Genomic DNA, 50,687 nt, shown 5'->3' on the forward strand with positions numbered 1-50,687 from the left:
CGGCGAGCCGGATCACCTCGTCGATGTCGGAGGAGCCGAGCAGGACCGCGGTGCCGCGTTCGGCGAGGCCGTCGACGATGCGGTGGATGTCGGCCTTGGCGGCGACGTCGACGCCGTTGGTCGGCTCCTCAAGGAGGCAGGCGGCAGGGTCGCCGTCGAGCCACGCCGACAGCAGCACCTTCTGCTGGTTGCCTCCGGACAGCGCGGCCACCGGCGGGTCCTGCTGGATCGCGGTGACGCCGTAGCGGTCGCGGGACTCCCGTCCCCGGGAGTGCAGGTCGCGCCAGCGCACCAGCCAGGGCCGCAGCCTGCCGCGCCGCACGAGGTCGAGGTTCTCGTTGACGCCGAGCCCGGCGACGAGCCCGTAGGAGAGCCGGTCGCCGGTGACGCAGCGCAGCCCCGCGCGCAGGGCCGCGGCGGCGCTGCCGGACCGGACCGCCGCGCCGTGCACGGCGACCGTGCCGCTCTCGGCCCGGCGCAGCCCGCTGAGCAGCGCGAACAGCTCGGACTGGCCGTCGCCTGCCGGGCCGAGGACGGCGACGACCTCACCGGCCCGGACGTCGAGGTCGAACGGCGCGAGCCGTCCGCCGCTCAGTCCGGACAGCGTCAGCACCGAGGCGCCGGGCGTGCGCGCCTTGTCGGGTCTGCCCTGCATCGGCCGGTCGCCGACCATCGCCCGCACGAGGGCGGGCAGGTCGAGCGCGGTCCCGTCCTCGACGGCGGCGACGCGCCCGTCGCGCATGACCGTCACCCGGTCGGCGAGGGAGAGCACCTCGTCGAGGTGGTGCGAGATGTAGATGATGGCCGTGCCCCGGGCGCGCAGGGTCCGGACGAGGCCGTGGACCCGTTCGGCGTCCGCGCCGCCGAGCGAGGCCGTCGGCTCGTCGAGGACGAGGACCCGGCCGCCGTGGTGGACCTCGCGGGCGATCTCGACGAGCGTCTGCTCGCCGGGCCCGAGGTCGCCCGCGAGCGCGGTGGGCGCGACGTCGAGGCCGAGGTCCGCCAGGGCGGCGGACGCCTCCTCCCGGACCTTCCGCCACAGCACCCGTCCCGCGCGGGTGGGGAGCCTGCCGAGCAGCAGGTTCTCCGCCACGCTGAGCCCCCCGACGAGCGTGCGCCGCTGGTGGACGATGCTCACCCCTGCCGCGTGGGCGCGGCGCGGCGTGAGCGGCCCCTGGCGGCGGCCGTCGATGCGGATCTCGCCGTCGTCCTGCGGGAACGACCCGCAGATCAGCTCGACCAGCGTCGACTTGCCCGCGCCGTTCATGCCGACGACCGCGTGCACCTCGCCGGGCAGCAGCGTGAAGTCCACGCCCGCGAGCGCCTGCGCGCCGCCGAACGCCTTGCGGACGCCCCGCAGCTCCAGCACCGGTGTCCCGTTCGAGACCGCCATGTCAGCCCCCGTCCTTCGCGGCCGGGTACATGTCCTGGTGGGCGACCCCGAGCACGACCATCAGATTGCGCAGCGCGACCGGGTTCATCCCCGCGTCGAGCAGCCAGGCGGCGTCCTTGCCGGTGACGGCGCGGCGCTCGGGCCCCGTCAGCCGGTAGCCGTCGAGGACGGTGTCGGGGGACTCCAGGTAGCGGGTGAGCAGGCCGGGGGTGTGCTCCAGTTCCCGGGCGAGCCGGTTCAGGCCGACGACGCTCATGACGCCACCTCGAAGGAGGCGATGCCGATCCCGACGGTCCAGGCCGGCATCGGCCGGTAGGCGTGGATCCGCGCCGGGCCGCCGGCCGCGCCCGCGGCGACGAGCCACGTGCGGATCTCCAGCGCGCCGTTGCCCGCCTCGTCCAGGATCGAGGCGTCGTCCCAGGCGAGGACCTCCTCGGCGTCGCCCCGCTCCAGCAGGCCGAGGAGGCGGCCGTCGAACTCCGGGTTGATGTCGCCGAAGCGCGGCAGCCCGACCCAGTGCGACAGGCCGCCGGTGCCGAGCACGCCGACCCGGACGCCGTCGGGCAGCGCCCGCACCGTCTCGCGCAGCGCGATCCCGAGGTCGAGGCAGCGGCGCAGCGTCGGCAGCGGAGCCGTGTTGCAGTTGACGAACAGGGGCACCACCCCGGCGGCCGCGGCCGCCGGGAGCTTGGCGAGCGGGACCATGAAGCTGTGGTCCAGCGCCATCGTGTGCGAGCGGGCCAGGTCGAAGCCTCGGGAGGTGAGGCCCTCCAGCAGCGCCCCGGCGATCTCCGGCCGCCCGGCGACGGCGCCGCCCGGGTTGCCGAACTCCGCCCAGCCCTCGTGCTCGTCGGCGACGCCGAGGCAGAAGGCCGGGTAGTTCTCCAGCCCGAACGTCTCGTAGTGGTCGGTGGCCGCGACGACGACGGCGTCGAGGCGGGCTGCGGCGATCTCGGCGTCGAGCGCGCGCCAGGCGTCGTGCAGGACGCCGGAGACCTCGGGGTCGGCGCCGGCGTTCTTGACGATCGCGCCGACGTGCGAGGTCGCCGCGGCGAGCGCGAGGCGGCCCATCACTCCTCCTTTCCGGCGAGCAGGCGGATGTCGTCGGGGTGGGCCGCGCCGATCCGGACCACGTCGGTGGCCTGGAGGCGGCCGCACGACGGGCAGGAGTAGGCGCGCAGCTCCAGGCCCTCGTCCAGGCGGGTGGCGTGGCCGAACGCGTGGACGTCGCGGCTGGTCGCCAGCGCGGCGTGTGCGCGCCACGGCTCGTCCGCGCCGGACAGGACGCACCCGCAGGCGCAGGCGATCCAGCGGCCTCCGCCCGCTTCGACGACCTCAAGGCCGTCGCCCATCGGGTGGACCCGGGTGCGCGGGCCCTGCGGCTGCGCGGGAAGGGGGAGCTCGGCGGGAAGGGCGAGGCGCGCCGCGCGCAGGCTCGCGCGCCGGGCGGCGGTGGCGTCGCCGTCGACCCTGCCGTCCGCGCCGAGGACCGCGCCGTAGAGGCGGACCGCCGCGTCGGCGGTGACGGCCCCGAAGTCGAGGTCGGCCTGGACCGCCTCGGCGGGTCGGTCGAGCGGGTCGCCCCAGCCGCCTCCGGCCTGCGGCACGGTGGCCAGGACGTCGTCGTCGCCCAGGTGGTAGAGGCCCTGGCGGCCCCGCATGACCGGGCGCTCGCCGGACAGGTCGCCGACCGAGGGGATGGTCCCGGCCGCGAGGCGGGCCTTGACGTCGCTGCCGTGCACGACCGTCCGGGTGTTCTGCGCGCCCGGGTAGCCGCCGAAGATGCCGGTGGAGTTGGGCACCTCCCAGCCGTGCGCGGAGTTCAGCGCGGTGACGTCCCGGCCGCCGTGCACGGTGTAGACCGCGCCCATGCTCATCCCGCCGCGGTTGCGGCCGGCGCCGCCGGAGTCGGCGACCAGCCCGCGCCACAGGTACATCAGAGGCGAGTCCATCTCGACGGCCTCGACGTTGGAGATCCGCTGCCGCTCGATGTTGTGCTGGCCCTGCGTCCAGGCGCCGTCGCGGTGCGAGTACGCCGCGCCGCCCGTCGCGAGACAGTCCATGATCACGTAGGTCTGGCGCGCGCCGTTCTCGCCCGCGCCGGTGAGCACGAACTTGTCCGGGCCGCCCGCCGGGCCGGCCTGGGCCTCGCGCAGCAGCTCGTCGGAGCAGGCCGCGAGCTTCGACAGGCACTCCAGCGCCGTCATCTCGACGAGCCAGCCCGCCTCCAGCGCCCCGCCGCTCACCGCCGCCGGGCGGGCCGCGTTGCAGATCAGGCCCTCGGGGCACTCGACCTCGACCGGCTGGAACAGGCCCTCGTTCCAGGGCGCGTCGAAGGCCAGCGTCGGCAGCAGCGCCGCCGCGATCCCGGCCATCATCCCGGAGTAGGCGCAGTTGATGTAGCCCTTGGCCTGCGGGGAGGAGCCGGAGAAGTCGAAGTGCAGGGTGTCGCCGCGCTTGGTGAGGACCAGATCGACCTCGTACGTGGCGTTCTGCGCCGACTGGGCCAGGCCGCCGTCGTTGTCGAGGAACGCCCGCGAGTGCAGGCGCGCGTCGGGCAGCAGCGCGAGCCGGTTGCGCAGCCGCCGCTCCGACAGGCCGATGAGGTTGGCCATGACCGTCCGGACGGTCTCCGCGCCGTACTTCTCGGCCAGCGCCGTCATCGCCCGGATCGCGGTGTTGTTCGCGCCGATGAGCGCCCGCAGGTCGAGGTTGACGGTCGGGGCCATACGGGTGTGGCCGAGGATCAGGTTCCACACGTCGGTGCGGACCTCGCCGCCGTCGACGAGCTTCGTCGGCGGCATCTGCAGGCCCTCCTGGTAGGAGTCCGTCGCGTCGATGCAGAAGCTGCCCGGGGTCATGCCGCCGACGTCGACCATGTGGCACATCGCGCCGGTCCAGGCCAGCAGCTCGCCCTCGAAGAAGATCGGCGCGATCAGGCCGACGTCCTGGGCATGGACGGTGCCCTTCCAGGGGTCGTTCACGATGAACATGTCGCCCGGGTTGATGCCGGGGGAGTCGGTGCAGTCCTCGATGACCGAGCGGGTGATGGCGGCCATGGACGAGGCGTGCGACAGGATCGTGCGGCCCATCGCGGCGACCGAGCCGTCCGGCAGGTAGAGGCCGACGTTGTAGTCGCTGGCCTCGACCACGTGGGTGGAGCCGGAGATGGCCGCGAGGGTCGCGCCCTGCTCGTCGGTGATGGCCAGGAGCCGGTGCCTGATGACCTCGAAGGTGATCGGGTCGATGGCGGATTCGGCGGCCGTGCCGGTGTCGGTGGCCGTGCTGGTGGCGGGAATGGTCACGCCTCCCCCTTGCAGTCGATGACGAGGTTGCTGTGGTGGTCGACGGCGAGCGTCTGGTTCGGGCCGAGCACGACCGTGGTGCCGGCGAACTCCAAGATCGCGGGGCCGCGCAGCGACGCACCGCTGCCCAGGCCCTCACCGCGGTAGACGCGGGTGGCGATCCGGCCCGTCTCGGGGAAGTGCACGTCGCGCTCGCCGATGAGCGCGGCGTCCGGGTCGGCCGCGCCCGGGTACTGGCCCTCGCGCACATCGGTGATCTTCACGCGGCCCTCGACGCGCAGCGTGTGGATCTCCACGCCCGCGCCGAGCAGGGCGGTGCCCGCGCCGTAGATGCGCTCGTAGGCGGCGCGGAAGTCCTCGATCAGAGCGCGCAGCACGCCGGTGGTGACGGGGCCTTCGGGGACGGTGAGGGGCAGCTCGTGCGACTGGCGGCGGAACTTCAGGTACGCGACGCGCGAGAGGCGGACGCGCGGGTCGTCGTCCAGGTCGGCGCGGCACTGGGCCGCCAGGGCGTCGAACGTGGCGGAGATGCGCGCGGCGTCCAGGTGCGCGGCGGGGTCCTGCGCGCCCGGGGGAGTGCGGTGCACCTCCGTCGTCTGGACGGCCCGGTACCGGTCGGAGGTGACGGTGCCGTAGGCGGAGTGCACCGTCGACGTCGGCGGGACGATGAGCGTCGCGATCCCGGCGGCCTCGGTGTAGGCGTAGGCGTGGGTGGGGCCCGCCCCGCCGTAGGCGTAGACGACGAAGTCGCGCGGGTCGTGGCCCTGCTCGACCGTCACCTTGCGCAGGAGGTCGGCCATCTGGTTGTCGGCGACCTTGCGGATGCCCGCCGCGGCGTCCTCGACGCTCAGGCCGAGCGGGTCGGCGACGTGCACCCGGATCGCCTTCTCGGCGAGCGCGCGGTCCAGCGGCATCCGGCCGCCGAGGAAGCGGGCCGGGTCGATGATGCCGAGCACCACGTCGGCGTCGGTGACGGTCGGGCGGTCGCCGCCGCGGCCGTAGCAGGCGGGGCCGGGCACCGAGCCGGCGCTCTCCGGGCCGACGGTCAGCACGCCCGACTCGTCCACGCCCGCGAGGGAGCCGCCGCCCGCGCCGATCGCCGTCACCTTGATCCGCGGCAGCGCCAGGTGCAGGTCGCCTACCTCGCTGACCCGCTCGACCAGCGGCTCGCCGTCGATGATGAGGCCGACGTCGAAGCTGGTGCCGCCCATGTCGGAGGTGATGACGTTGCGGTGCCCGAGGCGCTCGGCCAGCGCCGTCGAGGCCAGCACGCCGCCCGCGGGGCCGGAGGTCAGCATCGACGCCGAACGCCGTGCCGCGTCCTCGGCGCGCATGACGCCGCCGCCCGAGTCCATGATCGAGAAGTCGCCGGTGAACCCGGTGGCGCGCAGGCGGCCCTCCAGGTTGGCGACGTAGTCGCGGATGACCGGGCCGAGGTAGCTGTTGACGACCGTCGTCGCCGACCGCTCGTACTCGCCGATGACCGGGGCGACCTCGTGCGACAGCGTCGTGTAGGCCTCGGGCCACTCCTCCTCGATGATCCGGGCGGCCCGGTCCTCGTGCGCGCCGTTCACGAACGACCACAGGAACGACACCGCGAGGGCCCGCACGCCCTCGTCGCGGAGCCGCCGGAGCGTGGCGCGCACCTCGGCCTCGTCCAGCGCGACGATCTCGGCCCCCGCCGCGTCGGTCCGCTCGGTGATCTCCACGATCCGCGAGCGCGGCACGATCGGGTCGGGGTTGCGGCGGCGGCTGTAGTGCCCGGTCGCCGCGCCCATCCCGACCCACGAGGTCATCGACCGCTGGATGAGCATGGTGTCGCTGAACCCGCGCGTCGTCAGCAGCGCGGTCGGCGCGCCCTTGCGCTCGATCAGCGCGTTCGTCGCCGCGGTGGTGCCGTGCGCGAAGTAGACGACGCCCGCGCAGAACTCCCCGAGTTCCATCCCGTAGGACTCCGCCGCCAGCCGCAGCGCGTTGACCACGCCCTCGGACCTGTCCTCGGGCGTCGTCGGCGACTTGAACAGCCGCGGCGGCCGCCCGTCCCGCAGCACCACGAGATCGGTGAACGTCCCGCCCACGTCCGTGCCCACGAAGAACCGCAGACCGGAATCCGATGAATTTTCCACGCTTTCCCCACCAGAGTCGACACAAGAACGTCCAACACAGGCGCGATATGTCGCCGATATGACGCCCGCACTGCGTTGTGGGTCACACTCTGCGCGGTGGCCCACCTCACAGACAACGCCCCAGTCCGCCCTGCGGACCGGAACCGCTTCCGGGCGGAGATCGGTGGCCGACGGCCCCGGGTTCGAGCCTGAACCAGAAGGCCTTCCAGCCCCCGGGCAGCAGTTCCCATCCGTGGTCGTGCGCCAGGACCTCGACGATCGCCAGCCCGCGCCCGTCCTCGGCGTCCTCCCCGGGCATGGCCGGCGTCCGGGGCACGTCACGGGCACGGTCCGCGCAGTCGAAGTACAAGCCGCCGCCGAGCGTGGGCCGCACGGTCGCACGAAGAAGCGTGCCCCGCGCACTCGCCCGCACCGCGTTCGTCACGACCTCCGAGATCGCCAACTCCGCCGCGTCGATCAGCTCCCCCGGCACACTCCACGCCCGGCACATCATCGAAACGGCCTTACGGACGACGCCCACACTGGCGTTCTCAGCGGGGAACTCCTGCCGGTACTCGATACGCCCGCACTCAGAAAGCGGGGCGTGAGGCGATTCCTCCATTGCGGTGGCCACTTCGTCTGCCACGTCTCACCTCCGAGGGATTTCGCAAATCGGACTTATTCCGCCAGGAGTTCGATATGCGGGCAATGTGGTTGCCTGAGTTGGTTCAGGAGAAATTCCAGGAACTGTCCTCAAGAGTGGTCGTGGCCAAGTAGCCTGTCCATTGGTTTCATGCTGGTAAATGCAACTTCGGCAACCCCCGCCAACTTTGCGAGGTCGAAGATGAGTGAGGTTCTTTATCCCGATCCCGCCGGGTCGCTCTGGTACACGCTCGCGCAGGAGCTGCGGGAATTCCGCGCGGTCCTCGGGCTCACCGGAGGTGAACTCGGCCAGATCCTGCGGGTCGACAAGTCCTCGGTTTCCAAGCTCGAACACGGAAAGCTGCGCCTCAAGCCCGACCAGGCCAGGCTTCTCGACGCCTGGCAGCGGTCCCTCCTGCTGTCGAAGCTGGCCGAGGAGGGCCGAACCCGGCTCGCCAGGGCGTCCCAGCCGCTGACGCCCGGCCGGTGGGAACTGCTCGTCCTGCACGCGAGCAGAGAGCACTCCGACGACTGGAAGAAAGCCCATCAGACGCACGAAGAACGGGCATCGAACCTGCGGGTCTGGGAGCCGGCGTGGGTGCCGGGCCTGATGCAGACGCCCGAATACGCGCGGGCGAACATCCAAGGCGGCTCCCCCGAGGAGGACGTCGAGCGGCTGATCGACGATCGCCTGGAACGCCAGGAGCGGTTCTTCACCGGCCGCCGCCAGTACCTGTGGGCGCTCATCGACGAGAGCGTCCTGGACAGGTTCACCGCGCACCGGGACATCATGCGCGCCCAGCTCAAGCGGCTTCTCGAACTGTCGGAACTGGACACCATCGGCCTACGGGTCCTCCCGCGCGGACGATTCCACGCGGGCCTGGACGGCTCCTTCGAACTGATGCAGTTCGGCGACGGCTCCCACCCGATGGCCTACACCGAGGCCGCGTTCGGCTGGCGACTGGTGTCGGACGTCGCGGAAGTAGAATCGTTCGCGCTCCGCTACGACCGGCTGGGGAATTTCGCCCTCCCGGAAGACCAGACGCGAGACCTGATCCACAAGCTCATGGAGACGATCTGATGTCAGCCCCCGTCTGGCGGAAGGCCAGCTACAGCAACTCACAAGGCCAGAGCTGCGTCGAGGTCGCCGACCTCGGTCCCATGGCCGTCGGGCTCCGCGACTCCAAGCACCCCGGCCACGGCCACCTGACCGTGCCCACCCCCCAGTTCCACACCTTCCTGAACTCCCTCAAGGCGAGCGACCACTAGAACGACCAAGACAAGGCCCCAACCTCCGGGGCCTTGTCTGACTCGCGCCCGAACACCGCTCCACCTCGCGACTTCCGCGCTCCGCTCGCGCATGCCCCGCCGAGGGCGATCTGTTGGACTCGGGCCGTCCGCGTCCGCGTCTCGCTCCGGACGGGCGGGTCTCTCTCCGTTCACGGAGAGTGATCATTAGGGTGGGGGGATGGGGTCCGAGCTGCGGGGGAGCACGGTCGGGATGGTGTTGCATCCGGTGCGGGCCGTGGACCGGTCGGTGGGGGAGATCGTCGGGTTCGCCCGGGAGCACGGGCTTCGGGTGGTGGTGCGAGAGGGGGATCGGGGGCGGGTTCCGGAGTCGGTGGAGGTGGTGCCGGAAGCGGTGTTCCCCGCGGAGGTGGGGGTGGTGGTGGCGCTCGGGGGTGACGGGACGATGCTCGGGGCGATGCGGGAGCTGGTGGGGAGGTCGGTTCCGGTGCTGGGCGTCAACCACGGGCATCTGGGGTTCCTCGTCGAGGTGGAGCCGGAGGAGTTGGGGGCGGCGCTGGTGCGGTTGCGGGCCGGTGACTTCACGATCGAGCGGCACGGCTGCTTGGAGGTGGACGCGGGAGAGGCCGCGTTGGCGACGCGGTTCGGGTTCAACGACGTGGTGCTGGCCAGGGCGGGGCGGACGGGGGTCGTCTCGGTCGATCTCGCGGTGAACGACGTGCGTTACGGCTACTACCGTTGCGACGCGCTGGTGCTGTCCACGCCGGTCGGGTCGACCGCCTACAACTACGCGGCGGGCGGCCCCGTCGTCTCCCCGTCCGCCGCGGTCGTGGTGGTGACGCCCGTCGCGCCGATGGCGGGCATCGGCCGGCCGGTCGTCCTGGCCGCGCAGGACCGCATCCGCCTCACGGTGGCGGCCGACAGCGCCCCGGTGCTGGTCGACGTGGACGGCACGGCCTCGGGCGAACTGGGACACGGCGCCCTGGTCACGGCGGCGACGCGGCTGGCCGCAGGCCAGGTCGTCCGGCTCTCGGCGGGCGAGCACGCGAGCCGCAGCAGGGTGAAACTCAGCCTCCTCGACCTGCCCCTCCGCCCCGACCAGCTCCTCGAGCTCGTCCCCCCGGAGCTCCGCCGCGCCCACGAAAGCCTCCGCGGCGAACCGGGCGGCCCGCCCGCCCGCGAAGCCGGTCTCTAGCCGAGCGCGCAGACCCTAGGTCGAGGGCCCTGGTGAGCCGTGCCCGCGAGCGCGGCGGGGGTTCAGGTGGCGCTGCGGCCGAGGGCGGTGCGGAAGGCGTGCTCGGTGGCGTCGATCTCGGCGATCTGCTTGACGATCTCACCGGGTGAGGATTCTCCGACGGCCTTCTGCAGGAGGGGGGTGTGGTCGAGGATCAGGTCGCGGACCAGCTGGAGCGGCCGTGGCGCGTGGTGGAAGACCTTGCCGAGGACGAAGGCCTGCTGGACCTGGCGGGCGGTGTGCGGTTTGCGGGGGTCCTCGTAGGCCTGGAGCGCGGCGCGGACGGCCCGGTGGTCGCGCAGGTCGACGCCGGCGAGGCGGCGGCCGATGAAGTAGCCGTCTTCGGTGGCCATGCCCGCGCCGTAGGCGGCATACGGGCTGGTCGGGTGGGCGGCGTCGCCGGCGAGGGTGGCGCGGCCTCGGGACCACTGCTTCAGCGGCTTGCGGTCGCGCAGCAGCCACCGCTGGACGACGGCGGGGTCGGTGGCGGCGACGAGTCGCGCGAGCGGTGCGGGGAAGTCGCGGGCGAGCGCTGTCGCGGCGGTGTGCAGGTCCGCGGTGAACTCCTCGGCGGCGTCGTGGGCGGTGAGGATCCACCACTGGTAGCCGTCGCGGCCCTGGTGGCGGATCGAGGTCCAGGCGCCCTGGACGGTGCGGGAATGGGTGAGGACGCACATGTTGCGGGGTGCGTCGATGCCGTCGGCGAGGGTGAATCCGCCGAAGATGTGCAGATTGTGCTCACGCTTGGGCGCCTCGCCCCACAGGGTGCGGCGCACCAGGGAGTCGATGCCGTCGGCGCCCACGACGACGTCGCACTCGTGGACCGTGCCGTCGGCCATGTGCAGCGCCGCCCCGCCCTCGTCCTGTTCCAGGCGCTCCACGGACCGGTCGACCTGGAGGACACCGGGCGGCAGGGCGTCCAGGAGTCGTGCGTACAGGGCGGGGCGGAGCAGGCCGATGAACCCGCCGCCGTAGTCGCGCACGACGTCGTCGGGCAGCTTGACCTCGACGCGGCGGTGCCCGGCGAGGTTGCGGAACTCGGTGCGGCAGGGGGAGCCGAGGTCGTCGGTGTCGACGCCCATGAGGCCGAGCGCCTTGATGGGCGGCGGCCACAGGTTGAGGATGTTGCCGGCCGCTCGGGCCTGCGGGTAGCGCTCCAGGAGCGCGACCTCGTGGCCGGCCTGGTGGACCGACAGCGCGGTGGCCATGCCTGCGGGGCCGGCGCCGATGACGGCGACGCGTCCGCGCGGGGTGGATGCCATGGGGATGTCCCTCCGGGGGTGGAGTTCAGGCCGCGGGGACGGCCTGGTAAAAACTTTAGTGCATGCTAATGTTTGAGGATGATGCGGCACGGCTCACACGCCTGTCAAGGGACGGACACCGCGGGAGGATCGGTGCGCGACAATGACGGTCATGAGCGACGACAGGGCCCCGGCCGACGCCGAGCTGCTGATCCGCCCGCCGCTGCAGGAACGCAGCCGCCGGGTGTGGTCGCGGATCCTGGACGCCGGAGTGGAGATCCTGGAGGAGGGCGGGTACGAGGCGTTCACGATCGCCGCGGTGTGCGAGCGCGCCAAGGTCGCGCCCCCGACCGTCTACGCCCGCGTCGACACCAAGGACGCCCTGTTCCTCGCCGTCTACGAGCACGGCATCGCCCGCGCCCGCGCCGATGAGGCGGTCTTCGCCGACCCCGCCCGATGGACCGGGCTCACCCCCCGCGAGTTGATCGCGGGAGCCGTCGCCGAACTCACCCGCATGTTCCAGCGCCACGCCCGCTTCCTGGGCGCCGTCGTGCTGATCTCCGGCGCGCACCCGGAGATCAAACGCCGCGGCTCCGACCACGCCCACCGCATCGGCGAGGCCTTCGCCGACGTCGTACAGCGCGCCGAAGACCACATCGCCCACCCCGACCCCCGCGCCGCCGCCCTGGCCTGCTACGACACCCTCTTCTCCGCCCTGGTCCTGCGCACCGCCTACGGCCCCGGCTTCGCCGTCCCCACCACCCCCGACGAGGCCTTCACCACCCACCTCACCCGCATCACCACCGCCTACCTGCTCACCCCCGCGTAGCCCCGGACCAGCATCCCGACCCCGCCGGGATGAGGTACCCGCCGGTGACCTGGGCTACGTCGGTCGTTCCCCTCGCGACATCGACGCGGTAGGCCCCGGGACTCCTCATCGCGGTCAGGCGGTGACGGATTACGATGCCGTCCATGGCCACCCCTGATGTGATCCGCATCGTCTCCCGCGCCAGCCCGATGGCGCTCGCCCAGGTCGAGCGCACCCGCCGCGAACTCGCCGCCCTGCACCCCGACATCCGGACCGAGGTCGTGCCCGTCACGACCTCCGGCGACCGCTGGCAAGGCCCGCTGTCCGAGCTCGGCCTCGGCGGGAAGGGCGCGTTCACCAAGGAGGTGGACGCCGCGCTCCTCGCCGGCGAAGCCGACCTCGCCGTCCACTGCCTCAAGGACGTCCCCGCCGACCGGCCGCTCCCCGCCGGGACCGTCTTCGCCGGGTACCTCCAGCGCGACGACATCCGAGATGCCCTCGTCCACCCGGGCGGCCTTACCCTCGACGAGCTGCCCGAGGGGAGCCGCGTCGGGACCTCTTCGGTCCGCCGCATCGCCCAACTCGCCGCCACCCACCCGCACCTGGAGTGCGTGCCGATCCGCGGGAACGCCAACAAGCGCCTGGCGAAGCTCGACGCCGGCGAAGTCGACGCGCTCCTCCTCGCCGTCTCCGGCCTGGAGCGCATCGGCCACGCCGAGCGCATCACCGAGATCCTCACGGTCGAGCGGCTGTGCCCACCGATCGGCGCCGGAGTCCTCGCGCTCCAGTGCCGCGAGGCCGACACCGACCTCATCGAGACGATCTCAGGTCTCAGTCACGCCGACACCTGGCGGGAGGTCACCGCGGAGCGGATGCTCCTGCACGTCCTGCAGGGCCACTGCAACAGCCCCATCGCCGGATACGCCCACGCCGAGCGCGACGGCCGCCTGTCCCTGCGGGCCCGCGTCTTCTCGCCGGACGGCAAGACCATCCTGGACGCGCACGAGTGGGCAGGCCCGCTCGACCCCGCCACGCTCGGCATGTCCGTCGGCGTCGCCCTGCTCCGCCAGGGCGCCCGCGACGTGATCGACGCCATCCCACACTGAGCGGACCGTCGGACGGCCTGCTGCGCGGGCTTCTCGGCTCAGCGGGCCGCCCAGCCACCCGGCATCGACCTCAACGACTCGTCGTCCGCCCCGCCACCGAGCGCTGATCCCACCTACCGGGGGTGGGGAGCGGGTGTGCGTGTCCGTGGCCAAGACCCATGGGACGACCGTGATGATGCCCTACCCGGAGCAGGACGGGGACCGGTTCTACGACAGCATCGCCGTCGCCGACGCGGGCGGTGCGCTGATCGCGAACTACCGCAAGACCCACCTGTACGGGGCGGCCGAGCGCCGCAACTATTCCTTCGGCCAGGAACTGCCTCCGGTCGTGGAGGTCAACGGCGTCAAGACCGGCGTGCTGAACTGCTACGAGTGCGACTTCCCGCCGCTGTACCAGTACCTGGCCGAGCAGGGGGCGCAGCTCGTGGTGGGGCCGACCGCCGCGGCTGGGAGCACACCCCGGCCGGTTCCTGGCAGTACCGCGGCAACTCCGGCATCTGGGGCCCGGACGGCGAACCTTTCCTCGCCGCCGGGCCCGACGACCGCGCCGACGACACCCTCCTCATCGCCGACTGCCGGCTCGACGCCGTCCCCCCGTTCAGCCCCGAAGGCGACCACCGCCGCGACAACCGCCTGGCCCCCATCCCGACCCTGCGACCGGCGAAGTGAGAGGAGACCGCCGGAACCCGGTACACGCTGCCGGGCGGCGCCGTCACCGTCCTGCGACAGCACGCACCCGACAGCTCGGACCCGGGCCGGCACCTCATAGATCTAGATCTCGGACAGGGCCCAGGCTGGGTGGGTACTGCGTGTGAACGAAGGACGTGTATGGCTCGCCCTTATGACCCGGGACCGAAAGAGTTCGTCTTTGTTGCCGGTGACGGTGACGACCGGCGGGTTTCCGTGGGTGATCCTCAGGAAGCGTACATGGCGTTCTCCGCTTTCTTTCGGGAGCGGGATTCCGGGATCTACACCATCGAAGACATGGGCCAGAAACTCGTGCTCATGCCCGGTCAAGGGGTGATCGCCCGGATCGAAGTGGCGGACCGGCGCCGGTTCGCACGCCTCAAGGTCGATAGGGCCAATCGCTACATGCCTGCCGCGATGCTGTTCTTCGAGAACGGATATGCCGGGCTCGACCACTTCGGCCAATGGTTCCCGGACCTCGCCGATCTCGACGCGTCACCGGAGGCTCGCGGTGCCCTCCGCGCCGAGCTTCCGGCTCTGCTCGGAGGCTGCAGCCCGCTTCAGGAACGCCCCTATGGACGACGACGAGCAGGTACCCGGCGAGAGGTCATCACCGCCGACCCCCTCGAACGCCTCCTGGAGTCCCTGATCACCGCACCGTCCTGACCAGCGGCCCATGCACCCGCCTTTGACGAGACCGGCCCCGATGCGCATCGGGGCCGGTCTCGGTGTGTCAGGTGGTGACGGTGGTCAGGTTGCCGGGCACGTAGGAGCCGCCCTGGTTGTTGAGGATCACGCCGAGGCGGTTGGTCGCGTTGATCATGGCGATGAGGGAGACGAGGGCGACGGCCTGCTCCTCGTCGTAGTGCGCGCGCACCCGGGCCCAGGTCTCGTCGGTGACCCCTCCGTTTCCGTCGGTGATGCGGGTGCCCTCCTCGGTGAGGGCCAGTGCGGCCCGCTCGGCGTCGGTGAACACCGTGGAGTGCCGCCAGGTGGCGACGAGGCTGAGCCGGGCCGCGTCCTCGCCGGCCGCGGCGGCGTCCTTGCTGTGGATGTCGACGCAGAAGCCGCAGCCGTTGATCTGGCTGGCTCGCAGCTGCACCAGCTCCTGGGTGGATCCGGGCAGCGGCGACTCCTGGATGACCTGGCTGACGGCGTACATCCGCTTGCCGACCTTCGTGCCGAGCGCGGTGTCGAACAGGTTCATACGGGTTTCCATCGGGCTTCCTCACTCGTCGTGTGGCTGATGGCCATAAGGCGCCGATGGCCGCACTCCCGTGACAAGGGATCGATGTGACGTGGATCATAGGGCTGTGCTGTCACGGAACCGGGGTGGGCGGCGTCCCGTGTACGACCACACGCAGCGCGCCAGAAGTCGGGAGCAACGATGACGAACAGGGATGCCGGTACCGCAGCGGGGGCGGCCACGGCCACGGCCACCGAGAGCTTCGTCGCGCACCGCAATCTGCTCTTCACGGTGGCCTACGAGATGCTGGGCTCGGCGGCCGACGCCGAGGACGTGCTCCAGGAGACGTGGCTGCGCTGGTCGGGCGTCGAGCACACCGCGGTCCGCGACCCGCGCGCCTTCCTGGTCCGCATCACCACCCGCCAGTCGCTGACCCGCCTGCGCACGCTCCGCCGCCGCAAGGAGTCCTACGTCGGCCCGTGGCTGCCCGAGCCGCTGCTCATCGCGCCCGACGTGGCCGAAGACGTCGAGCTCGCGGACAGCGTCTCCATGGCGATGCTTCTCGTCCTGGAGACCCTGACGCCGACCGAGCGTGCCGTCTTCGTGCTGCGGGACGTCTTCAACCTCGACTACGACGAGATCGCGCAGGCCGTCGACAAGACCCCGCCCACGGTCCGCCAGATCGCGCACCGCGCGCGCACCCACGTCGCCGCGCGCCGCCCTCGCGAGACGGTCTCCCCGGCTCAGACCCGCGACGTGCTCGCCGCCTTCAGACAAGCGGTGGAAACGGGTGACCTGACCGGGCTCCTCACCATGATCGCCCCGGACGTCGTCCTCCTGACGGACGGCGGCGGAGTCGTCCGGGCCGCCGTGGAACCGGTGGTGGGTGCGGAAGAGGTGATCGAGGTCCTGGCCAGGCTCAGCGGCGCCCTGCTGCAAGCGACCCTGGTCAACGGCCATCCGGCTCTGATCATCCGCCGCGACGGCCGGATCGACACGATCGTGGCCCTCCGCCTGGACGCGGGCCTCATCACCGGCCTCTACGCGGTCCGCAATCCCGAGAAACTGTCCCGCCTGAACCGCGAGACGACGATGGTCCGCTGACGCCACGACCGTCACCCGGGCCCCACATCGGCAGCAGCCGGACGTCGGGGGCGCGGAAGGCCGCGTTCACGCCGTCGCGGAACGCCTCGGGCAGGTTCGTGAACGGCGGCTCCTGGCGCAGGTTCACGGCGGTCTTCTTCGGATATCCGGGGTCGACCGCCGCGTACTCGGGCCCGGTGTAGCGGACGTACCGGTCACCGGAGAACAGGTAGGTGTAGGTGTCCTGCCAGACGAACGCGGCGTCCACCGTGCCGCCGGGGGCGACGAACGGGTTCTGCGACACGCCCCAGTGGTCGCGGATGGGGGACCGCTCACCGAACGCGCGGTCGGCGTAGCGCTCCCGGTAGCAGCGCACGATGACGGCGATCTCACTCTCGGCGACGCCGATCCGCCCGGCCAGCCGGAACCTGTAGTCCTGGTTGCGGTCGGCGAGGATGTCGCCCGAACAGCCCTGGACGTCGTCGTCCTCGATCGGCACGGCGAGCCGGCAGACGTCGGTGACGTCCATGCCGTGGTCGCGGTGGAGCCGGAGCGCGGCGGCAATCGCCCGGAGGTCGACGTCCCCGCCGCCGTAGGCGTCGAGGAGCCTGCCGAATGTCGGGGAGGTCGAGACCGGTGAGCCGGGCGAGCTTCACGAAGCGGTGCGCGCGGTCCAGCCAGGCCGCCTTGTCGGCGCCGTTCCAGGCGAGTTTCGCGCCGCCCGGCGTGAGCGCGGGCCAGGAGGTCGTGGTCCAGCTCCACGGCGAACAGCCGGTACAGCTCCTCCGGCGTGACCTGGAGGACGTCGAGGTGCTGCTGGAGGCGGGCGTCGTCCAGCGCGAACGGAAGGGCCGTCGGGTGCCGTCGGGTGCGCAGGCCGTCGTAGGGCCGCTCGCCGAGCAGCCCTTCGAGCACCTCGTTGACGATGTCGAGATACGGCCCGCCGCCCCGCGAAACCGGAGAGCCGACCGAGACCTCCCTGCCACGCAGATCGGACAGCCGTAACTCCGCACAGCTCTTCTTAGGCCCGACCCCACCGCCACCGACCGCAGCCCGAAACCCCACGACACCGCCCCTGTAGTGCCGACCGCCGGTCCAGGACCGGCCACCCCATGGCCGGATCAGGCCAGTGATCATCATTTCGGGGAGAGGGACCGCCTTCTTGTGCACCGGCCCGCGCCGGTGGCGGTTCGCCGTCGAACGCGGGCCGGGCGCGCCCTCACCGAGGGGGCTCGGTGCCGGCCTGCTCGCTCACCATGTAGGCGGCGTACCAGTCGGGCCAGTCCGGGTCCTCGGCGCCGGTGCGGGACTCGTGTTCTCCGTGGGCGGCGGCCGCGCGGCGGAGGGCGCTCGCGAGGTCGTCCTTCGAGGAGAAGGCGGTGACGGAGGGGTCGAGGCGGCCCGGGAGCCGCTTCGTCACCTGCTGGAGGACCCAGCCGTTGCCGTCGGGATCGCTGAAGGACAGGAACGAGCCGTAGCTGCCGCGTTCCGTGGATGGTCCGGGGACGCGGGCGGCGGTGCCCGCGTGGTGGAACACCCCTCCGGCGTCGTGGAAGATCTCGCTCGGGTCGGCGCCCTTCGCGCACAGCTCCTCGCGGGCCGCCGCGAGGTCGCTGACGACCAGGTGCAGCCCCCGCGCCGACCCCGGCGCCTGCTCGGTGACCGACGTGCCGAAGATGACCGACGCGGCCGACCCCGGCGGCGTCACCTGCACCACCCGGAAGTCCGGCCCGGTCGCGACGTCGGCGTCGAGGCGCCACCCCAGCCCCGTGTAGAAGTCCTTGGCCCGTCCCACATCCGCCACCGGCACCACGACGACTTCCAGTTTCATGTCCATGCCCCGCGCCTCCCGCGCTCGCCCCGGTCCCGGCGCCCCACCGGGACCAATCAGAGCCTTGCCCCCGGCCCTTCCCCACACACCCCGGTACCCACATGAATGACCCACGACCGCGCCGCCCATCCGTCTGGTGAGGGCGGGGTGGGAGGGGGTAGGGGGACGGTGGGGGCGGCGACGTTGGGAGGGGAGTGGGATGGGCGGGGTTCGGCGGTGGCTTGATGATGAGGGCGGGAGGTGCCGGGTGGTGGTCGAGGCGGAGGTGGCCGGGACGGCGGAGCAGGTGTGGGAGGCGGTGGCGACGGGGGCGGGCATCGAGGCGTGGTTCGTGCAGGCCGAGGTGGTGCCCCGGGTCGGCGGGAGGATCGTCACCTACCACGGGATGTTCGGGGAGTCCGAGGGGGTGGTGACGGCGTGGGAGCCGCCCGTGCGGTTCGCCTACGACGAGCCCGACTGGAGCGGGCCGGACACGCCCGTGCCGGTGTGGCGCACCGAGGTCACCGTCGAGGAGGGGCCGGGCGGGGGCAGGGTGGTGCGCCTGGCGTCGGGCTTCCTGGAAGGCGGCGACGCCTGGCGCGAGGACATCGAGGGCACCTTCGACGGTTGGGAAGGCGCGCTGCGCAACCTCCGCCTCTACCTGGAGCACTTCGCCGGGCTTCCCACGACGACGCTGCTGGTGCAGCGCGAGTCGCCCGAGGGCGCCGCGGTGCCGGACGCGGTCGCCGAGGCCGGGCTGCGCGACGTCCAGGTCGGCGCCGAGGCCGCGACGGTCCCGCCCGCCCCGCACGCGCGCGGGATCGTCGAGCACGTCGGCGAAGACTCCGTCGTGCTCCGCATCGCCGAGCCGTCGCCCGGACTCCTGGAGGTCGCGACGTTCCGCTACGGCGGCTCCGCCGGCATCGCCGTCTCCGCGCACCTGTACGGTGCGGGATCCCGCGAGATCCGCGACCGTGCGCAGCAGGCCTGGCAGGCCTGGGCGAACTCCCTCGCGGGCTCGTGACGGCCGCCGTCCCGTCGGTCACGGGGGAAACGCGACGGTGGTGCGGAAGGTCGTGGCCGTCTGGGTGACGGTCAGGGTGGCGCCCTGCGCGGCGAGCCTGTCGCGGAGTGCGGCGAGGCCGCTGAGACGGGGCGGCGCGGCCGAGCGGAGGCCGTCGTTGGTGACGGACAGGCCCGAGGCGGTCAGCGCGATGTGCACCTCGGTGGCGTCGGAGTGGCGCAGGATGTTGGTGGTGGTCTCGCGCAGGACCTGGCCGAGGGCGTCGCTCACGCGGGGGTCGACCTCGCCCGCGCGCTCGACGCGGACGCGGATGCCGGCCGCCTCGAAGAGGTTCTTGGCGTTCTCCAGTTCGGCGGTGAGGTTGAGGCGGCGCTGGGCGTAGGCGAGGTCCTTGGTCTGGGCGATGGTGGCGCCGAGGAGGTCGCGGACCTCGTGGAGTTCGCGTTCGGCGTGCCCGAGGTCGGTGTGCAGGAGGCGCTCGGCCAGGGCGACCTTGAGCTTCACCACGTGGAGGGTGTGGCCCTGGATGTCGTGCAGGTCGCCGGCGAAGCGGACCCGTTCGCGCATCACGGCCACCTCCGCCTCGCGCTCCCGGGCCCGCTCCAGCTCCCCGACGAGATCGTGGACCGCGTAGGCGAGGATCATGAGGACGGCCCCGGCCGCGCCGACGCACAGGCTGACCAGGACATACCGGATGAGGACGTCGATCGTGCCCGTGCGCGCCAGCTTCAGCGCGAACACCGCGGCGGCGAACACGGCGACCCCCGCGACGACCGCGGTCCTGCGGCGCGGCAGCTCGAAGAAGACGATGGTCGCGGTGATGGCGAAGCCGTAGGCGGCCTGCGTGGAGTCCGCGGCGAGCACCCCGGCGGCCCAGATGCCCCCGGTGCAGACGAGACCGGCCAGCGCCACGCGGGCGAAGCAGCCGGAGTCCCACCGGTTGATGACGACGAGCGTGACGACGAGGCCCGCGCCCAGAAGGAGGGCCTCGCCCCAGGAGTCCGCGTCGGTCGCGACGAGCAAGGCGCCGACGGCCGCGATCGAGCCTGCCACGATGCCGCGGTTGAGGACCCGCAGCCGGCTCTGCGCCTCCTCGGTGCCCTCGGATGCCATCTCCGCCCCCTCTCCGAGCTCGTGTCCATTCTCGGCGTGCGTAATCCTCCCCGTCCGGCCGGTGCGCGGACGGGTCAGCGGCGCGGCTCCCAGCGGAAGAGCCGGACGGCCAGCGTGACGGAGACGGCGATCCACCCCGCCGTCGCCGCCAGCCGGAGCAGCACCTCGCCCGCGGACGCCCCGCCGCTCCAGGCGCGGGCCGCCAGATCGGCCGCGGCCCCGCCGGGCAGCAGCAGCTTGACCGCGGTGAGGTCGGCGGTGCCGGTGGTCCCGACCCAGATCGCGACGGCGATCACGCCGAGGATGACGGGCAGGGTGGTGACCTGCGCGTGCTCGGGGGATCGGGTCAGCCCGGCCGTGGCCAGGGCGAGGCCGACCATCATGGCCGTCACCGCGAGGACCGCCGCCGCGAGCGGCACGGGGTCGGCCGGCGCGCCGCCGACGAACGCGAGGACGGCGAGCAGGGCGGCGATCTGGACACCGGCGACGGCGGTGATCGGCAGGAGCATCCCGGCGAGGAGGGCGGCGTCGCCCGTCGCGGTGGAGCGCAGCCGCTTGAGGAAGAGGTTCTGGCGGCGGGACGCCAGGGTCGTCACGGCCGAGGAGTAGAGCCCGAGCGCCCCGACGGTGAACACGAGGACCGCGGCGATGTAGCCGAGGCCGCCCGCTTCGGCGAAGAGCTCGCGCTGACGGATGAGGAAGACCGCCGAGACCGTCGGCAGGAGGAATCCGGTGATCAGGATCAGCCGGTTCCGGAGGATCTGGCGCAGCTCGCTGCGGGCGAGGGAGAGCATCGCGAAGGCCTTTCGGGGGCTAGCGGGAGGCGAGGGAGCGGAAGACGTCGTCGAGCCGGGTCGGTCCGGCCTCCAGGTCGCGTGGCTCGATTCCGGCGTCGCGGGCCCACTGGAGCAGGGCGTACAGGTCTTTCGGCAGGTCGAAGGTCTCGATGAGGAAGCCGCCGTCGCCGTCGCGGCGGGCGGGCGGAGGCGGAGTGGGAGCCTGGTCGGGGAGCCGGAAGCGGATCTCGGCCGGGAGCGCCCGCGTCAGCTCGGCGACGGTGCCCTCCCGGTGCAGCGAGCCCCGGTGCATGAGGCCGATCCGGTCGGCGCGCTCCTGGGCCTCCTCCAGGTAGTGCGTGGTGAGGACGACGGTGGCGCCGTCCTCGCGCAGCCGGTCCACGGTGGCCCACAGATCGTCGCGGGCCCCGACGTCGAGGCCGGTGGTCGGCTCGTCGAGGATCAGCAGGTCGGGCGTCCCGTACGCCGCGGTGGCGAAGTCCAGGCGCCGCTTCTCGCCGCCGGACAGCTGCGACACCCTGGTCCCGGCCTTGCGGGTGAGGCCGACGACGCCGAGGACGCGGCTCGCGGTGTCGGCGCGCCCGGAGAGCCGCCCGAGGAGCCGGACGGTCTCCTCCACCGTCATCTCGGGGGAGAATCCGCTCTCCTGGAGCATGATCCCCGTCCGGGTCCGGACGGCGCGCCGGTCACGCGGGTCGCGGCCGAAGATCCGGACGCTGCCGGAGGAGGCCGCGCGGTGCCCCTCGACGACCTCCAGGGCCGAGGTCTTGCCCGCGCCGTTCGTGCCGAGCAGCGCGTAGAGCTCGCCGCGCCGCACCTGGAAGGACAGGTCCCGCACGGCGTGGAAGCCGCCGTAGGTGACGCCGAGCCGGTCGACGTCGATCACTGGTGTGGTGGACATGGGTTCGATTCCACCCGCCGCGGCGTCCGCCGGTCAGTGCCGCCGTGTCATCACCCGGGCATGACATTCCCGTGGGCCGGACCATGACACGGTGTCACTGGTGGCCCGCCGGGGAGCTGGGAATACTGGGGACGCCGGTACCGCCGCGCCGTCCTCGCCGCGCCGCCCGCCGGGCAGGAAGGGACGACCGATGACCACCGTGGTGCTCGCCGACGACGAGGCGCTCCTGCGCAAGGCCCTCGTGGCGCTCCTGCCGCTCGAAGGCGACATCACCGTCCTCGCCGAGGCCGAAGACGGCGACGCCGCCGTCCGGGCGACGCTGGCGCACCGCCCCGACGTGCTCGTCATCGACCTGGAGATGCCCGGCGTCGACGGACTCGACGCGGTCGCCAGGATCCGCAGGGAGCTGCCCGACCAGGCGATCCTCATGCTGACCCGGCACGCCCGCCCCGGCGTGCTGCGCAGGGCGCTCCGCCTCGGCGTGCAGGGTTTCGTCAGCAAGTCCGCCGAGCCCGCCCACATCACCACGGTGATCCAGTCCCTGAGCGAGGGCCGCCGCTGGATCGACCCTGACGTCTCCGCCCGCGCCGTCATCGACGACTGCCCCCTCACCGACCGCGAGATCGACGTCCTGCGCGCCACCCGCGACGGCTACTCCGTCGCCGAGATCGCCGCCCGCCTCCACCTCGCCGAAGGCACCGTCCGCAACTACCTCTCCAACACCCTCCAGAAGACCCAGACCCGCACCCGCCACCAAGCAGCCCGCTACGCCTGGCAACACGACTGGCTCTGACCCCGCGGGGAACCGCGGGCCGGCTACGGCCGGTAGGGCGCGACCAAGGTGATCGGGGTGCGGGCGAGCGTGAGGGCGTCTTCGGGGAACCGCGGGCCGGCCGTGTAGTACCGGGCTCGGGTGCGGCCGACGGGGGTGAGGAGTCCGGCGGCGACGAGGTCGCGGAGATCACGTTGGGCCTGCTGCGTGGTGAGGGCCTCGGCGTGTTCGTAGCGAAGGCGGCGGACGCGCTCGACCATGGCGACGTCGTGGAGCGCGGAGACGACGCGTTCGTCGAAGGAGGCCGCGAAGTCGGCGAGGGCGGCCCACACCTCGGCCGAGCGGTCGAGGCGTGCCTGCACCGTCTGGGCCTGCTGATGGTAGGCGGTGAGGTTGAAGCGGATCCAGCCGTGGACATCCTGGTCGGGGAGGTAGGTGGTGCCGCGGGCGGCGAGTTCGCGGTAGTACTCCCAAGTGTTGCCGGGTCGGCCGAGCCAGGCCTCGATGGAGGTGAACTCGGGTGCGAGGACGCCTTCGCGGGCGATCATGAGGGTCTGGAGCGACCGGGACATGCGGCCGTTGCCGTCGCTCCACGGGTGGATCGACACCAGGTGCAGGTGGGCCATCGCGGCGCGGACCAGCGGGTGGCTGCCGTCGTCTTCGTTGAGCCAGTCGACGAGTTCGGCCATCAGGGCGGGGACGTCGCCCTCGTCGGGGGCGGTGTAGGCGGCGATGCGGGGGTCCCGCGCGTCGGTGACGTAGACGGGGCCGCGTCGCCACTGCCCGGCCGGCCTGCGGGCGGAGTGGCGGTGGCCTTGCAGCATCCAGTGCAGCCCGTTGAGGAACCCCTTGCTGTAGCAGAAGTCGCCCGCGTCGTTGAGGCTCTGGATGTAGGTCATCATGTGCTGGTAGGCCAGCGTCTCGGCGCGATCCTCTTCGGACACCTCGACGTCGCGCTCGCCTTCGATCAGGTCGGCGACGTCGATGGTGGACACCCGGAAGCCCTCGATCGAGTTCGACGCGGCGACCGCATCCGCGGTGAGGAACTTCCGCAGCCCGTCAGTCCATTTCGTCGGGACGCGTACTTGGTTGCGGAGTACTTGGCGCATCCGCTCGATCTCCTCGACAACGCGCCGGTCGTCCGTGTCGAGCGCCGGTGTAGGGAACAGCATGTATCAATGATGCATTGACACAATCATTGCGTCAATGCGCCGGGGTCATGTCGGGCGTTCGCTGCTGCGGTGATCTGTTGGGCCTGGGTGACTATCTCGGTCAGGTGGGCGTGGTGGGCGCCTTGCCAGTAGACCTTGGCGCAGGTGGTGCACTGGGCGAAGGTGTCGTGGGCGTGGTCGGTGTTGTTCTTGAGGGTGGGGCGGACTGCTTCTTTGGCGGCCTTGGCGAGGGGGCCGTTGCAGGAGACGCAGCGGGTCCAGGGGGTGAGGGGTGGGGCGAAGCGTTCGAGGATCTCGCGGAGTTGTTCCTCGGGGCGGGTGCTGTGGACGTAGGCGCCGGCCCAGGGTTCGCGGCGGCGGAGGAGGCCGCGGTCCCGGGAGAGCAGGACGCGGCGTTCGGCGGCTGAACGGGCGGCCAGGGCGGGGTCGCCGATGTCGGTGCTCTCGTAGGCGGTGTCGATGCCGAGCAGGCGCATCCGGCGGGCGAGGGTGCCGAGGTGGACGTCGAGGAGGAAGCGGAGCGGGGCGCCTTCGATCCGTTGCGGGCGGGAGACCGGGCGGACCTCCACGTGCTCGCCGTCGGCCGGGATGTGGGCGGTCGGCACCGTCCGGCCGTCGACCACGAGCTCGCCCACCTCGGTGAGGGGAACACCGAGGGATTCGACGACATGGCCGAGTGTGGAGGCGCCGTCGGTGACCACGGAGGTCGGTCCGGTCCGGCGTCGGGCGGGCACGAAGAGGTGCAGGCCGGGCGCGAAACTGAGCTGAATCTCCGGTCGGGTCACCGCCTCAGGATGCCATTCGTTCACTTCCGCGACCAACGCTTATCTCGGGCGCGCGCACCACGGCACGGCGCGGCCGGTCAGAGGAAGGGAAGCAGGGCGGGGACGTCGGAGAGGGTGCGGAGGGCGTCGTTGAGGTGGGTGCAGCCGTCGACGCCGGGGAGGGTGCGCGGGACGGTGGAGGAGAGGTCCGCCAGGGGCAGGCCGAGGAGGCGGGGAAGGGTGCGGACGGCCAGGGGGCATTCGGCGTAGGGGAGGATGCGGGGTTCGGCGGAGAGGGCGCGCACCTCCAGGGTGTCCGGATCGGCGACCGCGCGGAGGCGGTACTCGTGGACGGCGATGCGGCCTCCCTCCGGCACCGTGGTGCTGTCCTGGAACATCACGTCGATCTCGACGCCGTCGGGGGCGCGGATGACGTCGAGGCGGCGGGCCCGGCGGGCGGCGGGGCCGTCGTGGTGGGGCAGGTCGTGCCAGGCCCAGGGGTCGGGGCTTTCGGTGAGGGCGGGGACCGGGCGCTGGTTGGCGAGCTGGAGGCCGGGGGCCGCGGGGGTGAGGGCGCTCGATCCGGGCTGGAAGCCGGTGCAGACGCCCGTCATCGGCAGCGGGTCGGTGACGAGTCCGGAGGACGGGTCGGGCAGCCAGCGCGATCTGGCCATCGGCGCGACGAGGGAGGCGCCGCCCAGGTCGTCCAGGAGCAGGTGCAGTGGGGTCCGCGCCGCCTTCTCCTGCGGGAGAGTGCGGCCGATGAGCGCGCGCAGGCCGCCGCCCGCCCTGCCGCCGACGAGCGCGCCGAGTTCCGGACGCGCGGGGGCGGCCGAGATCGCGGTGATCGTCCGGGTCCCGGGCGCGAACCGCACGGTCAGCGCGTCCTCCCCGACGACCTCCGGCGCCTCCCCGACCGCCGCTGTCAGAAGATCCCGCGCCCTGCCGCGGGTGAGCATCGGCCCGTCGAACCCCTCGGGCCATGTCGTGTCCAGCGTCGAGGTCCGCCGGATAGACGCGGCCGCGCGGGCGGGCGCCGGGCCGAGCGGCCCGAGGACCTCGAACGCGCTCACAGGTCCAGCACCAGCTTCGCCGACAGGGCCCGCGAGACGCACGGGAAGATGACGTCCCCGGCGGCCCTTTCGTCCTCGGTGAGCAGGGAGTCGCGGTGGTCGGGCGTCCCGCCGAGGACGTTCGTCTCGCAGGACCCGCAGGTCCCTTCCCGGCAGGAGAAGGACGGCGCCACGCCTTCCCGCTCCAGCGCGCCGAGCAGGGTCTCGTCCGCGCCGACGGCGATGGTCCGCCCGGTCCGCGCGAGGTCGACCTCGAAGGCGCCGTCCGGCCCTGCGGCGGCCGTCTCGCGGGGCGCGAACCGCTCAAGGTGCAACCCGAGCAGCGGGTGCCGCGCGCACGCCGCCTCCAGCGCGCCGAGCAGCGGCTCGGGCCCGCACGCGTAGACGGCGGTCCCCTCCGGAGCCTCGGACAGGGCCGCGTCGAGGTCGAGCAGCCCGTGCTCGTCCTGCGGCCGGAGCGCGACCCGGTCGCCGCCGAGCGCCGCGAGCTCCTCCGCGAACGCCATCGACGCGCCCGTCCGGCCGCCGTAGAGCAGCCGCCAAGGCAGGCCGCGTCCTTCGACCTCGCGGATCATCGGCAGCAGCGGCGTGATCCCGATGCCGCCGGCGACGAACAGGTAGGCGGGCGCGTCGACGAGCGGGAAGGTGTTGCGCGGCCCTTCGATCTCCAGGGCCTCGCCGACGGCGAGCTTCCGGTGGACGTGCAGGGAGCCCCCGCGCCCGTCGGGCTGCGCCAGCACGGCGACCCGCAGCCTCTCCCGGTCGGCGGGGTCGCCGCACAGCGAGTACTGGCGGACGAGACCGGGCCCGAGCAGCAGGTCGAGGTGCGCGCCCGGCGCCCACTCCGGCGCGCCGCCGCGGGGCCGCAGCGTCAGCAGGCAGACCCCTTCGGCGATCTCCACCTTGCCGGTGATCTCGGCCTTCATCGGCCCGCCGCCGTCTCCACGAGCCGCGCGCACAGCTCCGCGCGCGGCCAGCCGCCGAGGACGAGCGTGGTGAGGCAGGTGCCGAGCCAGCGCGACTCGAGGTCGTCGCAGATCTTGTCGGCGGGGCCGACCAGCGCGACGTCCTCCACCATCGCGGTGGGCACCGCCGCGGCGGCCTCCTGCTTGCGCCCGGCGAGGTAGAGGTCCTGGACGCGGGCGCACTCCTCGCCCCAGCCCATCCGCTCGAACACGTCGAGATGGAAGTTCGCGCCCTTGGCGCCCATTCCGCCGACGTACAGGGCGATCGTGGGCTTCAGCTTGTCGGCCGCCGCCTCCACGTCCGCGCCTTCGACGGCCCAGACGACGCCCGCGACCTCGAAGTCGTCCGTGGTCCGCCGGGCTCCGGGCCGGGCGAACCCCTCGGCGAGCGCGGCCCGGTAGAAGTCATCGCTCTTGGGCGAGAACCACAGCGGGATCCAGCCGTCGGCGATCTCCGCCGCCAGCGCCACGTTCTTCGGCCCCTCGGCGCCCAGATAGACGGGGATGTCGGTCCGCACGGGGTGGACGGTCGAGCGCAGCGGCTTCCCGAGCCTTGTCCCGCCGTCGTAAGGCAGGCTGTAGTGCTTGCCCTCGAACCGCACCGGCTCCTCCCGCGCCCACACCCGCCGCATGATCTCGACGTACTCGCGGGTCCGCTCCAGCGGCCGGGGATACGGCTGCCCGTACCACCCTTCGACGACCTGGGGCCCGGACGCGCCGATGCCGAGCACCATCCGGCCGCCGCTCAGGTGGTCGACGGTCTGCGCGGCCATCGCGAGCGCGGTCGGGGTCCGGGCCGACATCTGGCAGACCGCGGTGCCCAGGCGCATCCGCCCGGTGCGCGCGCCCCACCACGACAGCGGGCTGATCGCGTCGGACCCGTAGGTCTCGGCCGTCCAGAAGCTCTCCACGCCGGCCTCCTCGGCGGCGGCGAGCCTGCCGTCGACGTCGCGGGGCGGGCGGGAGGTCCAGTAGCCGGCGGCGATTCCGATCTTCACGGGGATGCCTTTCAGTGGTTGCGGTAGACCGGCGGGCGCTTCTCCAGGAAGGCGGTGACGGCCTCCCTGTGGTCCCTGGTCAGCGCGCTGAGGATCTGGGTGCGGTTCTCCAGCGCGATCGCCGAAGGCAGCGAGGGCGTCTCCAGGTTCGCCCAGAGGACGTCCTTGGTCATCCAGACGCCGAACGGGGAGTGCTCGGCGATCTGCGCGGCCTTGGCGAGGGCGGCGGGCAGCAGCTCCTCGGGCGGGTGGACGGACGAGGCGAGCCCGATCTCCAGGGCTTCGGCGGCGTCGACGCGGCGGCCGGTGAGCATGATGTCGGCGGCCCGGGAGAACCCGACGATCCGCGGGAGCAGCCAGCTCAGGCCGACGTCGCAGGCCGACTGCCCGCGCTTGATGAAGGAGGCCTCGAAGGAGGCGCCTTCGGCCATGAGCCGCAGGTCGGCGGCCAGAGCGAGGGACATGCCTCCGCCGTAGGCGGGGCCGTTGACGGCGGCGATGACCGGCGCCCGGGTCTCCCGGAGCGCGGCGGTCAGGGAGGCGATGTGCTCCTGGACCCGCATCCCGGCCTGGACCCTGCCCTCGCCGTCGGCCGCGCCGGGCGGGACGCCGTAGCCCTTGAGGTCGATGCCCGCGCAGAATGCCCGGCCCTCGCCGGTGAGCACGATCGCGCGGACCTCCGCGTCCTCCCGGACCGACGCGAAAAGCCCGTGCAGCTCCTCGACGAGTTCGGCGCTGAGCGTGTTGAGCGACGCCGCCTTGTCGAGGCGGACCAGCAGGACCCCGGGGGAGGGCGTCTCCGTGCTGATGAACTGGGTCATGATCAGGCCTTTCTCGGACGGCCGGGCACTGCTCGAAGCCGCTCAATTATCCTAAAGGCGTTAGATTTAAAACTCAAGGCAGTAGGTAACCGGGGAGTCCATGGCCCCTGGTGCGGGCCGGGTGATCGGCTAGGATTCACCCCATGCCCCGTCCCCGTCAGCCGCTCATCAGCCGGACCGGCGCGGTGGCCGCGGCGATCGAGATCATCGACACCGAGGGCCTCGACGCGCTCAGTCTGCCGAGGCTCGCCCGGCACCTGAACGTCCGCGCGCCCTCGCTCTACCACCACTTCGCCGACAAGTCAGCGATCCTCGCGGCGGTCTCCGCCGCCGTCGTCGCCGAGACCGTCGTGCCCCGCAAGCCGGAGCCCGAGCGGTGGGTCGAGTGGTTCGTGCAGCTCAGCCTCAACCTGCGCCGGGCCGTCCTGCGGCACCGCAACGTCGCGCCGTTGCTGCTCGCCTACCCGCCGCGCGACATGCTCACCGACCTCTACGAGGACGCCGCCCGGTACCTGGCGGCCTGCGGCGTCCCGGCCGAGGTGCACGTCCAGATCCTCGACAGCATGGACACCCTGACGCTCGGCGCGTGCATCTCCGAGGCGGTCAAGCCCGCCGCCGCGCGGCGGGCCATCTTCCCCGTCGACGCCGAGCGCCAGCCCGTCCTGGCCGAGGCGATGGCCGCGAACACCTTCACCCAGGCCCGGCTGTACGAGGAGATGATCCGCAGCTTCCTGCACGGGGTGATCCACTTCGCGGCCGAGCGGAGGGCGCAGGCCGAGGCGGCCTCCTAGGACGTCATGGTCGCGACGTCCTCGGCCAGCACCTTGTGGAACATCTGGCCGGGCAGCTCGTTGCGGCCGTAGACGAGTTCGCCGACGCCCGCCCCGATGTTCCCGGTGATCGTTCCGGCCACGTGCCAGTCCTCGTCCAGGAGCGTCTTCATCAGCAGCTCCCAGTTCTTGTCGAAGAACCTGACCTGCCTTTCGGTCTCCGGCTTCGACGGGGACAGCAGCCGGATCGTCGTGCGGCTCTTGTTCGGGTCGTCGGGGTGCGGGGTGATCGTCCAGATCTCGAAGTGGTTCGGCTCGGTGACCAGCATCGTGCCGGGGTACAGCGTGTAGTTCGCGAGGGTGTAGTCGCGGACGTCCACCTCGTCGGGGTCCTTGCCGCGGATCTGCTCCAGCGTCTTGCGCGCGACGACCAGGCGCCAGGACTTGCCGTGCGGGTCGAGCGCGTAGATGTTGCCGTGCAGCAGGGGGCAGACGGTCGTGGTGTGCAGCTGGCACAGGTGGTAGCTGTCCTGGACGCCGTCGACGACGACCTTCCAGTTCATGTCCAGGTCGAACGTCTCGAAGCGGTGCTGGTGGGAGCCGCCGATCCCGGTCTGCTCCAGCTCGCGGTCGTGCTTGTCGCCGAGGATCGCCCTGATGTCGAGATCCTCGCCCGCGGTCGGGATCACCCAGACCAGCCCGTGCCGGACCTCGCACGGGAACTCGACGAGCCCGAACTCGGACTTGTCGAGGCCGGGGAAGTCCTCGGCGTGCGGCATGGCGCGCAGGTCGCCCTCCCGGCCGTAGGCCCAGTTGTGGTACGGGCAGTTGAAGATCCGCTTGCAGCCCTTCTCGGCGAACTCCACCCGGGCGCCCCGGTGCCGGCAGACGTTCGAGAACGCCTTGACCGAGCCGTCGTTCTGCCGGACGACCAGGAGCGGGGTGCCGATCAGGTCGGTGGTGATGAAGTCGCCGGGATTCGGCAGTTCGTCGGTGTGCGCGACGATGTGCGGATGCCGGCGGACGACCTCCACCTCGCGCCGGGCGAGGTCGGGGTCGTTGAAGGCGCTGAACGGGACCCGCATGAGGCCTTCGGCGTAGTCGGTGGTCCCGTTGTCGACGTGGGCCAGCAGCCGGCCGGTCAGCGAGAGCTTCTCGGTGCGATCCATGGCCGCAACTTATAGACAAAGTTCGTCATCTGTCTATAAGTCTCTTCGGGGTTGCGGGGAAGATCGGTATCGTGGCCGTATGACCAGGTCCACCCGCACCCGGCTGCGCGGCGCAGAACTGGAGGAGGCGATCCTTCGGGCCGCCGAGTCGTGCTTCGCGCGCTTCGGCATCGCCAAGACCACGATGGACGACGTCGCGCGGGCCGCCGAGGTCGCGCGGGCGACCGTCTACCGGTACTTCCCGGACAGGGAGGCCCTGGTCCTGGCGTCGGTCCGGCGGCGGGCGCGGCTGAACATCGAGCCCGCGCGGGCTCATATCGCCAAGTTCGATACGTTCGCGGAGAAACTGGTCGAAGGCATCTGCCACAACGTCCGGCGCGGGCGGCGCGACCCGATGGTCGACCGCCTCGTCTCGCCCGAGGAGATGGCGCTGGCGTCGTCGCTGCTCGGCGACACCGGGATCGCGGTCGAGCTGACGCACGCGCTGTGGGAGCCGATCCTTGAGGCCGCCCGGGAGTCGGGGGAGCTGCGGGCGGGCGTCGAGCCGCTGGAGCTGTCGGAGTGGATCTCCCATCTGGAGATCATGTTCATCGGCCAGTACGGCCGCGACGAGGCCTCGTTCGCCCGGTTCCGGATGATGATCGAGAAGTTCCTCGTGCCTGCGGTCGTCGCGTCTCCTTGAGCATTCCCGCAGTTCGAAGCCCGTTTCCGCATTGAGCCTTGCCTTAGAAAACCTAACGACATTAGTCTGATCGCACCCCCGAGGAAGGAGCGCCAGCCATGGCGGAGAGCGACAACGAGGCAGCGGAGTTCCGGGCCCGGTACGAGCGGCACACCCAGTTCGTCGTCGACGGGGACCTCAAGGCGTCCCTCGCGGACATGGTCCAGGAGAACATCCCCGCGGTCTTCGAAGGGGTCCGCACCCCGGGCAAGGACGTCAGCGCGCGGCGCATCGTGGACGTCCGCAAGGAGGGCGACACCTGGATCGGCGACACCGTCTACACCACCCCCGGCGGGCCCGTCGGGCTCCGCTCGATCTGGGAACTGCGCGACGGCGTGTGGCTCGCGGCCGCGCTGGAGAACTTCCCCGTCCCGGAGGAGGCGTGAGCGCGCCGACCGCCGAGATCCCGTGCGGGCCGGCCGACGACGGGCTCGACACCGCCTACTGGGAAGGGCTCAGGGCCGGTGAGCTGCGGGTCCAGCGGTGCGCGGACTGCCGCGCCTGGCTGTGGGGGCCGCGCCATATCTGCCCGCAATGCCATGGTTTCTCGCTGGGTTTCGAGCCCGTGGAGATGAGCGGGACCGTCTACTCCTGGTGTCGCACGCATCATCCCTACATGGCGGAGTACGCGCATCTCGTGCCCTATGTCTCGGTGGTCGTGGAGCTGCCGCAGGCCGGGGGAGTGCGGCTGCTCGGGCTGCTCGACGGAGACGCCGCAGCGATCGGAGACCGGGTGACGGGCTTCGTCGAGCACGTCGACAACGCCGCGTGGCCGCTGCTGCGCTGGCGGAGCGGAGCGGGTTCATGAGCATCTCCCCGATGCGGGGCGCGGCGGCCGTCGTCGGCGTCGCCGACCTGCACTACAAGCGAGGGCAGGCACCCGCGGGCGAGCACCGGATGGCCCTTGAGGCGATCCTCGCGGCCTGCCGCGACGCGGGCGTCGCGCCGCGCGACGTCGACGGGTTCGTCTCCTATGCCGGGGGCGACCTTTCCGGCCCCGTCCTCGGCGCGGACCTCGGCATCCACGAGCTGCGCTGGTCGTCGATGGTGTGGGGCGGCGGCGGGGGAGGGGCCGCCGCGGCGATCACCACCGCCGCCGCGGCCATCGCGACCGGCCAGGCCGAGTGCGTCGTCGCCTACCGGACGATGGCACAGGTCGACACCGGCCGCCTCGGCTACGCCCGCTACTTCTACGACAACCACTACCTCGCCCACGGCGTCGGCGCCCCCGCCCAGGTCTGCGCGCTGCGCACCCAGCGGATGCTGGAACACGACGGCGTGCCGGCCGAGACCCAGCGCGCGCTCGTCCTCGCCGCCTACCACCACGCACAGAACAACCCGACGGCCGCCGGGTACGGCAGACCCCTGGACGCCGACGCCTACGCCGCGTCCCGCCCGATCGTCGACCCGTTCCGGCTGTACGACTGCTCGCGCGAGAGCGACGGCGCCGTCGCCCTGATCCTCGTCTCCGCCGAGCGGGCCCGGACGCTGCGCGCCGACCCCGCCTACGTCCTGGCCGGAGCCCAGGGCGCGCCCGGCGGCTACTCCTCCCTCACCGAGAACGACGACGCCTACGCCACCGCGGGCTTCGGCGCCCGCCCCGACTGCCGGGGCGTCGCGGGCCGTCTCTTCGACGGGGCGGGCCTGCGCCCCGCGGACGTCGACGTCGTCCAGGTCTACGAGAACTTCAGCGGCTCCGCCATCGCCTCCCTCATCGACCACGGCCTCGCCCCGTCCGGCCCGGAGGCAGGCAAGGTCCTCACCTTCGAGAACCTCATCGCGCAGGGCGGCGACCTGCCCGTCAACACTTCAGGCGGCAACATCGCCGACGCCTTCGTGAACGGCATGGGCCTGGCCGTCGAGGCGGTCCGCCAGATCCGCGGCACCTCCCCGAACCAGGTCCCCGGAGCCCGCACCTCCCTGTTCGCGGGCGGGCCCATGGCCCCGCTCGTCAGCTCGGTCCTGTTCGCCCACGAGGACGTCCTGTGAGGAGCATGATGAACCGCGACACCCTGTACATAGGTGGCAAGTGGACCGCCCCGCGCGGCGGTTCCGTGGACGTCGTCGAGGCGTCCACGGGCGAGGTGTTCGGCCATGCGGCGCTGGCCGGCCCCGCCGACATCGACGACGCCGTGGCCGCCGCCCGCGCCGCGCTGACCGGCGGATGGGGCGCCCTGGACGCCCCGGCCCGCGCCGACCTCATCGACGCGTTCGCCAGGGAACTGAAGGCGCGCGGCCGAGAGACCTCCGCCCTGGTGTCCCGTGAGAACGGTATGCCGATCACCCTGTCCGCAGGCGCGAACGGCTTCGCCGCCGCCGGGATCATCGGCTACTACGCCCGACTCCTGCGCACCCTCGAATCCGAGGACGTCCGCCAGAGCGTCTTCGGCGGCCGGACGATCGTGACGCAGGGCCCGGTCGGTGTGGTCGCGGCGATCACCCCGTGGAACTATCCGCAGGCGTTGGCCGCGATGAAGCTCGGCCCGGCCCTGGCCGCGGGCTGCACCGTGGTGTTGAAGCCCCCGCCGGAGACGGCGCTGGACGCCTACGCCTTCGCCGAGGCCGCCGAGGCGGCGGGCCTGCCCGCGGGCGTGCTGAACGTCGTCCCCGCCGACCGCGAGGCGGGCGCGCATCTGGTGGCGCACCCGGGCGTGGACAAGGTCGCGTTCACGGGTTCCACTCCGGCGGGCCGGGCGATCGGCGAGGTCGGCGGACGCCTGCTGCGCCCGGTCACCCTGGAGCTGGGCGGCAAGTCGGCGTCCCTGGTCGCCGAGGACGCCGACCTCGACCTCTTCGCCGCGAAGCTCGCCGAGGTGTCCCTGCCGAACAACGGCCAGACCTGCCACGCCTGCACCCGCATCCTCGCCCCCCGCTCCCGCTACGCCGAGGTCGTCGAAGCCGTGACGGAGACGGTGCGCTCCCTCGTCATCGGCGACCCCCTCGACAAGGCCACCGAGATCGGCCCTCTGGTCAGCAAGGCCCAGCAGACCCGCGTCCTGGGCCACATCGAGGAGGGCAGGCGCAGCGGTGCCCGCCTCACCACCGGCGGCAGTGCCCCGGCCCGCCCCGGCTGGTACGTGGAGCCCACGGTTTTCGCCGACGTGGCCAACACCGACCCCATCGCCCGGGAGGAGATCTTCGGCCCCGTCCTGGCCGTCATCCCCTACGAGAGCGAAGACCAGGCCGTGGCCCTGGCGAACGACTCCGACTACGGCCTGGGCGGCACCGTCTGGACCGCCGACGAGGCCCACGGCATAGACCTGGCCCGCCGCATCGAAACGGGTTCGGTCGGCGTCAACCACTACGCCCTCGACTTCTCCTCCCCCTTCGGCGGCGTCAAGTCCAGCGGCCTGGGCCGCGAACTGGGCCCCGAAGGCCTCACCCCCTACCTCCAGACCAAGTCCATCTACCTCCCCACCCGCTGACCCGTCCCGGTCGTGACCACCCCACGGCGGTCACGACCGGCACTCACAGGGCCTCGGCACCCTTCTCGGGGTCGTTCGGCGGCGGCTTCTGCGGCGGAACGGCGGGCGGCGTCCTGCGCTCGGTCGCGATGAGCAGGAACGCCGGCAGCGTCGCGCCGACGGCGATGCCGACGACCCACCAGAAGGCGGCGCCGAACGCGTCGGCCTGCGCGGCAGGGGTCGCGGCGTTCTGGAGGTGGTGCTGCAGGATGACGGCGAAGGCCGCGACGGCGGCGGACCCGCCGAGCCGCTGGCCGACGTTCAGCTGGACCGTGGCGTCGGCGATCTTCAGCGGGGAGATGGTGCGGTAGGCGGCGGTGACCGCGGGGATCGCGCAGAGCCCGACACCGAAGCCGCGGACCACCATCATGACGCTGATGAGCCGGTACGAGGTGTCGTCGCCGAGGAAGGTGAAGGGCACCGAGCCCGCGATGCTGAGGAGGCCGCCGATCAGGGCCGCCCTGCCGCTGCCGAGGCGGTCGGTGAGCTTGGCGCCCGCGACCATCGCGGCGGCCACGCCCACGCCCTGCGGGATGAGCAGCAGGCCGGTGGTGACGGCGTCCTCCTGCCGGACGATCTGGAAGTAGAGCGGCATGAGGATGATCGCGCCGAAGACGGCAGCGCCGAGGCAGAAGTTGGTGAGGGACGCCGCCGAGTACATCGGGTTCCTGAACAGCCTGATGTCCATGAGCGGGGTGGCCGCCCGCAGTTGGTGGACGACGAACCCGGCGATCAGGGCGACGCCGATCGAGACGGCCCAGACCGTGGTGCCGGTGAGCTCGCCCTTGCCGCCGATCTCGGCGAGCCCGTAGGCCACCGCGACGCTGCCGCCGGTGATGAGGAGCACACCGGGGAAGTCGAACCGGCCGGCCTGCCCGCGGGCGTCCCAGCCGAGCAGCCTGACCGCGAGCAGGAGGGTGAGCAGGGCGAACGGCACGTTGAGGAAGAACACCCACTGCCAGCCGATGTGCTCCAGGATGAGGCCGCCGACGGTCGGGCCGATCACCGGCGCCATGATGGTGGGAACGCCGGTCACGCCCATGACCCTGGCCATCTGCTCGGGCTTGGCCGCCCGCATCGTGATCATCGTGCCGATGGGGACGAGCAGGCCGCCGGACAGTCCCTGCAGGGCGCGCGCGGCGATGAGCGACTCGGTGGATCCGGCCAGCCCGCACAGGAGCGAGGCCAGCGCGAAGACCGCGAGGCCCGCGACGTAGGTCTGGACGGCGCCGAAGCGGTTCGCCGCCCAGCCGGAGATCGGGATGGCGGCGGCCATCGACAGCAGGTAGGCGGTGACGACCCACTGGGTCGTGGCGAGGTCGGTGCGCAGTTCGCGGGTGAGCGTGTCCAGCGCGACGTTGACGATCGTCGATTCCAGGAACGCCATGAACGCGCCGAGTGTGGTGACGATGATCGCGTTGGTGAGGGCGGGGGGGAATCCCGGTCCTGTGGAGGGGGGTGGTGCCTCGTTCTCGACAGCTGACACGGTGGGTCTCTTTCCGTGTGGCGAGTAGGCTTACGTGGAATCCGGAGCGGTGCTCCAAAAGCATATGGAGCAGTGCTCCGCTTAGCAAGGTGGTGTGACATGACCGGGCCCCCGGAGGAGTCGACCCTGCGCGCCGACGCGCGCCGCAACCGCGACTCCCTGCTCGCGGTGGCGCGCCAGGTGATCGCGGAGGAGGGGACGGACGCCTCGCTGCGCAGCGTGGCGCGCCGCGCGGGCGTCGGCATCGGCACCCTCTACCGGCACTTCCCGACCCGCGAGGCGCTGCTGGAGGCGGTGGTCGGCGACGGCTTCGACGCGCTGCGCGCCCTCGCCGACCGCCTGCTGGCCGAGGAACCCTCGCCCCGTGCGGCGCTGGCCACGTGGCTGCGCCGGTTCTCGGCGAACTCCGGGGCCTGCCGTGGCCTGTCGGGGTCGGTCCTGTCCGGCCTGAACGATCCGGCCTCCGAACTCCACGTCTCCGCCGAGGCGATGCACCTGGCCGCGACCCGGCTGCTGACCCGCGCCCAGGAGGCCGGCGAGGTCCGCGCCGGCATCACGGCAGCCGACGTCATCACGATGTCGGCGGCCGCGGGCTGGGTCGCGCAGATCAGCGGGGAGGAGCAGTCCCGCCGCATGCTGGACGTCATCACGGACGGCCTCGCGCCCGCCCCTGAGGCTTGATGATCTTCGACTGGGTCTTTGCTCGCTGTGGACCGGCGAACGGGAACGCCCGCACGAAGCTCGTGAAGGCGCGAAGAAGCCGCGCAAGGGCCGAAGGGCCGGCCGACTCTGGCAGGGCGCCTTCGGCCAGACCGGCGCCGCCCGGGCCGAAGTCACCGCAGTGTCCGTCCGCGTGCCGACCTCACCTCCGCACGACCCATGAAGAAGCAGGTCAGGGGCGGGACAGCAGGTCTCGCTGGATGATCTCCTTCATGATCTCGTTGGTGCCGCCGTAGATGCGTTGGATGCGGGCGTCGATGAAGGCCTTGGCCACGGGGTATTCGAGCATGTAGCCGTAGCCGCCGTGGAGTTGGACCGCGGTGTCGATGACGTTGTGCTGGAGGTCGGTGGTCCAGAGTTTGGCCTTGGCGGCGTCTACGGCCGTCAGGGTGCCGGTGTTGTGGGCCTGGACGCAGCGGTCGGTGTAGGCGCGGGAGACGTCGAGGGCCGTGGCGAGTTCGGCGAGTTGGAAGGCGGGGGCCTGGAAGTCGGCGATGCGCTGGTTGAAGGCGCGCCGCTGCTTCACGTAGTCGACGGTCCAGGACAGGACGGTCTCGGCGGAGAACTGGGCGGACAGGGCGATGCCGAGGCGTTCCAGGGGGAGGCTCTGCATCAGGGCGGGGAGGCCTTCGCCGACGGAGCCGAGGAGGGCGTGGGCGGGGAGGCGGGCGTCGGTGAAGAAGAGTTCGGCGGTGTCCTGGGCGTGCAGGCCGACCTTGTCGAGTTTGCGGCCGCGGGTGAAGCCCGGGGTGCCGGTCTCGACGACGAAGAGGGAGAAGCCGCGCGAACCGGCCTCCTCGTCGGTCTTGGCGAAGACGATCACCAGGTCGGCGAGGATGCCGTTGGTGATGAAGGTCTTGGAGCCGTTGAGGAGCCAGCCGTCGCCGTCGCGGACGGCGGTGGTGCGGATGCCGCGCAGGTCGCTGCCCGCGGCGGGCTCGCTCATCGCGATGGCGCCGATGGTCTCGCCGGTCGTGAAGCCGGGCAGCCAGCGCGTGCGCTGGTCGGCGTTCGCGTGGCGCAGCAGGTAGTTCAGAGCGATGTCGTCGTTGGTGGTGAAGCCGGACTGGAGCGAGGCGGCCCCGGCCCGGGCGATCTCCTGCTGGACGACCGCGCGGAAGCGGTAGTCGGTGACGCCCGCGCCGCCGTACGACTCGGGCACCGAGAGGCCGAGGAGGCCTTGTGCGCCGGCCTCCTTCCAGGTCTCGCGGTCGATGATCCGCTCCTCGTCCCACCGCGCCATGTTCGGCTCGACCTGCCGCTTGACGAACTCTGCGACCGTCTGCCGGTAGGCCTCGTGGTCGGCTTCGAACAGTTCGCTCTCCATGGGCGCTCCTTCTCGAATCAGGTTCGGGTCTTCCCCCATTAATCTAATGAGAGTAGGTTTACCGGCACAAGAGCCGAGCTGAAGTAAGGGGCTGACATGGCACGCGACGAGCGGGGCGGCCGGATCGAGCGGCTGCTCGACCTCCTGCGCGAGGACGACACCGACAAGTTCGAGGACGTGGAGCCCTTCGGCGCGCGGGAGTTCACGGACCCCGAGATCGCCAGGCGGGAGCGGGAGATGATCTTCGGCCGGGTGCCGTCGATCGTCGCGCACTCGGCTGAGATCGCGAAGCCCGGGGCGTTCGTCACCGTGCAGCTGCCGCGCAACAAGGTGATCGTGGTGCGGCAGCGCGACGGGGGAGTGAAGGCGTTCGTCAACGCCTGCCGCCACCGGGGCGCGCTGCTGGAGGAGCAGCCTTCAGGGCAGTGCCGGATCTTCTCCTGCGGCTACCACCGCTGGTCCTACGACACCGACGGCAGTCTCCGCACGGTCACGTACGATCACACGTTCGGCGAGGTAGACAAGGCGAAGGCGGGCCTGATCGAACTGCCGGCCGAGGAGCGCCACGGGTTCGTCTGGATGGTCGACAAGGCGGGCGCGCCGATCGACGTCGCCGCCTGGCTCGGCCCGGAGATGGACGCGATCCTCGCCTCCTACGACCTCGGCAGCCTCCTGACGTACCAGGCGGAAGGCTTCGACGAGCCCGTCAACTGGAAGGTCATGCAGGACGCCTTCCTCGACGGCTACCACATCAAGTACGCCCACCCGAACACCGCCGGGAAGATCATCCACACGAACGTGCTGGCCGTCGAGGACTACGGCGCGCACGCCCGCTTCCTGTCGCCGCGCAAGAGCATCGACCGGTACCTGGAGGAGGACCCCGGCGACGCCGACCTCGGCCGGCACGTCACCGAGTCGCACTTCCTCGGCCCGAACAGCACCCTGCTGCGCCAGCCCGACCACTACCAGCTGCTGACGTTCCGCCCGCATCCGAGCGATCCGGGCCGCAGCCGGATGGAGATGCGCGTGATGGTCCCCGGCGTCGAGGCGTCCGGGCTGCCGCCCGAGGTCTGGGAGAAGCGCTGGGCGAAGAACTGGCAGATCCTCCTCGACGTCCTGCACGCCGAGGACTTCCCGCTGCTGCGCGCCAGCCAGGAGGCGCTGGGCAGCGCGGACGCGGGTGGCATGCTGCTCGGCCGCAACGAGGTGATCAACCAGATCTTCCACCGCCAGGTCCGCGCGCTCACGGCCGACCTGTGATCCGCGCGGAGTGGCGCGCACGGCTCGACGGCGAGGACCTCGCCGAGGCGCGTGAGCTGGCGGGCCGCTGCGCGGACTTCGACGCGGAGGCGGGCTTCACCGGTGTCGAGGCGCATCGCGTCGCCGGTCCCGGCCCGCATCTGCTGGTCCGCAGGGAGGCCGACGCATCCCTCGTCGCCTACGCCTGCTTTCCACCGGACGACGGGGACGGGCGGTTCGTCGTCCGTCCCGATTTCCGCTCCACCGGGGTGGCGACCGCGCTGCTGGAACTCCTCGGCACGGACGCCTCGGCCTGGCCGGTGCCCGGTCCGGTCGGGGGCTGGGCGGACGGCCACCATCCGGCCGCCGAACGCCTGGCCCGCCGCTTCGGCCTCGCCGAGACCGGCCGGATCTGGCGGACCCTGCGCCCACTGACCGGCCCTTATGCCCGCCCGCTGCCGGAGCCCGTCGGCGCGCTGACGCTCACCGAAGCGGCCCCGCCCAAGGAGGCCCTGCGCCTGTGGGAGGAGTCCGGCCTGCCCGCGCGCTACCGGCCCCCCGTGGAAGGGGCGGTCCTCGACGGCTCGGCCCGGCTCGTCTTCGCGGCGGGCCCGGGCGGCGGGCTCGTCGGCTACGCCTGGCTCGACCGCAGGCTCCGCCGGGTCGAGGGGCTGCACACGGGGACGCTCCGCGCCGTCGTGCCCGCCGCGCGCGGGCGCGGCACGGGGCTCGCCCTGGCCTCCGGCGCGCTGGCGCTGTTGCGCGCCGAGGGGGCCCGGGCCGCGGAGGCCAGGGTGGACCCCGCGCTGCCGCGCGTGGTGCGGATGAGTCGTCTGCTCGGCTTCGAACGGACCCAGGATGACGTCCGCTACGGCCTCAAAACGTCCATCTAGCAGGTAATTCGCAGTTCAAACCGATCTGAGTCTTGCGCCCTGAGGCTAACGGCTTTAGATTAATCGACATGTGAGGCAGGGCACACCGGCCCGCCGCGGGAGGAGCCGCGGCGGCGCGCGAGCCCGCCCATCGACAGCACAATCGGAAGGTCGCCCCATGAGCGGAACCGTCAACGACGCGCTCGTCTTCTGGTCGAGGATCAACCCGGACAAGGTAGCCATCGACTTCGACGGCGACGCCGTCACCTACCGCGAACTGTCCTCCTGGGCGGACGGCAGCGCCGCGAAGCTCGCCGCCGAGGGCGTCCGCGCCGGAGACAGGGTCGCGCTGCTGGGCGGCAACAGCCTGGAGTGGACCGCGGCGGCCCTGGGCGCGTGGCGGCTCGGCGCGATCGTAGCCCCCTTCAACCAGCGGATGCTCGCCCGCGAGCTGACGGCCCTGGTCGAGGACTGCGAGCCCGCCGTCGTCTACGGCGACGCGGCTTTCACCGATCGCCTCCGGGAGGTCCACGAGGCGTCCCCGACCTTCGGGATCGGCGTCCTGCAGGACCTCACCGCGTTGCGCCGCGCCGACAACGCGCCGGTCACCGCCCCGATCGCCGACCGCGACGACGTCACCGCGATCATCTTCACCAGCGGCACGACCGGACGGCCCAAGGGCGTCATCTTCAGCCACGCCACCATCGGCGGGATGACCCACGAGTGGTCGCTCATCGAGCCCGTGCCGCCGAACGAGCTCAAGCAGCTCCTGGTGCTCCCGCTGTTCACCGCGGCGGGTGTCATCTGGGCGCTGGCCCGGGTGCTCATCAACGGCGGCACGCTGTTCCTCCAGCCGGCCTTCGACCCGCCCCGCGCGGTCGAGGTCGCCGCGGCGAACCGCGTCACCACGATCATGGGCCCGCCGATCATCTTCCAGGGCATCGCCGCCGCGCCCGGCTTCGCCGAGGCCGACCTGTCGAGCGTCGTCACCGCGCACGTCGGCGGGGCCCGGGTGCCGGTGGAGCTGCTGCGCGCCTGGCAGGCCAAGGGCGTGCTGCTGCGCCAGATCTACGGGCAGACCGAGATCGGCGGCTCGGCCACCGTCATGCCGCGCGACCTGGCCGCCGACCACCCCGAGAAGTGCGGCCGCGGCGGCATCTTCACCAAGGTCCGCGTCGTCGACCCCGAAGGCAAGGACTGCCCTGCGGGCACCCCCGGCGAGATCATCCTGCGCGGCCCGGCCATGATGCCCGGTTACTGGCGCAACGAGGAGGCCTCCAAGGCCGCCCTCCGAGACGGCTGGCTGCACACGGGAGACATGGGGGTCCTCGACGAGGACGGCTACCTCACCTTCGTCGACCGCATCAAGGACATGATCATCTCCGGCGGCCTCAACATCGCGCCGCTGGAGATCGAGAACGTGCTGAACGAGCTGCCCGGCGTCCAGGAGGTGTCCGTCATCGGCGTGCACGACGCGAAGTTCGGCGAGACGCCCGCGGCCCTCATCAAGACGACGGCGCGGCTCACCGAGGCCGAGGTCATCGCGCATTGCAACGCCCGCCTCGCCGACTACAAGGTGCCCCGCTACGTAGTCTTCGTAGAGGGCGAGTTCCCGCGCATGGCCAGCGGCAAGATCGCCAAGCGGGAGCTGCGCGACACCTACCGCGACGTGCCCGAGACGCACGAGAAGGTCCGCTGATGCCCGTCGCCGTGGTGACCGGGGGAGGCCGCGGCATCGGCGCGGCGATCAGCCGTCGTCTGGCCGGCGACGGATACGCCGTCGCCGTCAACTACGCGCGCGGCAGGGACGCCGCCGAAGCCGTCGTCGCGGAGATCGAGGCGGCGGGCGGCAAGGCCGTCGCGATCGGCGCCGACGTCGCGGTCCCCGAGGAGGCCGCGGCGCTCATCGCCGAGGCGACGGAGCTGCTCGGCACCCCGACGGTCCTGGTGAACAACGCGGGCGTCAACCACAGCGGGAGCGCGCGCAGGCAGCCTCCCGAAGAGTGGGACCGCGTCCTGGCCGTCAACCTCCACGGCGCCTACTACTGCACGCACGCGGCGCTTCCCGGCATGTACGGGGAGGGCCGGGGGCGCGTCGTGTTCCTCGGCAGCCCCAGCGGCGGCCGGGACATCGTCCCCACGATGAGCGCGTACGCCGCCGCCAAGGCGGGCCTCGTGGCGATGGCCAAGGTCATCGCCAAGGAGACCGCCCGCAGGGGCATCACCGTGAACACGGTCGTGCCCGGCTTCGTGGAGACGGAGATGACGCGCTCCGCCGGGGACAAGGCCCTCGGCAACCTCAAGGCGACGTGGCCGCCGATCCCCGCGGAGGCCGTCGCCAAGACCGTGTCGTTCCTGGTGTCGGACGAGGCCGCGCACGTCTCCGGTGAGGAGATCGGCGTGTGGCTCGGCGGTCCGGTCTCGGCCTGACCGCCCGCGGAAGATCCGGCACCCCTGACCACTGCTTGGGAGATCAGTATGAGCGGTTATCCGATGCTCGCCGGGCTGCGGATCCTCGAGGTCGCGCAGCTCGCGCCCTCGTCCGTCGGCGGCCACCTCGCCGACCTCGGCGCGGAGGTCCTCAAGGTGGAGTCGGGGCCGCTCGGCGACCCCGTCCGGGTCGGCGGCGCGCTGGCCGTCGGCGGCCCGGACGGGCCGGCGTTCATGCACCTGCGCTGGAACCGCGGCAAGAAGAGCGTCCGCCTCGACCTGCGCTCGGCCGAGGGCAAGGAGGCGTTCCTGAAGCTCGCCGAAGCCAGCGACGCCGTCATCGAGGGCACCCGCGCGGGCTACCTCGACTGGCTCGGCCTCGGCCACGCCGTCCTCGCCGAGCGCAACCCGGCGATCGTGCTGTGCTGCGTGTCCGGCCTCGGCTCCGACGGCCCGTACCGGCGGCTCGGCTCCGGCGGCCCCGTCTTCGACGCCTACGCCGGGCTCCGCGACGTCGCCACCCCCGAGGAGCCGCCGACCCGCGGTATGGCGGGCGCGACCACCCCGTCCATCGCGATGTACGCGCTCGGCGCCTACGGGGCCATGGGCCTGCTCGCCGCGGTGCACGAGGCGCGGACCACCGGGCGCGGGCGGCAGATCGAGATCGCCGGGATCGACGTCGCCGCCACCTGGATCCCCGACGAGATCGACGCCGCCCTCAACACCGGCCGCACCGTTCCGCGCGACGGCTGGCTCCCCGACGGACGCCTCCCCGACTGGCCCCGCCTTGAGGCCTACCGCACCAAGGACGGCGCCGCCATTCTCATGGGCGCGCACGTGGAGAAGTTCTGGCGCAACTTCTGCCACGCCGTCGAGCGCCCCGACCTGCTGGACATCGACCTGTCGTCCGCCGACGAGGGCGCGCCCGCCCGCGCCGAGAAGGTCTGGCGGGAGCTGCGCGGGATCTTCGCCGAGCGCACCCGCGCCGAGTGGACCGAGCTGTTCCTCGCCCACGACGTCGCGGGCGGCCCCGTCAACACCTTCGCCGAACTCGTCGAAGACCCCCACTACAACGCCCGCGCCACCACCTACACCGTCACCGACGCGACCCTCGGCGACCTCCGCCTGCCCGCCTCCGCCATCCACCTCCCCGGCGAGGACTTCGCCCCCGCCCTGGCCCCCGACCTCGGCGCGGACACCGAAGCCGTGCTCCGCGACATCGCGGGCTACCCCGCCGAGGAAGCCGCCCGGCTCGCCGGGAACTGACCCCCGTCCCGCCGACCCACCCGTCTGACCCACCCCAGGGCGTGCCGCGCACCGCCGCACGCAGGCGCGAGCACGCCCGAATCCGGACTCATTCCGTCATCCCCCGTCATCCGCGAGGAGCCGCCCGGTGAACATCAACGACCTCGTCCGCTACTGGGGCAGGACACGCCCCGAGCACGACGCCATCGCCTTCGAAGGCGCCGTCCGGTCCTGGGCCGAGGTGGACGCGGCGTCCGACGCGCTCGCCCGGGGCCTCGCCGCGCGCGGCGTCCGCAAGGGCGACCGGGTCGGCCTGCTCATGACGAACAAGCCGGTCCTCGCCGAACTGATGCTCGCCACCGTCAAGATCGGCGCGATCTGCGTCCCGCTGAACTTCCGGCTCATCGCCGCCGAACTGCTGCCGATGCTCCAGGACGCGGCGCCGTCCGTCGTCGTCGCCGACGGGAGCCTCGCGCACCTGCTGGAGCCGGGGCAGGCCGACGTGGGCTTCGAGGTCTACACGGTCGGAGGCTCCGACCTGCCTTCGATCGACCTCCTGTACGTGCACGACGGGGCCGCCCCCGAGGTCGAGGTGGCCGACGACGACCCCGCGTTCATCTGCTACACGTCCGGCACGACCGGCGTGCAGAAGGGCGCGCTGCTCACGCACCGGAGCATTCTGTCCGTCGGGCAGTCCGCCGCGGTCACGCACGGCCTGTCGTGGCGTGACCGGGTCCTCGCCTGCGCCCCGCTCGTCTACACCGGCTCGGGCATCTCGGTCTTCATGCAGTTCGTCGTCTACACCGGCGCGACCCTCGTCCTGCTCGCCGACTTCGACCCCGACACGGGCCTCGACGTCATGGAGCGCGAACGCGTCACCGCGACGACCATGGTCCCGGTCATCTGGGAGCGGATGGCCGCCGGCCTCGCCTCGCGCGAGCTCGCGCGGTTCACCTTCGCGGGCGCGGGCGGCGCGCCCGTCTCACTCGACCTGCTGGAGGCCTACCGGGCGCACGGCATCCCGCTCACCCAGGTCTACGGCCTCACCGAGGTCTCCGGCCTGGCCGCGACCATGCGCTACGAGGACGCGCGGACCCGTCCCGGCTTCGCCGGCCTGCCCCTCGTCGGCACCCGCATCCGCATCGGCGACGAGCAGGGCGCGACCGTCGCCGCCGACGAGGTCGGCGAGATCATGGTGCGGGGCCCGCACGTGATGTCCGGCTACTGGAACCGGCCCGAGGCGACCGCCGAGGTCATGGCCGGGAGCTGGATCCGCACCGGAGACCTCGGGCTCCAGGACGCGGGCGGCTTCCTCAAGCTCGTCGACCGCAGCAAGGACCTCGTGATCTCCGGCGGCATCAACGTCTACCCGGCCGAGCTGGAGAAGGCCCTCGCGGGCGTCCCCGGCGTGATCGACCTCGCCGTGATCGGCGTCCCCGACGAGCGCTGGGGCGAGACCCCGATCGTGGTGTTCCACAGCGAGAAGGACCCCGCCGAGATCGCGTCCCGGCTCGCCGAGCGCTCCAGCGCCAACCTCGCGCGCTTCAAGCAGCCCAGGCACGCCGTCGCCCTCGGCGAGCCGCTGCCGCGCACCTTCTCCGGGAAGCTCGCCAAGAACGTGCTGCGCGAGCGCATCCCGGCCACCCCGTCCGACGCCCTGCCCCTCGACCGCTGATCGGAAGCCAGATGACCCGCACACTCGCCAACTTCATCGACGGCCGGTTCACCGAGCACGCCGGCCCCGTCCTCGCCTTCGACGACCCCTCCACCGGCGACGTCCTCGGCACGATCCCCGACAGCGGCGCGGCCGAGATCGACCAGGCCGTCGCCGCCGCCCGCCGCGCCTTCGCCGAAGGGCCCTGGCCCCGGATGACGGCGGGGGAGCGGGCCGACGTCCTGCGCGCGATCGCCGGAGTGCTGGAAGCCCGGTTCCCCGAGCTCTCGGCCGCGCTCGTCGCCGACACCGGCAGCACCGTCCGGCTCGGCCCGATCCTCCAGGCCGGGAGCCCGATCGCGCACCTGCGGGACTTCGCCTCGATGGCGCCGCTGCTGGAGCGGCCGGTCGCGCACCCCGTCGACACCTTCCCCGGGTTCGGCCAGTGGGAGGTGCACCGTGAGCCCGTCGGCGTCGTCGGCGCGTTCACGCCCTACAACTTCCCGCTGTTCATGGCCGTGTGGAAGGCCGCGCCCGCGCTGCTCGCGGGCAACACCGTCGTGCTGAAGCCGTCGCCGCTCACCCCCGTGGGCCTGGACGAGCTGGCGTCGGCCGCGGTCGAGGCGGGACTGCCGGACGGCGTCCTGAACATCGTGCACGGTGACCGGGCCGCGGGCGAGGCGCTGGCCGCGCACCCGGGCGTCGACCTGCTCAGCTTCACCGGCAGCAGCGCGGTCGGCCGGCAGATCATGGCGGCCGCCGGGGCGAACCTCACCGACGTGATCATGGAGCTGGGCGGCAAGTCGCCCGCGCTCGTCCTCCCGGACGCCGACGCGGAACTCGCCGTGCGCGGCACGCTCTACAGCAGCATGATGCACTCCGGGCAGGCATGCGTCGCCACCACCCGCATGCTCGTGCCCGACTCCCGGTACGAGGAGTTCTGCGCGCTGCTGGCGGAGCGGGCGGAAGCGCTCGTGCTCGGTCCCGCGACCGACCCGGCGAGCGACGTCGGACCCGTCGTCAGCGCGGCGGCGCGGGTCAGGATCGAGAAGCACATCGCGGCGGCCGTCGAGCAGGGCGCGCGGGTGCTGGTCGGCGGCGAGCTGCCCGCGGGGCTGCCCGAGGGGGGCCATTACGTCGCGCCGACCGTCCTGGTCGACCTCGACAACACCAACATCGGCGCGCGCGAGGAGTTCTTCGGCCCCGTCCTGTCGGTGCTGCGCTACCGCGACATCGACGACGCAGTCGCCCAAGCCAACGACTCGCCGTACGGACTCGCCGCCGCGGTCTGGGGCACCGACCTGCGCCAGGCCCGCGACGTCGCCTCGCGCATCGAGAGCGGGCTCACCTGGATCAACGAGGCGGGCGCGGCCGACGTCGCCCGCACCCCGCTGGCCGGGCGCAAGAGCAGCGGCGTCGGCGCGGAGCTGGGCCCGGACGGGTTGCTGGCCTACACCCGCCCCAAGAGCCTCTACACCGGACTCGACACCGACCCCGCCACCCGCGCCTACCCCCTCGTGGGCTCCCGGTGGCCGTGACCCGCGTCGCCGTCGACGCCGCCGCCTGCGCAGGGCACGGCCGCTGCTACGACCTCGCCCCCTCGGTGTTCGAACCCGACGACGAAGGGTTCGCCACCGTCACCGGAACCGCCCTCGGCGCGGACGTCATGTCCGCGCTGGAGGCGGCCCGGCGCAACTGCCCTGAACGAGCCATCAGCGTGAGCCAAGGACGCCCATGAGCAGCACGAACCCCCCGCGTGACTCCTCCTGCCCCGCCTTCCAGACCGACTTCGACATCCACGACCCCGCCCTCGCCGACACCGTCTACGCCGAGTACGACAAGCTCCGCTCGGCCTGCCCCGTCGCCCACTCGTCCGCGTACGGCGGGCACTGGGTGGCCACCGGCTACGACGAGATCCACGAGATCTGCCGGGACGCCGAGACGTTCTCCAGCGAGAGCGTCAACATCCCGCCGTCGCTCGGCCAGGACGGGCGGATGATCCCGCTGGAGGCCGACCCGCCGGACCACACCGACTACCGCAAGATCCTCACCCCGGTCTTCTCGCCCCGCCGCATGGCGGCGCTGGAGGAGCGGATCGGCGAGATCGTCACCGAACTCCTCGACGCGATGGAGGGCCGCGAGAAGGTCGACTTCATCGCGGCGTTCGCCAAGGAACTGCCCACCCGCGTGTTCCTCGCCCTCATGGGCTGGCCCCTGGACGACGCGACCCGCTTCCACACCTGGGTCGACACCCTCGTCCTCGGCGTCCCAGGCGGCACCGAGGAGGAGTCGATGGCGGCGCGCGGCGAGGCCGCCATGTCCGTCTACGGCTACTTCAACGCGATGCTGGACGAGCGGGCCGCCGCCACCGAGGACCGCGACGACGTCACGGGCCTCCTCGTCAACGGCAGGTTCGGAGACCGGGAGCTGACCCGGCACGAACAGCTCAACATGCTGTTCGTGCTGCTCATCGGCGGCCTCCACACCGTCCAGGGGCAGCTCGCGCACAGCGCGATCTTCTTCGCGGAGAACCCGGACAAGCGGCGCGAACTCGTCGCCGATCCGGGGCTGGTGAACACCGCGGTCGAGGAGATGCTGCGCTGGGAGTCGGCCGTCGCGCCCGCCCGCGTCGTCACCCGCGACACGGTCCTCGGCGGGGTCGCGCTGAGCGCGGGCGACCGGGTGCTCATCCCGCTCGGCGCGGCGGGCCGGGACCCCGCGAAGTTCCCCGACGCGGACGAGGTGGACCTCGCCCGCGACCCCAATCCGCACCTGGCGTTCGGCGCCGGACGGCACCGCTGCCTCGGCTCCCACCTCGCCCGGGTGGAGCTGCGGGTCGCGTTCGCCGCACTGCACCGGCGCTTCCCCGACTACCGGCTCGACCCGGCAGACCCGCCGGAACGGCACCTCAGCCAGGTGAAGGGCGTCGTCCGCCTTCCCCTGCTGCTGGGCGTGTCGGCCTGAACCCCACCACGAAGGAGAAGACCATGAAGTCGAAAGCAGCGGTCCTGTTCGAGTCCCCCGGCGAGTGGGAGATCATCGAGGTCGACGTCGACGAGCCCAAGGCGCACGAGGTCATGGTGAAGTTCGCCGCCTCCGGCCTCTGCCACTCCGACGACCACCTCGCCAAGGGCGACGTCCCTTCCGCGCACATGCCTTACTGCGGCGGGCACGAGGGCGCGGGCGTCGTCGTCAAGGTCGGGCCCGGCGTGCGCGGCCTGGAGGTCGGCGACCACGTCGTCGCCGCCTTCATCCCCGGCTGCGGCCGGTGCCGCTGGTGCGCGAGCGGCCAGCAGAACCTGTGCGACAACGGCGCGTTCATGATGCTCGGCACCCAGCTCGACGGCACGTTCCGGCTGCACGCCAAAGGCCAGGACATCGCCCAGGCGTCGCTCGTCTCGACGTTCTCGGAGTACAGCATCCTGCCCGAATGGGGCGCCATCAAGATCGACAAGGACATCCCGCTGGAGGTCGCCGCGCTCGTCGGCTGCGGCGTCCCGACCGGATGGGGCTCGGCCGTCAACGCCGCCGAGGTCAGGCCCGGCCACACCGTCATCGTGATGGGCGTCGGCGGCATCGGCATCAACGCGGTCCAGGGCGCCAAGCACGCGGGCGCGACCCGCGTCATCGCCGTCGACCCCGTCGAGTTCAAGCGGACGACCGCGCTGGAGTTCGGCGCGACCGACGCCGTCGCCGACATGGACGCGGCCGCCGAACTGGCCCGCTCCCTCACCGGCGGGCAGGGCGCCGACTCGGCCATCGTCACCGTCGGTGTGGTCAAGGGCCAGGATGTCGCCGAGGCGTTCGCCGCGATCCGCAAGGCGGGAACCGTCGTCGTCACCGCGGTCGGCAACGTCCAGGAAGCGAACATCCCGGTCAGCCTCTTCGAGACCGCCATGTTCCAGAAGCGGATCCAGGGCGCCCTCTTCGGCATGATGTCCCCCAGCCGCGACATTCCCTACTTCCTCGACCTCTACCGCTCGGGCCACCTCAAACTCGACGAGCTCATCACCCGCCGCTACCCCCTCGAAGACATCAACAAGGCCTACGCTGACCTCCACGCCGGCCGCAACCTCCGCGGCGTCGTCCACTTCGCCTGACCGACCACGGTCCGGCCCGGTGCACGGGGCCCGGAACCCCACCCCGAAAGCCGCCCGCCTCCCCGGCGAGCGGCTTTCGGGTTCCTCTCCTCGGCCCGCGTCAGTCGATGATGACCGAGCCGGGCTGGGGATTGCGCGGGCGGGGGCCCTGGGTCTGGTCGCTGGTGACGATGTGGTCGTCCTCGTCGCTGCCGAAGAGGTCGGTGAGGGTGTCGCCCACGTCCTCGAACGCCTGGCCGATGGCCTCCACCGCGTCCTCGCCGACGCCGACGATGTCGCTGACCGTCTTCTCGGCGGTACGGAACGGGTCGCGGACGAGGTCGTTGACGGCGCCCGCGGCGAACGACGTCACCCCGGCCAGCGGGTTCGGCCCGCTGATCGTGATGATCGGCAGCTTGATGGTGCTCGTGGGGCCCCACTGCAGGCCCAGCTCCGCCTTGAGGCCGATCTCACCGCCGACGCCGTAGGACTTGCCTCCGATCGTGACGCCCACGTGCCCGCCGATCTCGCCCGCCGACACGCCGACCTCGGCGCCGCCGCCGTCCAGGCCGATCCCGACGGAGCCGCGGGCGGCGGGGCCCACGACGCGTCCTTCGGCGTTCGCCGCGGCGACCCCTCCGGCGTCGACCGAGGCCGACCCTTCGATCTTCGCCGTGACGAATTCCGCGGAACCCTGGGCGGTGAGCCGCTTACCGTCGATCGAGCCGCCGAGTCTCACGACGCCCACCTGCACGCGTCCCTGAGCCGTGGCCGTCACCTCGCCCGCGGTGACGCGCACCGATCCGGACGCATCGAGGAAGGTGTACTTGTAGGAGAAGCTCTCCCCGATGAAGTCCAGGGGCCCGACCGGCAACGGCTCGTCGCCCACCTCCACCTGCCCTTCGTAGGCGCGCAGCACCCCGGCCCCGTCGCAGACGACGCGCCGGTAGGAGATCATGCCGACCGACTTCTGCGGCACGCGCACGGGCGCGGGACCGACACCGGCATCGGCACCGGCTCGCGCGGCATCGCTGAAGACGGTGTCGTAGATGTTCCAGCCTCCGCTGATGTGGTTGCCGCCTGCTCCGGCTGTCCATCGTGCGGTGCCGTCGGTCCAGCCGTCGTGTCGGTACCACTGCAGGTCGCCTTGGGGTGTGATGCCGTAGATGACGCCGTCGCCGCCGCTGAAGACGGTGCTGTAGATGTTCCAGCCTCCGCTGATGTGGTTGCCGCCTGCTCCGGCTGTCCATCGTGCGGTGCCGT

General features: G+C 72.2%; 51 protein-coding genes (1 of these 51 only partly in view). 28 read left to right on the forward strand and 23 right to left on the reverse strand.

The window, feature by feature from the left end; genetic code table 11:
- The 6 genes from ACYVOM_RS33180 to ACYVOM_RS33205 form a co-directional block, all read right to left on the reverse strand.
- Positions 1-1,393, reverse strand: the 5' portion of a protein-coding gene (locus tag ACYVOM_RS33180; protein ID WP_460307516.1) for a sugar ABC transporter ATP-binding protein. It extends 107 nt beyond the left edge of the window; 1,393 of the gene's 1,500 nt are visible here — the first part of the coding sequence; it begins with the start codon at positions 1,391-1,393; its stop codon lies off the left edge, out of view.
- 1 nt (position 1,394) lies between these two features.
- Positions 1,395-1,649, reverse strand: a complete 255-nt coding sequence (locus ACYVOM_RS33185; RefSeq protein WP_460307517.1) for a hypothetical protein — start codon at positions 1,647-1,649, stop codon at positions 1,395-1,397.
- A complete protein-coding gene (locus ACYVOM_RS33190) occupies positions 1,646-2,464 on the reverse strand; it encodes a DODA-type extradiol aromatic ring-opening family dioxygenase (protein WP_460307518.1) in 819 nt (272 codons plus the stop codon). The genes ACYVOM_RS33185 and ACYVOM_RS33190 overlap by 4 nt, the downstream gene beginning before the upstream one ends.
- Complete coding sequence (locus ACYVOM_RS33195) at positions 2,464-4,698, reverse strand: hydantoinase B/oxoprolinase family protein (protein ID WP_460307519.1); 2,235 nt, start codon at positions 4,696-4,698, stop codon at positions 2,464-2,466. Before ACYVOM_RS33195 ends, ACYVOM_RS33190 begins: the two co-directional genes overlap by 1 nt.
- Positions 4,695-6,788 (reverse strand): hydantoinase/oxoprolinase family protein, encoded by a 2,094-nt coding sequence (locus ACYVOM_RS33200; protein WP_460307520.1) that lies wholly within the window; start codon positions 6,786-6,788, stop codon positions 4,695-4,697. Before ACYVOM_RS33200 ends, ACYVOM_RS33195 begins: the two co-directional genes overlap by 4 nt.
- 142 nt (positions 6,789-6,930) lie before the next feature.
- Positions 6,931-7,425 (reverse strand): ATP-binding protein, encoded by a 495-nt coding sequence (locus ACYVOM_RS33205; RefSeq protein WP_460307572.1) that lies wholly within the window; start codon positions 7,423-7,425, stop codon positions 6,931-6,933.
- A 222-nt stretch (positions 7,426-7,647) separates the two neighbouring features.
- Here ACYVOM_RS33205 and ACYVOM_RS33210 point away from each other — a divergent pair, with 222 nt between their 5' ends.
- The 3 genes from ACYVOM_RS33210 to ACYVOM_RS33220 all read left to right on the forward strand — a co-directional run bounded on the left by ACYVOM_RS33210 (position 7,648) and on the right by ACYVOM_RS33220 (position 9,888).
- Positions 7,648-8,526 carry a Scr1 family TA system antitoxin-like transcriptional regulator gene (locus ACYVOM_RS33210; protein WP_460307521.1) on the forward strand — a complete coding sequence of 293 codons (879 nt, stop codon included), beginning with the start codon at positions 7,648-7,650 and terminating at the stop codon, positions 8,524-8,526.
- Positions 8,526-8,714 carry a DUF397 domain-containing protein gene (locus tag ACYVOM_RS33215; protein WP_460307522.1) on the forward strand — a complete coding sequence of 63 codons (189 nt, stop codon included), beginning with the start codon at positions 8,526-8,528 and terminating at the stop codon, positions 8,712-8,714. Before ACYVOM_RS33210 ends, ACYVOM_RS33215 begins: the two co-directional genes overlap by 1 nt.
- Positions 8,715-8,913: 199 nt before the next feature.
- Positions 8,914-9,888: an NAD(+)/NADH kinase gene (locus tag ACYVOM_RS33220; RefSeq protein ID WP_460307523.1), complete on the forward strand. Its 975-nt coding sequence runs from the start codon at positions 8,914-8,916 to the stop codon at positions 9,886-9,888.
- Positions 9,889-9,950: 62 nt separating this feature from the next.
- Here ACYVOM_RS33220 and ACYVOM_RS33225 read toward each other — a convergent pair whose 3' ends face one another.
- A complete protein-coding gene (locus tag ACYVOM_RS33225; protein WP_460307524.1) occupies positions 9,951-11,189 on the reverse strand; it encodes an FAD-dependent oxidoreductase in 1,239 nt (412 codons plus the stop codon).
- Between the two features lie 151 nt (positions 11,190-11,340).
- Between ACYVOM_RS33225 and ACYVOM_RS33230 the strand changes: the two genes are divergently transcribed.
- The 4 genes from ACYVOM_RS33230 (at position 11,341) to ACYVOM_RS33245 (ending at position 14,435) form a co-directional block, all read left to right on the forward strand.
- Positions 11,341-11,997 carry a TetR/AcrR family transcriptional regulator gene (locus ACYVOM_RS33230; protein ID WP_460307525.1) on the forward strand — a complete coding sequence of 219 codons (657 nt, stop codon included), beginning with the start codon at positions 11,341-11,343 and terminating at the stop codon, positions 11,995-11,997.
- 143 nt (positions 11,998-12,140) lie between these two features.
- Positions 12,141-13,082 (forward strand): hydroxymethylbilane synthase, encoded by a 942-nt coding sequence (gene hemC / locus ACYVOM_RS33235; RefSeq protein WP_460307526.1) that lies wholly within the window; start codon positions 12,141-12,143, stop codon positions 13,080-13,082.
- A gap of 175 nt (positions 13,083-13,257) precedes the next feature.
- Positions 13,258-13,851 (forward strand): nitrilase-related carbon-nitrogen hydrolase, encoded by a 594-nt coding sequence (locus tag ACYVOM_RS33240; protein WP_460307573.1) that lies wholly within the window; start codon positions 13,258-13,260, stop codon positions 13,849-13,851.
- 59 nt (positions 13,852-13,910) lie between these two features.
- Positions 13,911-14,435 carry a hypothetical protein gene (locus ACYVOM_RS33245; protein ID WP_460307527.1) on the forward strand — a complete coding sequence of 175 codons (525 nt, stop codon included), beginning with the start codon at positions 13,911-13,913 and terminating at the stop codon, positions 14,433-14,435.
- A gap of 67 nt (positions 14,436-14,502) precedes the next feature.
- Here the strand turns inward: ACYVOM_RS33245 and ACYVOM_RS33250 are convergent, their stop codons facing one another.
- The gene (locus ACYVOM_RS33250) at positions 14,503-14,988 is read right to left on the reverse strand and encodes a carboxymuconolactone decarboxylase family protein (RefSeq protein WP_460307528.1); all 486 of its coding nucleotides are present in this window, start codon (positions 14,986-14,988) and stop codon (positions 14,503-14,505) included.
- Between the two features lie 168 nt (positions 14,989-15,156).
- On the opposite strand from ACYVOM_RS33250, the gene ACYVOM_RS33255 reads away from it, so the two are divergent.
- The gene (locus tag ACYVOM_RS33255) at positions 15,157-16,059 is read left to right on the forward strand and encodes an RNA polymerase sigma-70 factor (protein ID WP_460307529.1); all 903 of its coding nucleotides are present in this window, start codon (positions 15,157-15,159) and stop codon (positions 16,057-16,059) included.
- Here ACYVOM_RS33255 and ACYVOM_RS33260 read toward each other — a convergent pair.
- Positions 15,986-16,567: a hemopexin repeat-containing protein gene (locus ACYVOM_RS33260; protein WP_460307530.1), complete on the reverse strand. Its 582-nt coding sequence runs from the start codon at positions 16,565-16,567 to the stop codon at positions 15,986-15,988. The two genes, ACYVOM_RS33255 and ACYVOM_RS33260, sit on opposite strands and share 74 nt — an antisense overlap.
- Positions 16,568-16,674: 107 nt before the next feature.
- On the opposite strand from ACYVOM_RS33260, the gene ACYVOM_RS33265 reads away from it, so the two are divergent.
- A complete protein-coding gene (locus ACYVOM_RS33265) occupies positions 16,675-17,043 on the forward strand; it encodes a hypothetical protein (RefSeq protein WP_460307531.1) in 369 nt (122 codons plus the stop codon).
- Positions 17,044-17,257: 214 nt separating this feature from the next.
- Here ACYVOM_RS33265 and ACYVOM_RS33270 read toward each other — a convergent pair whose 3' ends face one another.
- Positions 17,258-17,875: a VOC family protein gene (locus tag ACYVOM_RS33270; RefSeq protein ID WP_460307532.1), complete on the reverse strand. Its 618-nt coding sequence runs from the start codon at positions 17,873-17,875 to the stop codon at positions 17,258-17,260.
- 244 nt (positions 17,876-18,119) lie between these two features.
- Here ACYVOM_RS33270 and ACYVOM_RS33275 point away from each other — a divergent pair, with 244 nt between their 5' ends.
- The gene (locus ACYVOM_RS33275) at positions 18,120-18,872 is read left to right on the forward strand and encodes an SRPBCC family protein (protein WP_460307533.1); all 753 of its coding nucleotides are present in this window, start codon (positions 18,120-18,122) and stop codon (positions 18,870-18,872) included.
- Positions 18,873-18,890: 18 nt separating this feature from the next.
- Here the strand turns inward: ACYVOM_RS33275 and ACYVOM_RS33280 are convergent, their stop codons facing one another.
- The 3 genes from ACYVOM_RS33280 to ACYVOM_RS33290 form a co-directional block, all read right to left on the reverse strand.
- A complete protein-coding gene (locus tag ACYVOM_RS33280) occupies positions 18,891-19,985 on the reverse strand; it encodes a sensor histidine kinase (protein WP_460307534.1) in 1,095 nt (364 codons plus the stop codon).
- Between the two features lie 74 nt (positions 19,986-20,059).
- Complete coding sequence (locus ACYVOM_RS33285; RefSeq protein ID WP_460307535.1) at positions 20,060-20,779, reverse strand: ABC transporter permease; 720 nt, start codon at positions 20,777-20,779, stop codon at positions 20,060-20,062.
- Between the two features lie 19 nt (positions 20,780-20,798).
- Entirely contained in the window at positions 20,799-21,683 is an 885-nt protein-coding gene (locus ACYVOM_RS33290) for an ABC transporter ATP-binding protein (protein WP_460307536.1), read from the reverse strand.
- A gap of 190 nt (positions 21,684-21,873) precedes the next feature.
- Here ACYVOM_RS33290 and ACYVOM_RS33295 point away from each other — a divergent pair, with 190 nt between their 5' ends.
- Positions 21,874-22,476, forward strand: a complete 603-nt coding sequence (locus tag ACYVOM_RS33295) for a response regulator transcription factor (protein WP_460307537.1) — start codon at positions 21,874-21,876, stop codon at positions 22,474-22,476.
- A gap of 23 nt (positions 22,477-22,499) precedes the next feature.
- On the opposite strand, the gene ACYVOM_RS33300 is transcribed toward ACYVOM_RS33295, so the two are convergent.
- From ACYVOM_RS33300 to ACYVOM_RS33325, 6 genes are all read right to left on the reverse strand, one after another.
- Positions 22,500-23,627 (reverse strand): Fic family protein, encoded by a 1,128-nt coding sequence (locus ACYVOM_RS33300; protein WP_460307538.1) that lies wholly within the window; start codon positions 23,625-23,627, stop codon positions 22,500-22,502.
- Positions 23,628-23,650: 23 nt separating this feature from the next.
- Entirely contained in the window at positions 23,651-24,412 is a 762-nt protein-coding gene (locus tag ACYVOM_RS33305) for a Mut7-C RNAse domain-containing protein (protein ID WP_460307539.1), read from the reverse strand.
- Positions 24,413-24,489: 77 nt separating this feature from the next.
- Positions 24,490-25,464 carry a DUF2889 domain-containing protein gene (locus tag ACYVOM_RS33310; protein ID WP_460307540.1) on the reverse strand — a complete coding sequence of 325 codons (975 nt, stop codon included), beginning with the start codon at positions 25,462-25,464 and terminating at the stop codon, positions 24,490-24,492.
- Positions 25,461-26,390 carry a PDR/VanB family oxidoreductase gene (locus ACYVOM_RS33315; RefSeq protein WP_460307541.1) on the reverse strand — a complete coding sequence of 310 codons (930 nt, stop codon included), beginning with the start codon at positions 26,388-26,390 and terminating at the stop codon, positions 25,461-25,463. The genes ACYVOM_RS33310 and ACYVOM_RS33315 overlap by 4 nt, the downstream gene beginning before the upstream one ends.
- Complete coding sequence (locus ACYVOM_RS33320; RefSeq protein ID WP_460307542.1) at positions 26,387-27,427, reverse strand: LLM class F420-dependent oxidoreductase; 1,041 nt, start codon at positions 27,425-27,427, stop codon at positions 26,387-26,389. The genes ACYVOM_RS33315 and ACYVOM_RS33320 overlap by 4 nt, the downstream gene beginning before the upstream one ends.
- An 11-nt stretch (positions 27,428-27,438) precedes the next feature.
- Positions 27,439-28,248 carry an enoyl-CoA hydratase/isomerase family protein gene (locus tag ACYVOM_RS33325; protein WP_460307543.1) on the reverse strand — a complete coding sequence of 270 codons (810 nt, stop codon included), beginning with the start codon at positions 28,246-28,248 and terminating at the stop codon, positions 27,439-27,441.
- A gap of 143 nt (positions 28,249-28,391) precedes the next feature.
- Here ACYVOM_RS33325 and ACYVOM_RS33330 point away from each other — a divergent pair, with 143 nt between their 5' ends.
- Positions 28,392-29,039 (forward strand): TetR family transcriptional regulator, encoded by a 648-nt coding sequence (locus ACYVOM_RS33330; protein WP_460307544.1) that lies wholly within the window; start codon positions 28,392-28,394, stop codon positions 29,037-29,039.
- On the opposite strand, the gene ACYVOM_RS33335 is transcribed toward ACYVOM_RS33330, so the two are convergent.
- Positions 29,036-30,187, reverse strand: coding sequence for an aromatic ring-hydroxylating oxygenase subunit alpha (locus ACYVOM_RS33335; protein ID WP_460307545.1), 1,152 nt, complete (start codon positions 30,185-30,187; stop codon positions 29,036-29,038). The two genes, ACYVOM_RS33330 and ACYVOM_RS33335, sit on opposite strands and share 4 nt — an antisense overlap.
- Positions 30,188-30,266: 79 nt before the next feature.
- Between ACYVOM_RS33335 and ACYVOM_RS33340 the strand changes: the two genes are divergently transcribed.
- The 5 genes from ACYVOM_RS33340 (at position 30,267) to ACYVOM_RS33360 (ending at position 34,333) form a co-directional block, all read left to right on the forward strand.
- The gene (locus ACYVOM_RS33340) at positions 30,267-30,869 is read left to right on the forward strand and encodes a TetR/AcrR family transcriptional regulator (RefSeq protein ID WP_460307546.1); all 603 of its coding nucleotides are present in this window, start codon (positions 30,267-30,269) and stop codon (positions 30,867-30,869) included.
- A gap of 98 nt (positions 30,870-30,967) precedes the next feature.
- On the forward strand, positions 30,968-31,294 hold the full coding sequence (locus ACYVOM_RS33345; RefSeq protein WP_460307547.1) for a hypothetical protein: 327 nt from the start codon (positions 30,968-30,970) through the stop codon (positions 31,292-31,294).
- The gene (locus tag ACYVOM_RS33350) at positions 31,291-31,716 is read left to right on the forward strand and encodes a Zn-ribbon domain-containing OB-fold protein (protein ID WP_460307548.1); all 426 of its coding nucleotides are present in this window, start codon (positions 31,291-31,293) and stop codon (positions 31,714-31,716) included. The genes ACYVOM_RS33345 and ACYVOM_RS33350 overlap by 4 nt, the downstream gene beginning before the upstream one ends.
- On the forward strand, positions 31,713-32,897 hold the full coding sequence (locus ACYVOM_RS33355; RefSeq protein WP_460307549.1) for a thiolase C-terminal domain-containing protein: 1,185 nt from the start codon (positions 31,713-31,715) through the stop codon (positions 32,895-32,897). Before ACYVOM_RS33350 ends, ACYVOM_RS33355 begins: the two co-directional genes overlap by 4 nt.
- An 8-nt stretch (positions 32,898-32,905) precedes the next feature.
- Positions 32,906-34,333, forward strand: coding sequence for an aldehyde dehydrogenase (locus tag ACYVOM_RS33360; protein ID WP_460307550.1), 1,428 nt, complete (start codon positions 32,906-32,908; stop codon positions 34,331-34,333).
- 43 nt (positions 34,334-34,376) lie between these two features.
- Here the strand turns inward: ACYVOM_RS33360 and ACYVOM_RS33365 are convergent, their stop codons facing one another.
- On the reverse strand, positions 34,377-35,858 hold the full coding sequence (locus tag ACYVOM_RS33365) for a DHA2 family efflux MFS transporter permease subunit (RefSeq protein WP_460307551.1): 1,482 nt from the start codon (positions 35,856-35,858) through the stop codon (positions 34,377-34,379).
- A gap of 99 nt (positions 35,859-35,957) precedes the next feature.
- On the opposite strand from ACYVOM_RS33365, the gene ACYVOM_RS33370 reads away from it, so the two are divergent.
- A complete protein-coding gene (locus tag ACYVOM_RS33370; protein ID WP_460307552.1) occupies positions 35,958-36,539 on the forward strand; it encodes a TetR/AcrR family transcriptional regulator in 582 nt (193 codons plus the stop codon).
- Positions 36,540-36,750: 211 nt separating this feature from the next.
- Here the strand turns inward: ACYVOM_RS33370 and ACYVOM_RS33375 are convergent, their stop codons facing one another.
- The gene (locus ACYVOM_RS33375; RefSeq protein WP_460307553.1) at positions 36,751-37,905 is read right to left on the reverse strand and encodes an acyl-CoA dehydrogenase family protein; all 1,155 of its coding nucleotides are present in this window, start codon (positions 37,903-37,905) and stop codon (positions 36,751-36,753) included.
- Positions 37,906-38,001: 96 nt separating this feature from the next.
- Between ACYVOM_RS33375 and ACYVOM_RS33380 the strand changes: the two genes are divergently transcribed.
- The 10 genes from ACYVOM_RS33380 (at position 38,002) to ACYVOM_RS33425 (ending at position 49,445) form a co-directional block, all read left to right on the forward strand.
- Positions 38,002-39,165 carry an aromatic ring-hydroxylating oxygenase subunit alpha gene (locus ACYVOM_RS33380; RefSeq protein WP_460307554.1) on the forward strand — a complete coding sequence of 388 codons (1,164 nt, stop codon included), beginning with the start codon at positions 38,002-38,004 and terminating at the stop codon, positions 39,163-39,165.
- The gene (locus ACYVOM_RS33385; RefSeq protein WP_460307555.1) at positions 39,162-40,037 is read left to right on the forward strand and encodes a hypothetical protein; all 876 of its coding nucleotides are present in this window, start codon (positions 39,162-39,164) and stop codon (positions 40,035-40,037) included. The genes ACYVOM_RS33380 and ACYVOM_RS33385 overlap by 4 nt, the downstream gene beginning before the upstream one ends.
- Before the next feature lie 157 nt (positions 40,038-40,194).
- The gene (locus tag ACYVOM_RS33390) at positions 40,195-41,715 is read left to right on the forward strand and encodes a class I adenylate-forming enzyme family protein (RefSeq protein ID WP_460307556.1); all 1,521 of its coding nucleotides are present in this window, start codon (positions 40,195-40,197) and stop codon (positions 41,713-41,715) included.
- The gene (locus tag ACYVOM_RS33395; protein ID WP_460307557.1) at positions 41,715-42,446 is read left to right on the forward strand and encodes an SDR family oxidoreductase; all 732 of its coding nucleotides are present in this window, start codon (positions 41,715-41,717) and stop codon (positions 42,444-42,446) included. Before ACYVOM_RS33390 ends, ACYVOM_RS33395 begins: the two co-directional genes overlap by 1 nt.
- Before the next feature lie 48 nt (positions 42,447-42,494).
- Positions 42,495-43,712, forward strand: coding sequence for a CaiB/BaiF CoA transferase family protein (locus tag ACYVOM_RS33400; protein ID WP_460307558.1), 1,218 nt, complete (start codon positions 42,495-42,497; stop codon positions 43,710-43,712).
- 127 nt (positions 43,713-43,839) lie between these two features.
- Positions 43,840-45,366 carry a class I adenylate-forming enzyme family protein gene (locus tag ACYVOM_RS33405; protein ID WP_460307559.1) on the forward strand — a complete coding sequence of 509 codons (1,527 nt, stop codon included), beginning with the start codon at positions 43,840-43,842 and terminating at the stop codon, positions 45,364-45,366.
- Positions 45,367-45,377: 11 nt separating this feature from the next.
- Positions 45,378-46,883: an aldehyde dehydrogenase family protein gene (locus ACYVOM_RS33410; protein ID WP_460307560.1), complete on the forward strand. Its 1,506-nt coding sequence runs from the start codon at positions 45,378-45,380 to the stop codon at positions 46,881-46,883.
- Positions 46,874-47,083, forward strand: coding sequence for a ferredoxin (locus ACYVOM_RS33415; protein WP_460307561.1), 210 nt, complete (start codon positions 46,874-46,876; stop codon positions 47,081-47,083). Before ACYVOM_RS33410 ends, ACYVOM_RS33415 begins: the two co-directional genes overlap by 10 nt.
- Positions 47,080-48,309: a cytochrome P450 gene (locus tag ACYVOM_RS33420; RefSeq protein ID WP_460307562.1), complete on the forward strand. Its 1,230-nt coding sequence runs from the start codon at positions 47,080-47,082 to the stop codon at positions 48,307-48,309. The genes ACYVOM_RS33415 and ACYVOM_RS33420 overlap by 4 nt, the downstream gene beginning before the upstream one ends.
- Positions 48,310-48,332: 23 nt before the next feature.
- Positions 48,333-49,445: an NDMA-dependent alcohol dehydrogenase gene (locus ACYVOM_RS33425; RefSeq protein WP_460307563.1), complete on the forward strand. Its 1,113-nt coding sequence runs from the start codon at positions 48,333-48,335 to the stop codon at positions 49,443-49,445.
- A gap of 100 nt (positions 49,446-49,545) precedes the next feature.
- On the opposite strand, the gene ACYVOM_RS33430 is transcribed toward ACYVOM_RS33425, so the two are convergent.
- The coding region (locus ACYVOM_RS33430; protein ID WP_460307564.1) for a tachylectin-related carbohydrate-binding protein at positions 49,546-50,687 on the reverse strand (1,142 nt) is incomplete at its 5' end.

The sequence above is a fragment of the Actinocorallia aurea genome (assembly GCF_054783995.1).

Excerpts from the sequence above, each read along its gene's own strand:
- ACYVOM_RS33245 (WP_460307527.1), top strand. The coding sequence starts at position 13,911 with ATGGCTCGCCCTTATGACCCGGGACCGAAAGAGTTCGTCTTTGTTGCC.
- ACYVOM_RS33295 (WP_460307537.1), top strand. The coding sequence starts at position 21,874 with ATGACCACCGTGGTGCTCGCCGACGACGAGGCGCTCCTGCGCAAGGCC.
- ACYVOM_RS33395 (WP_460307557.1), top strand. The coding sequence starts at position 41,715 with ATGCCCGTCGCCGTGGTGACCGGGGGAGGCCGCGGCATCGGCGCGGCG.
- ACYVOM_RS33315 (WP_460307541.1), bottom strand. The coding sequence starts at position 26,390 with ATGAAGGCCGAGATCACCGGCAAGGTGGAGATCGCCGAAGGGGTCTGC.
- ACYVOM_RS33300 (WP_460307538.1), bottom strand. The coding sequence starts at position 23,627 with ATGCTGTTCCCTACACCGGCGCTCGACACGGACGACCGGCGCGTTGTC.
- ACYVOM_RS33425 (WP_460307563.1), top strand. The coding sequence starts at position 48,333 with ATGAAGTCGAAAGCAGCGGTCCTGTTCGAGTCCCCCGGCGAGTGGGAG.
- ACYVOM_RS33410 (WP_460307560.1), top strand. The coding sequence starts at position 45,378 with ATGACCCGCACACTCGCCAACTTCATCGACGGCCGGTTCACCGAGCAC.
- ACYVOM_RS33420 (WP_460307562.1), top strand. The coding sequence starts at position 47,080 with ATGAGCAGCACGAACCCCCCGCGTGACTCCTCCTGCCCCGCCTTCCAG.
- ACYVOM_RS33240 (WP_460307573.1), top strand. The coding sequence starts at position 13,258 with ATGCCCTACCCGGAGCAGGACGGGGACCGGTTCTACGACAGCATCGCC.
- ACYVOM_RS33190 (WP_460307518.1), bottom strand. The coding sequence starts at position 2,464 with ATGGGCCGCCTCGCGCTCGCCGCGGCGACCTCGCACGTCGGCGCGATC.
- ACYVOM_RS33185 (WP_460307517.1), bottom strand. The coding sequence starts at position 1,649 with ATGAGCGTCGTCGGCCTGAACCGGCTCGCCCGGGAACTGGAGCACACC.
- ACYVOM_RS33215 (WP_460307522.1), top strand. The coding sequence starts at position 8,526 with ATGTCAGCCCCCGTCTGGCGGAAGGCCAGCTACAGCAACTCACAAGGC.
- hemC (WP_460307526.1), top strand. The coding sequence starts at position 12,141 with ATGGCCACCCCTGATGTGATCCGCATCGTCTCCCGCGCCAGCCCGATG.
- ACYVOM_RS33230 (WP_460307525.1), top strand. The coding sequence starts at position 11,341 with ATGAGCGACGACAGGGCCCCGGCCGACGCCGAGCTGCTGATCCGCCCG.
- ACYVOM_RS33380 (WP_460307554.1), top strand. The coding sequence starts at position 38,002 with ATGGCACGCGACGAGCGGGGCGGCCGGATCGAGCGGCTGCTCGACCTC.
- ACYVOM_RS33390 (WP_460307556.1), top strand. The coding sequence starts at position 40,195 with ATGAGCGGAACCGTCAACGACGCGCTCGTCTTCTGGTCGAGGATCAAC.
- ACYVOM_RS33225 (WP_460307524.1), bottom strand. The coding sequence starts at position 11,189 with ATGGCATCCACCCCGCGCGGACGCGTCGCCGTCATCGGCGCCGGCCCC.
- ACYVOM_RS33255 (WP_460307529.1), top strand. The coding sequence starts at position 15,157 with ATGACGAACAGGGATGCCGGTACCGCAGCGGGGGCGGCCACGGCCACG.
- ACYVOM_RS33330 (WP_460307544.1), top strand. The coding sequence starts at position 28,392 with ATGCCCCGTCCCCGTCAGCCGCTCATCAGCCGGACCGGCGCGGTGGCC.
- ACYVOM_RS33210 (WP_460307521.1), top strand. The coding sequence starts at position 7,648 with ATGAGTGAGGTTCTTTATCCCGATCCCGCCGGGTCGCTCTGGTACACG.
- ACYVOM_RS33205 (WP_460307572.1), bottom strand. The coding sequence starts at position 7,425 with ATGGAGGAATCGCCTCACGCCCCGCTTTCTGAGTGCGGGCGTATCGAG.
- ACYVOM_RS33290 (WP_460307536.1), bottom strand. The coding sequence starts at position 21,683 with ATGTCCACCACACCAGTGATCGACGTCGACCGGCTCGGCGTCACCTAC.
- ACYVOM_RS33340 (WP_460307546.1), top strand. The coding sequence starts at position 30,267 with ATGACCAGGTCCACCCGCACCCGGCTGCGCGGCGCAGAACTGGAGGAG.
- ACYVOM_RS33220 (WP_460307523.1), top strand. The coding sequence starts at position 8,914 with ATGGGGTCCGAGCTGCGGGGGAGCACGGTCGGGATGGTGTTGCATCCG.
- ACYVOM_RS33250 (WP_460307528.1), bottom strand. The coding sequence starts at position 14,988 with ATGGAAACCCGTATGAACCTGTTCGACACCGCGCTCGGCACGAAGGTC.
- ACYVOM_RS33360 (WP_460307550.1), top strand. The coding sequence starts at position 32,906 with ATGAACCGCGACACCCTGTACATAGGTGGCAAGTGGACCGCCCCGCGC.
- ACYVOM_RS33355 (WP_460307549.1), top strand. The coding sequence starts at position 31,713 with ATGAGCATCTCCCCGATGCGGGGCGCGGCGGCCGTCGTCGGCGTCGCC.
- ACYVOM_RS33345 (WP_460307547.1), top strand. The coding sequence starts at position 30,968 with ATGGCGGAGAGCGACAACGAGGCAGCGGAGTTCCGGGCCCGGTACGAG.
- ACYVOM_RS33370 (WP_460307552.1), top strand. The coding sequence starts at position 35,958 with ATGACCGGGCCCCCGGAGGAGTCGACCCTGCGCGCCGACGCGCGCCGC.
- ACYVOM_RS33375 (WP_460307553.1), bottom strand. The coding sequence starts at position 37,905 with ATGGAGAGCGAACTGTTCGAAGCCGACCACGAGGCCTACCGGCAGACG.
- ACYVOM_RS33280 (WP_460307534.1), bottom strand. The coding sequence starts at position 19,985 with ATGGCATCCGAGGGCACCGAGGAGGCGCAGAGCCGGCTGCGGGTCCTC.
- ACYVOM_RS33400 (WP_460307558.1), top strand. The coding sequence starts at position 42,495 with ATGAGCGGTTATCCGATGCTCGCCGGGCTGCGGATCCTCGAGGTCGCG.
- ACYVOM_RS33260 (WP_460307530.1), bottom strand. The coding sequence starts at position 16,567 with ATGGACGTCACCGACGTCTGCCGGCTCGCCGTGCCGATCGAGGACGAC.
- ACYVOM_RS33270 (WP_460307532.1), bottom strand. The coding sequence starts at position 17,875 with ATGGACATGAAACTGGAAGTCGTCGTGGTGCCGGTGGCGGATGTGGGA.
- ACYVOM_RS33285 (WP_460307535.1), bottom strand. The coding sequence starts at position 20,779 with ATGCTCTCCCTCGCCCGCAGCGAGCTGCGCCAGATCCTCCGGAACCGG.
- ACYVOM_RS33335 (WP_460307545.1), bottom strand. The coding sequence starts at position 30,187 with ATGGATCGCACCGAGAAGCTCTCGCTGACCGGCCGGCTGCTGGCCCAC.
- ACYVOM_RS33325 (WP_460307543.1), bottom strand. The coding sequence starts at position 28,248 with ATGACCCAGTTCATCAGCACGGAGACGCCCTCCCCCGGGGTCCTGCTG.